The sequence below is a fragment of the Pantoea wallisii genome (assembly GCF_002095485.1).
Lineage (GTDB): Bacteria > Pseudomonadota > Gammaproteobacteria > Enterobacterales > Enterobacteriaceae > Pantoea > Pantoea wallisii.
Window position 1 is genome coordinate 1 of record NZ_MLFS01000043.1, and the last position, 43508, is coordinate 43508.

A 43508-nucleotide genomic window follows, 5' to 3' on the forward strand; every position below is an offset into this window, starting at 1 on the left:
AGACTGACGGCTCAGCGCCTGCGTTTCAGCCTGTTTCTCTGCCTGCTGCGCCAGCGCCTGCGCGTGGCGCGCCTCACGCTCGGCGGCTTCCTGTTCTGGCGTCTTCGCCTGACGCGCTTTCACACGCGCCACGGCCGCCTCCCGCTCGCCCTGATCGCTACGTGCCGCGCGCTGTTTTGCCTGTTCATGTCGCGCTTCACGCGCCAGCTTCTCACGTTCCAGGCGCGCCTGACGCGCTTCAAAACGCGCTTTGCTTCCGCCGTGCGTTTCGCCTCCAGGTCGATGGCCCGCAGCTCGGCTTTTTCCTGACGATAGTACTGCACCAGCGGAATATTACTCGGGCAGACATAGGCGCAGGCGCCGCACTCAATGCAGTCATCAATATGGTGCGCGCGCGCTTTTTCATGGTCGCCGCCCTGGCTGTACCAGAACAGCTGCTGCGGCAACAGTTTCGCCGGGCAGGCATCGGCACAGGCGCTGCAGCGGATGCAGGATTGCTCCTCCTGCGTGTCGCCCATTTCCTGAGAGGAGGGGGCCAGAATGCAGTTGGTGATCTTCACCACCGGCACGTCGAGAGATGGCAGCGTAAAGCCCATCAGCGGGCCGCCCATGATCACCATCTGGCGTGCGCCGGGGTTGAACCCCACCTGATGCAGCAGATGGCTGACGGGCGTACCCAGACGCCCCCACACATTGCGCGGCTGCGCGATGGCATCGCCGGTCAGCGTCACCACGCGTTCGGTGATCGGTTCGCCATCAATAATGGCGCGCTTCACCGCCCAGGCGGTGCCAACGTTCTGCATCAGCACGCCGATATCGGTAGAGCGCCCGCCGTGCGGCACTTCCAGACCGGTGAGAATTTTGGTTAGCTGTTTTGCGCCGCCGGAAGGATATTTAGTGGGAATCACGCGAATCTGTACGTCGCGATCGCCACCCAGCGCCTGCTTCAGCGCAGCAATGGCTTCCGGCTTGTTGTCCTCAATGCCGATCAGCACGCGCTCTGCCTGGAGTACCCAGGCGAGAATGCGGCTGCCCTCCAGCACTTCGGCAGCGTAATCCTGCATTAGGCGATCGTCTGCGGTGATGTAGGGTTCGCACTCGGCGGCATTGATAATCAACGTTTTTACGCCGCGCAGCCCGCCGCGCAATTTGGTGGCAGTCGGGAAACCTGCACCGCCTAAACCGGCGATACCGGCCGCATGGATGCGCCTGACCACGTCATCGCGGCCGAGCGAACGGTAGTCGGGCTGAGGATCCAACTGCGTCCAGCGGTCTTCACCATCGGCGCGCAGGAAAATGCACACCTCAGAGAGACCGGAAGGGTGCGCCGTCATGTGCGGCGCAATCGCTTCGATCTCACCGGAAGTTGGCGCGTGCACCGGCAACATACGGCCGCTGCCAAAGGTGAGCGGCTGCCCGCGCAGCACCTTATCACCCGGCGCCACGCAGATTTCGCCTTCGTGACCGATATGCTGCTTCAATGGAATAATAAAGCGTTCAGGCAGCGGTAACTGGCTGAGCGGCGTGCCACTGGACTGGGTTTTCATCTCAGGCGGATGAATACCGCCCTGGAAATCCCACAGCTTCTCTTTACGGAACAGATTCAACAGATTAAGCATGACGTTCTACCGGAATCACCCGTACAGGAATGGTTTCGAGATCCCACTTCCAGTTGGCCGTGGTCGTGGCAACAGGGCGCATCTCAATGCAATCGGTCGGGCAGGGGGCAACGCACAGGTCACAGCCGGTGCAGACATCGCTCAGCACGGTATGCATGGCGCGGGTGGCACCGACAATGGCGTCGACCGGGCAGGCCTGGATACACTTGGTGCAGCCAATGCAGTTGGCTTCGTCTATCCACGCCACGGTCCGCACCGGCGCCAGCACCTCTTCACCACCATCCAGCGGTTGCGGTTCCACGTTTAGTAGCGCGGCCAGTTTCAGCATGGTCTGTTCGCCGCCCGGTGCGCATTTGTTAATGGCTTCACCGTTGTTGCCCACTGCATCGGCGTACGGCCGGCAGCCAGGATAGCCGCACTGACCGCACTGGCTCTGGGGCAGAATCGCATCGATCTGTTCGACGATCGGGTCCTCTTCCACCTCAAAGCGGCGCGAGGCGTAGCCGAGCAGCGCGCCGAATACCAGGCTCAGCGCTGTGAGTACAGCTATAGCAATCCAGATCGCGGTCATATCAGAATTTCACCAGACCGGTAAAGCCCATAAACGCCAGCGCCATCAGGCCTGCGGTGATCAGGGCAATCGAGTTACCTTTGAAGGGCGCCGGCACGTTGGCCAGCACCAGGCGTTCACGCATGCCGGCAAACAGCACCATCACCAGCGAGAAGCCCAGCGAGGCGCTGAAACCGTACAGCGCGGCCTGCAGGAAGGTGTGATTAAGGTTCACGCTCAGCAGCGGCACACCCAGTACCGCACAGTTGGTGGTGATCAGCGGCAGGAAGATCCCCAGCAGGCGATAGAGTGACGGACTGGTTTTACGCACCACCATCTCTGTAAACTGCACAACAACCGCAATCACCAGGATGTAGGCCATGGTACGCAGATAGACCAGATCGAGCGGCACCAGAATCAGGTGATTCACCAGCCAGGCGCAGATAGCCGCCAGGGTGATCACAAAGGTGGTGGCAAGTCCCATGCCAATGGCCGTTTCCAGTTTTTTTGACACGCCCATGAATGGGCAAAGGCCGAGGAATTTGACCAACACGAAGTTGTTCACCAGCACGGTGCCAATAAAGAGAAGTAAGTAATCGGTCATTTTAAAACCTGGGAAGCCTAAAGGCGTCTATTATCCGGAATTGAGAGGTGCATCTCAACCTTCGCGCAAATTGTGCAACGGCAGAGAGCACTCAGAATTAAATTCCTGACGAAACCCGCACCGTTATGGCCGGATAAACGTCTGTTTTACCCGTTGTGAACGTTTGAAGTAGGGCACGAACACGGCGGCGGAGAGCAGCGCCAGCAGCAGCGTCTGGATCGCTTTACCGTCGGCAACCGGCGTAAAGGCGAAGGTTTTGAGCGCCAGCAGCACCGTCACTAACAGCCAGATGATGTAATGACGCGGCAGACGACGCGATCGCTGGCAGAAGATCCAGCATACCCAGATGCTGTAGAGCCAGACGGCGGCCGCCGTGAGCAGCGAGACCAGCCACTGCGTCATTAAGACATCAGCATGATCAAACAGCGTGGAGCGCAACTCGCTATCAAACAGCGGGCGCAGATATAGCGCCACCACCAGCGCGCTGGTGAGCATGGTCATTATCAGCCAGGCCAACGGCAGCAGCAGCCAGCCGGCGATACGCGGCGGGTTTACCGATTCGGACATGTAAAAGATCCTGTTACCAGAAAGAGGGCGATGCAGAGCGTAGCATGTCCAAACGGGACACGCCCGATCTGGACACTGCAACAGGGCAGAGAGGAGGGTTACGGAGTTTACACCACGTAGCGCCAGACCGATTTTGGCACACAGCCCAGGTCATATAATCGACCGCCGGAAGCCAGCTCCGCACGGCGGTGGTCAGCGGCGCGATACATATTGATGATCTCACTGTCATCAGTCAGAGAATAATTGAGATGATCGTAGAGTTTTTCCAGGCTCTCGAGATTATTCACTTTACGAAACTTCAGCAGGTAATCTAACGCAGTCATGATTGCCATTAACAATAAAATACGGAGAAGTGCCCAAGTATAGGGAGCAGACGAACAGAGTCCATATCCAGCCCGAAAAAAAAGTAAAATTCAGACAACGTGAGCCAATTCGCGCATCAAAAGGATCTTTTTTACGCTTTTATTGTTTATAACGCGCAATGTTAATCAGCGCATATTGCCCCCATGCCGGCCCTGGCAAGCCGCGCGGCCAGGGTGATGAAAAGCCTGTTTATTTGCAGGGTTTTTAATTTTTCTTATTTAGCGTGCATATTTTTGCCAGCGTAGCGGCAAATAATCCGCGATTTATTTCAACCCCGCCAGCATATTTATGTACAAGCTTTGAAACGCAGACTCACTAAGTGTGCGAATTATCACAAAAACGATCATTGCCGGGCGTAAACGACGATAACCATTCTTTACGCAGTCGTTGTAATCGCTTCCAGTGGCGCAAGGCATAACCACTTCTGTTTATTACAGTTATTTAACCCACGTTGTAATAAAAGCCAGGTATTTTGTCCATACCTTGAAAGGCATTCTCAATATGGTGATACGCGTAACTCCTTTAAATCATTCTGTTTTGTGAACTATGTCGCGCTAGTTTTCTCGCTTTTACGCCAGGCTTAAACCGCGTTTGTACCCCTACAGCACACTCCCTTCAGAGGAATGAAAATTATGTGGAAACGTTTACTCCTGACCGCCATGGTGAGCTCGGCACTCAGTGCCTCCGCACTGGCAGCCGATATGACGGTAGGCTTCTCTCAGGTTGGCTCGGAATCAGGCTGGCGCTCAGCAGAAACTAACGTAGCGAAAAGTGAAGCGCAGAAGCGCGGCATTACGCTGAAGATTGCCGATGGGCAGCAGAAGCAGGAAAACCAGATCAAAGCCGTGCGTTCGTTTATCGCGCAGGGCGTTGATGCAATCTTTATCGCGCCGGTGGTACAGACCGGCTGGGAGCCCGTGCTGGAAGAGGCCAAAGACGCCAAAATTCCGGTATTCCTGCTGGACCGCGCTATCGTCGTGAAAGATAAGTCGCTGTATATGGCTGTCGTTACGGCAGATAACGTGCTGGAGGGCAAACTGATTGGCGACTGGCTGGTGAAAACCGTCGGCGATAAGCAGTGTAACGTGGTTGAGTTACAGGGCACCGTCGGCGCCAGCGTGGCCATCGATCGTAAGAAGGGCTTTGCCGAAGCCATCGCCGGACACAACAACATTAAAGTGGTGCGCTCACAATCCGGCGACTTTACCCGCAGTAAGGGTAAAGAGGTGATGGAGAGCTTTATCAAAGCGGAGAACAACGGCAAGAACATCTGCATGGTTTACGCCCATAACGATGATATGGCGATCGGTGCCATTCAGGCTATTAAAGAGGCGGGCCTGAAGCCGGGTAAAGATATTCTGACCGGCTCAATTGATGGCGTGCCGGATATCTACAAAGCCATGCTGGCAGGCGAAGCCAACGCCAACGTTGAACTGACGCCAAACATGGCCGGCCCGGCGTTTGATGCGCTGGAGAAGTTCAAAAAAGATGGCACGCAGCCACCTAAAATCATCAAAACCGAATCGAAACTGTTCCTGCCTGCCGATGCCCAGGCGGAGCTGGATAAGAAAAAGAATATGGGTTACTGATCCCCGCGACCGCCCTCCGGGGCGGTTTTTCATGACGTAAGCGAGGTTGAACCTGATGAGCAGTTTCGATGAGACACCGCTGCTGACCCTGAGCGGCATCAGCAAAGGCTTTCCCGGCGTTAAAGCGCTGGATAATGTGTCGTTCAGTATTCGCAAAGGCGAGATCATGGCGCTGCTGGGGGAGAATGGCGCCGGCAAATCGACCCTGATTAAAGTGCTGACCGGCGTTTATACCCGCGATGCCGGAACCATTACGCTCAACGGCACCGTTATTGCGCCACAGAGCACGGCCGATGCGCAGCAGATGGGCATCGGTACCGTTTATCAGGAGGTGAATCTGCTGCCCAATATGTCGGTGGCCGATAATCTCTATATTGGCCGCGAGCCGCGCCGTTTCGGTATGATCGATCGCAAGCGCATGATGCGCGATGCCGATGCGCTGATGCGCAACTATGGCTTTGCACTCGATGTGACGCGTCCGCTGGGCCACTATTCGGTGGCGATGCAGCAGATCATTGCGATTTGTCGCGCGGTGGATCTCTCCGCGCAGGTGCTGATTCTGGATGAGCCTACCGCCAGTCTGGACGCCAGTGAAGTTGAGATGCTGTTTACCCTGATGGCGCAGCTGAAAGCCAAAGGCATGAGCCTGATTTTTGTTACTCACTTTCTCGATCAGGTGTACCGCATTACCGATCGTATTACCGTGTTGCGCAATGGTCAGTATATCGCCACGCGCGATACCGCTTCGCTACCGCAGATAGAGCTGATCAAGCTGATGCTGGGGCGTGAGCTGCTGGAGACCGCTCTACAGCGTCAGGGCAGTACGCTGCGCAGTAATCAGCCGGTGGTCTCTTTTGAAGATTATGGCAAGAAGGGCACGATTGAGCCGTTTAGCCTGCAGGTGCGGCCGGGCGAAGTGGTGGGCCTGGCCGGCTTGCTGGGCTCCGGGCGGACCGAGACCGCCGAAGTGCTGTTCGGCATTCGCCGGGCCGATCGCGGAACCGCCACCATTAAAGGCAAAGTGCAGCATATCCGTACGCCGGCGAAGGCGTCACGTCTTGGTATGGGATTCTGTCCGGAAGATCGTAAAACCGACGGCATCATTGGTGCCGCATCGGTGCGTGAGAACATTATTCTGGCGCTGCAGGCGCAGCGTGGCTGGCTACGTCCTATCAAACGGCGCGAGCAGCAGGCGATTGCCGAGCGTTTTATTAAGAGCCTTGGCATCCGTACGCCGCACGCCGATCAGCCGGTGGAACTGCTCTCCGGCGGTAACCAGCAGAAGGTGCTGCTGTCGCGCTGGCTGGTGACCAAACCACAGTTTTTGATTCTCGATGAGCCAACGCGCGGTATTGATGTGGGCGCGCACGCCGAGATTATTCGTTTGATTGAATCCCTGTGCGCCGATGGACTGGCGCTGCTGGTTATCTCCTCTGAACTGGAAGAGCTGGTGGGCTATGCCGATCGCGTGCTGATTATGCGCGATCTGAAGCAGGTCGCCGAAATTCCGCTGGAGCAGCTGTCGGTAGCGTCGATTGTGAACGCTATCGCGGACGGAGGAGCACAACATGCTTGAATCGCCTATGACTCATGAAAAACCTGAACGGCGTAAGCCGAAACTGCCGCCGGGCATGCCACAAATTGTCGCACTGATTCTGGTGTTGCTGGTGGATAGCCTGGTGGCCAATAACTTTTTTGCCATTCACGTGCAGGATGGCCGCCTGTTCGGCAGCCCGATCGATATCCTGAACCGTGCGGCGCCGGTAGCGCTGCTGGCGGTGGGGATGACGCTGGTGATCGCCACCGGCGGTATTGATCTCTCCGTGGGCGCGGTGATGGCGATTGCCGGGGCGACAGCGGCAACGCTGACGGTGGCCGGTCATAGTCTGAGCTTTATTATTCTGGCGACGCTGGGTACCGGTCTGGCGTGCGGTTTATGGAACGGGGTGCTGGTCGCATTACTGAAGATTCAGCCGTTCGTGGCCACGCTTATTTTGATGGTGGCGGGGCGCGGTGTGGCACAGCTGATTACTCAGGGGCAGATTGTTACCTTCAATAGCGAGAGTCTGGCGTGGTTCGGTAGCGGGTCGCTGTGGCTGTTACCGGTACCGGTGTGGATTACGCTGCTGGTCGCGCTGGCGGTGTGGCTGCTGACGCGCAAAACCGCGCTGGGGCTGTTTATCGAGGCGGTAGGGATTAACCTGCGCGCTGCGCGCAACGCCGGGGTTAACGGCTGGCTGGTGGTGATGTCCACGTATGCCATTAGCGGGGTTTGCGCGGCGGTGGCGGGGCTGATCGTGGCGGCCGATATTCGCGGGGCCGATGCCAATAATGCCGGGCTGTGGCTGGAGCTGGACGCGATTCTGGCAGTGGTGATCGGCGGCGCATCGCTGATGGGTGGACGCTTTAATCTGGTGCTGTCGCTGGTTGGCGCGCTGATTATTCAGTCGATGAATACCGGTATTTTGCTGTCCGGTTTCCCGCCGGAGCTTAATCAGGTAGTGAAAGCCGTCGTTGTAATGTGTGTGTTACTGCTGCAGTCGCCGCGCTTTATCGCCATGCTGAGAGGGAGACGTCCGAAATGATTAAGCGCCATTTGCCTTTGATGATTACGCTGCTGGTGTTTGTGGCCGGATATCTGTTCTGTCTGAGTCAGTTTCCCGGTTTTGCTTCAACGCGTGTGATCTGCAACATTCTGACCGATAACGCTTTTCTCGGTATTATTGCCGTGGGGATGACGTTCGTGATTTTGTCGGGCGGTATCGATCTTTCGGTTGGGGCGGTGATCGCTTTTACCGGGGTGTTTCTGGCGCGCATCATCGGGGACTACCATGTTGATCCGCTGCTGGCGTTTGCGCTGATTCTGGCGCTGGGCGCACTGTTTGGCGGCATGATGGGCTGGCTGATTGATGCGCTGAAGATCCCGGCCTTTATTATTACGCTGGCGGGGATGTTTTTCCTGCGCGGCTGCAGTTATCTGGTGTCTGAGAATTCGATTCCGATTGATCATCCGCTGTACACCACGTTGTCGAGTCTGGCGTGGAAAATTCCGGGGGGCGGCCGTCTGAGTCTGCTGGCGGTGATTATGCTGGTGGTGGTGATTGGCGGCATTATTCTGGCGCACCGTACGCGGTTTGGTAATCAGGTGTACGCCATCGGCGGTAATCTGACGTCGGCACAGCTGATGGGGGTGTCAACGCGCGCCACCACCATTAAGATTTATATGCTCTCGACCACGCTGGCGACGCTGGCCGGAATTGTGTTTTCAATTTATACCTCGGCGGGCTATGCGCTGGCTGGTCTGGGCGTGGAGCTGGACGCGATTGCCTCGGTGGTGATTGGCGGAACGCTGCTTTCCGGCGGAGTAGGCACCGTGCTGGGGACGCTGTTTGGCGTGTTGATTCAGGGATTGATTCAGACCTGGATTAATTTTGACGGTACGCTGAGTTCGTGGTGGACCAAAATCGCCATCGGTATTTTGTTGTTCGCTTTTATCGCACTGCAGCGTCTGCTGACTGTGATGTGGGATCGCCAGCAGAATGCGCCGGTTAAGCGTTTGACCTCCTGATTTTTCCTCATATCACCGGGTGCGCACAGGCGCGCACCCGGCTGCGTCTATTCTCCGCAGTTGACTCTGTATATTTATGCGCACCGGGTTACGTTTGCGGTTTTTAACTGTAGGGTGCGCATTTATGCGCACCTGGCGCGGCGCGGGGTGCTGGCTGCACGTCCAGGCGCCCGGGCCAGCAAAGGCCCGCCCGATCGCAAAGGAACCCGGCATCCTGCCGATCGGCCGCGCCATCCCTGGCGCGGACGCTTTGCTCTCCGGGCGGGCCTTCGCTGGTCGTCAGGCATGGCCATGGCTGTGAATATGCCGGCCTTTGGTTACTGGCTTCGTATGGTCTAACCCGGCTGCGTGTCCCGGCATTGATATGCGCCCGGGCGTTTGCAACTCTGCTGAAGGCGCGACAAAAATTGTTGAACACACATTGATATGCGCGAGGGCGTTTACGATCCTGCTGATGGCGCAGATCACCTGGCTGGCATCAGGGATCATGATTTCTGCCCAATCGTAGCGGCGCGAATAATCGCGCCTTAAACAGGCAGGCCCGTCGCCTAAAAAAAGAGAAGTGGCCAATTTTGCCCCTTCGCCGAATGAAAAAAAGCCGCGACAGTGCGCGGCTTTTTATTAGCAGACTTTACGCTCAACGACTCATTCGGTAATACGCTTCGTTCCAGCGCAATGCATCTTTGAATGCCGGCAGGCGCGTCTCTTCATCAATCACCAGCACTTCAATACCGTTCAGCTCGCCGTACAGATACATATCATCTAAATCCAGCGCCTGGCTGAACACCGTATGGTGTGCGCCGCCAGCCAGAATCCAGGCTTCAGAGGCAGTCGCCAGCGAGGGCTGGGCGCGCCACAGCGCGCGGGCAACCGGCAGCTTCGGCAGCGGATTTGGCTGCTCAATCGCATCCACCACATTGACTAGCAGGCGGAAGCGATCGCCAAGATCGATCACGCTGGCGTTGACCGCGCGTCCGGCTGGGGTAGAGAAGATCATCCGCGCCGGATCGGCTTTCGCGCCAATGCCGAGGAACTGCACATCAATCAGCGGCTTCTCCTCTTTGGCGATAGAGGGGCACACTTCCAGCATATGCGAGCCCAGAACCAGATCATTGCCCGGTGAGAAGTGATAGGTGTAATCCTCCATGAAGGATGTGCCGCCGGCGCGATTACCGGCCTGCACTTTGAGAATGTGCAGCAGTGCGGCGGTTTTCCAGTCGCCTTCGCCGGCAAAACCGTAGCCCTGGCCCATCAGACGCTGTACGGCCAAACCAGGCAGTTGTGTCATGCCATGCAGCGTCTGGAAATTGGTGGTAAAGGCTTTACAGCCTTCAGCATCCAGAAAACGCTTCAGGCCCAACTCGATACGCGCGGCATCCAGCACGTTCTGGCGCTTGTCACCGTGCACCGAGGCCGCTTCGCTGAACAGATACTGGCTCTCATACTCATCCACCAGCGCATGCACATCGCCGTCGCTTACGCTGTTGACGACGTCAACCAGATCGCCGACGCCCCAGCCGTTAACCGCGTAGCCGAACTGGATCTGCGCCGCCACTTTGTCGCCTTCGGTTACGGCCACTTCACGCATATTGTCGCCGAAACGCGCCACTTTGAGCTGCTGGCTGGCCTGTTTCGCCAGCGCAGCGTTGATCCAGCGACCGATGCGCTGCTGGCTGGCGCTATCCTGCCAGTGGCCGGTCACCACGCTGTGCTGCAGCCCCATGCGTGCACCAATAAAGCCAAACTCACGGCCGCCGTGTGCGGTCTGGTTCAGGTTCATAAAGTCCATGTCCATACTGTCCCATGGAATCTCCGCGTTGAACTGGGTATGGAACTGCAACAGGGGCTTATGCAAAATGCTTAAACCGCCAATCCACATCTTGGCTGGCGAGAAGGTGTGCAGCCAGGTGATGATCCCAGCGCACTGGTTGTCATGATTGGCTTCGCGACACAGCGCCAGCGCCTCATCCGGTGACTTCACCAGCGGCTTCAGCTCCAGCGGCACCGGCAATGTGCCCGCCTGGTTCAGTCCATCTATTACCTGACGCGCGTGCTGTTCCACCTGACGCAGAGTTTCCGCTCCGTAGAGATGCTGTGTACCAATCACAAACCAAACTTTCTGTTCCATTCATCGCTCCTTTACTTAGCGGATGCGGCGCGGGCGGCATACTGCGGTTCAGCGGCCTGGCACCAGTTTTGATAACGTTGATAGAGTTGCTGATAAGCGGTAACGCGCAGGCTATTGGGATGCAGGGTGATCTCAATCGGGCTCGCCATGACCTGCTGGGCTGCCGGCACATCGCGGTATACGCCGGCTGCCACGGCGGCAAAGATTGCCGCCCCCAGCGCACAGCACTCGTCAGAAGCGACGATATCCAGCGGACGGTTCATCACATCGCAGCAGGCCTGCATAATGGCAGGGGATTTCCGCGCGATACCGCCAAGCGTCAGGATGCTCTGTACAGGGATCGCCTGCTGTTCAAAGCACTCCATAATGGCGCGCGCGCCGAATGCGGTTGCAGCGATCAGACCGCCGAACAGCGCCGGCGCATCGGTGCCCAGGTTAAGATCGGTGATCACCCCTTTCAGGCGCTGGTTGGCATCCGGCGTGCGGCGGCCATTGAACCAGTCCAGTACCACCGGCAGGTGATCGAGCTGTGGATTGGCAGCCCAGGCGTCTGTCAGCCTGCGGATGAGATCCTGCTGCAGCGTAGCCAGCTGCGGCTGTAGCTCAGGGTGCAGCGCTGCCGCCTGCTGCAGCGGCCAGCCGAGCAGACGGCTAAACCAGGCGTAGATATCACCAAATGCCGACTGACCGGCTTCGCAGCCAATTGCACCCGGCATGACGCTGCCATCGACCTGGCCACAAATGCCTTTTATTGCGCGATCCCCAACGGTTTCGCTGTCCGCGATAAGAATGTCGCAGGTTGAGGTGCCAATCACCTTCACCAGCGTGTAGGGCTGCGCGCCGGCGCCGACGGCGCCCATATGGCAGTCGAAAGCACCGCCGGAGAGAATGACCTGTGTTGATAACCCCAGGCGCTGCGCCCACTCGGTGCTCAGCGTGCCAACCGGCACATCGGCGGTGAAGGTCTCGGTGAAGAGCGGGGAGTCAAGCTGCTCCACCAGCATAGGATCGAGCGCGCGGAAGAACGCCGCCGGCGGTAAGCCCTGCCACTCCGGATGCCATAACGACTTATGCCCGGCGGCGCAGCGCCCACGGCGCAGCTGAGCCGGCGCGGTGGTGCCGCTCAGCAGGGCAGGCACCCAGTCGCACAACTCCACCCAGGAGACCGCGGCTTCGCGCACTGCGGCGTCTTCACGTGAGACATGCAGAATTTTTGCCCAGAACCACTCAGAGGAGTAAACGCCGCCGATATAGCGTGTGTAGTCGGTAAACTGGCCGCTGCGGCACAGGCGGTTGATCTCTTCAGCCTCTTCAATGGCAGTGTGATCTTTCCACAGCACAAACATGGCGTTGGGATTGTCGGCAAACTCCGGACGCAGCGCCAGTACGTTGCCATCGCGATCAACAGGCGCCGGCGTTGAGCCGGTTGAATCTACGCCAATCCCTATTACTGCAGCTCGCTGTTCCGGTGTTAAGGCCTGCACCACGCTGACCACCGCCTGCTCCAGTGCATCAATGTAATCCTGCGGATGGTGACGAAAGCGATTGACGTGCGCATCGCAGAATTCACCCTTCGCCCAGCGCGGATAATTCACTACTGCTTTTTCCAGCTCTTTGCCGCTGTGGCAGTCAACTGCCAGCGCGCGCACCGAGTCACTGCCAAAATCCAGCCCAATTGTGATAGCGCCAGCGCCCATTGGGATTCTCCTGTGTGAGTTAGCTGGCTCTATCCTGGAATGTCGCCGCCTGAGCGGTTAGTCATCAGCGGCTGAGAATATGCACTTTTCTGTCATCGCCAGGGTTGTGTGATCGACAGCAAAAGTTAATGACCGGTTAATTTGGCTGAATATATGGAGAATTTAGTCATCGTTTTAGGATGTGATACCGCTCTACATTTTTCGCTGCTTTTCCCGCTACAACTAGCCCAGCGTTTGCACAGCCTTTGTACAACCTTTGAGCTAACGCGCTGATTTTGCGCTGTACCCAAACGTGAAGTCTGATTGGTAGCGTTTACACCGATTCTTAATTAACAGCGAAAAACCCCATTGTGCCGGAGAGCATCATGCATAAATTCACTAAAGCGCTGGCGGCGGTAGGTCTCGCCGCGGTTATGTCACAATCCGCTATCGCCGAGACCATGAAACTCGGATTTCTTGTCAAACAGCCGGAGGAGCCCTGGTTCCAGACCGAGTGGAAATTTGCCGATAAAGCCGGCAAAGATCTCGGTTTCGAAGTGATCAAAATCGCGGTTCCGGATGGCGAGAAAACGCTCAATGCCATCGACAGTCTGGCAGCCAGCGGCGCGAAAGGATTTGTGATCTGTACGCCCGATCCCAAGCTGGGCTCGGCCATTGTGGCCAAAGCGCGCAGCTACGATCTGAAAGTCATCGCGGTTGATGACCAGTTCGTGACGGCCAAAGGCAAACCAATGGATACCGTGCCGCTGGTGATGATGGCCGCAACCAAAATTGGCGAGCGTCAGGGGCAAGAGCTGTACAAAGAGATGCAGAAGCGTGGCTGGGACGTGAAAGAGACAGCGGTGATGGCGATTACCGCTAACGAGCTGGATACCGCACGTCGCCGCACCGGCGGCTCAATGGATGCGCTGAAAGCGGCAGGCTTCCCGGAGAAGCAGATCTATCAGGTGCCAACCAAATCCAACGATATCCCTGGCGCGTTTGACGCCGGTAACTCGCTGCTGGTGCAGCATCCGGAAGTGAAGCACTGGCTGATTGTCGGCATGAACGATAACACCGTACTGGGCGGCGTGCGCGCCACCGAAGGCCAGGGCTTTAAAGCGCCGGACGTCATCGGCATTGGCATTAACGGCGTTGATGCGATAAGCGAACTGTCAAAAGGCGCCGCGACCGGTTTCTACGGTTCACTGCTGCCAAGCCCGGATGTGCATGGCTATAAGAGCAGCCAGATGCTCTACAACTGGGTAACCAAAGGTGAAGAGCCGGCGAAGTTTACCGAGGTGACCGATGTGGTGCTGATTACCCGCGACAATTTTAAAACCGAGCTGGCGAAGAAAGGCTGATGTAAGTTGGTTTTTAGCCGTCCTGGATGTGATGTTAATTAACAGGCAGCCGACATATTTCGTGCTGTAGCAAGGCGACAAGCACGTTTATCCCCGGGAGCTTACTGAAGTAAGTGACCGGGGTAAACGTGGACAGCCAACGCCGCTACGGTGCGAAGTAGGGAGGCTTAGAGGAGTTCCCATGAACACGGATCACGCTTTTCTGTCATTTCATGGCATCAGCAAAACCTTTCCTGGCGTAAAAGCGCTGCAGGATATCTCGTTCCAGTGCCGCGCCGGGGAAGTGCACGCATTGATGGGCGAAAACGGGGCAGGAAAGTCAACGCTGCTTAAAATTCTCAGCGGCAGCTATCAGCCCAGCGGCGGCGAAATCCGCATTAAAGGCGAGGCAAAAAGCTTCAATACCACCGTTGAGGCGCTGGATGCCGGCGTAGCCATTATCTACCAGGAGCTGCATCTGGTGCCGGAGATGAGCGTGGCGGAGAATATCTATCTCGGCCAGCTGCCGCACAAGCGGGGCCTGGTAAACCGCAAGCTGCTGCGCTACGAGGCGGGTTTGCAGCTGAAAAATTTAGGCATGGATATCGATCCCGACATGCCGCTGAAGTACCTGTCGCTGGGGCAGTGGCAGATGGTGGAGATCGCCAAAGCGCTGGCGCGCAATGCGCGCATCATCGCCTTTGATGAGCCAACCAGCTCGCTGTCCGCGCGCGAAATCGAGCATCTGTTCCGCGTGATTCGTCAGCTGCGGGAAGAGGGCCGCGTGGTGCTGTATGTCTCGCACCGCATGGAGGAAATTTTCGCCCTGAGTGACGCCATCACCGTGTTCAAAGATGGCCGTTACGTCCGCACCTTTACCGATATGCCAAATACCCATCATGACGATCTGGTGCAGGCGATGGTGGGCCGCAATCTGGGGGATATCTATGGTTACGCGCCACGCGAGTTGGGGCCCGTGCGTTTGCAGCTGGACCAGGTGGAGGCGAAGGGCGTGCGTATGCCCGTTTCACTGACGGTACGCGCCGGGGAGATTGTCGGGCTGTTTGGTCTGGTCGGCGCCGGACGCAGTGAGCTGATGAAAGGGCTGTTTGGGGCGACGAAACTGCGCGGCGGGACGGTCACGCTGGATGGCAAAAAGCTGAACATCCGCGAGCCGATTGACGCCATCCGCGCCGGCATCATGCTGTGCCCGGAAGATCGCAAAGCCGAAGGCATTATTCCGGTGCACTCGGTGCGTGAAAACATCAACATCAGCGCACGGCGGCACAATCTTAGCGCCGGTTGCCTGATCAAACCCACGTGGGAAGCAAAAAACGCCGATCACCATATCCGTTCGCTGAACATCAAAACGCCGGGTGCGCAGCAGCTGATCATGAACCTCTCGGGCGGTAACCAGCAGAAGGCCATTCTCGGCCGCTGGCTGTCGGAAGAGATGCACGTGATTCTGCTCGATGAGCCGACGCGCGGCATTGATGTCGGTGCCAAACATGAGATCTATAACCTGATTTATGAGCTGGCGAACAAGGGCATCGCGGTACTGTTTGCCTCCAGCGATCTGCCTGAAGTAATGGGGCTGGCCGACCGCATTGTCGTAATGCGCGAAGGCGAAATCGCAGGTGAATTATCCCACGACGCCGCCACGGAGCAGCTGACGCTGAGCCTGGCTATGCCGAAAACCCCTCAAGCGGCCGCCGTGGCCTGAAGTAAAGGAGAGTAATCATGGCTTCATCTACCACGTCCAATACGCCACCTGCGCAGCGCAGTGGGCTGCAACTCGGACGTATCTGGGACAACTTCGGCATGCTGGTGGTGTTTGCGCTGCTGTTTATTGTCTGCGCAATTTTCGTGCCCAACTTTGGCTCCTTCATCAATATGAAAGGGCTTGGGCTGGCGATGTCGATGTCCGGCATGGTGGCGTGCGGGATGCTGTTCTGCCTGGCGTCGGGGGATTTTGACCTCTCCGTGGCCTCGGTGATCGCCTGCGCCGGCGTGGTGACGGCGGTGGTCATTAACATGACCGAAAGTTTATGGATTGGCGTGGCGGCAGGGCTGCTGCTGGGCATGGCGACCGGCTTTATCAACGGCTTCGTTATCGCCCGTCTGAAGATCAATGCGCTGATCACCACGCTGGCGACCATGCAGATTGTGCGCGGCCTCGCGTATATCTTCTCTGACGGTAAAGCCGTGGGCATTGAGGACGAGCGCTTCTTTACCCTTGGCTACGCTAACTGGCTTGGCGTACCGGCACCCATCTGGCTGACCATCGCTACCATGATTGTGTTTGGTTTCCTGCTCAACAAAACCACCTTCGGGCGTAATACGCTGGCGATTGGCGGTAATGAAGAAGCAGCGCGTCTGGCGGGTGTACCGGTGGTGCGTACCCGCATCATTATCTTTATCCTTTCCGGACTGGTATCGGCTGCGGCCGGCATCATTCTGGCTTCACGCATGACCAGCGGCCAGCCGATGACCTCGCTGGGATATGAGCTGATTGTCATCTCTGCCTGCGTTTTGGGCGGCGTGTCGCTGAAGGGCGGTATTGGCAAAATCTCCTATGTGGTTGCCGGGGTACTGATCCTCGGTACCGTTGAGAATGCGATGAATTTATTGAATATCTCGCCATTCTCACAGTATGTGGTGCGTGGTTTGATACTGTTAGCGGCTGTGATTTTTGACCGCTACAAACAGAAAAGCAAAGCCGCCTGATAACCGTGGCGCAACCGGGGGTTGCGCCACTTCATCTTGCGTAAAGTGAGGGCACTATGTACCACCGTGAACCGCCGAGTGAGCAGCAGAACCCCTTATTGCCTGGCTACCCCTTCAACGCCTGGCTGGTGGCGGGACTGACGCCGATTAACGCAAATGACCCGCTCGACTTCTTTATTGATCGCCCGCACGGCATGAAAGGCTACATCCTCAATCTGACCATCAAAGGTCAGGGCCGGGTATTTGATGGTGAATCGGCGTTTGACTGTGAGCCAGGCGACCTGCTGCTGTTCCAGCCAAAAACTGCGCACTATTACGGCCGCGCGCCGGACAGCCCGTGCTGGCACCACCGCTGGGTCTATTTCCGTCCCCGCGCTTACTGGACCGACTGGCTGCAGTGGCAGGATGAGAGCCAGGGCGTAGGCCGTTTACGCCTGCCGGAGGCGCTGCGTGCCGAATTTGACCGGCTGTTTGCCAGCATTGAACAGACCCACAACTCGGGCCGACGTTTCGCTGAGGAGCTGGCGATGAATCTGCTGGAGCGCCTGCTGCTGCGTGCCGTGGAGGAGGATCCGCGCAGCCATCAGCAGATCCGCGATCCGCGGGTGATCGAAGCCTGCCAGTACGTGACGCATCACCTCGCCAGCGAGGTCAAGATCGAAGAGGTGGCGCGCCACGTTTGTCTTTCGCCTTCGCGTCTGGCGCACCTGTTCCGCGAGCAGATGGGCATTAACCTGCTGCGCTGGCGTGAAGATCAGCGAGTGATTCGTGCCAAGCTACTGCTGCAAACGACCCAGGAACCGATTGCCTCGGTAGGGCGTGAAGTGGGCTATGACGATCAGCTCTACTTCTCCCGCGTATTCCGCAAACGCGTAGGCGTGAGCCCCAGCGATTTCCGTCGCCGCAGTCAGGATGCGCACGATGCGTTAGTGGCCCAGGAGAGCTGGCAACCGGCACGGAGTGCGATCTCCTGAGTTTTCAGGTGATTCCGCCTTGTTCTTACTGACTGATTCGTCTTAAATCAGTCAGGTCACGAACAAGAGGAGTGAGAATGAGCGATAAATTACGTGTCGGCCTGATTGGCTACGGTTTTGCCAGCAAAACCTTTCATGCACCCCTAATCGCCGGTACGCCGGAGATGGAGCTGGCGGCGATCTCCAGTAGCGACGCCGGCAAGGTGCACGCCGACTGGCCGTCGGTGCAGGTCGTTTCCGATCCTCAGGCGCTGCTGGATGATCCTACGCTGCAGCTGATTGTAATTCCAACCCCGAACGACACCCATTTCCCGTTAGCCAAAGCGGCACTCAACGCCGGTAAACATGTGGTGGTGGATAAGCCCTTTACCGTGACGTTGTCACAGGCGCGTGAGCTTGATCAGCTGGCTAAAGCCAAAGGGCTGCTGTTATCGGTGTTCCATAACCGCCGCTGGGACAGCGATTTCCTGACGCTGAAATCGCTGCTCAACGATGGCACGCTCGGCGACATCCGCTATCTTGAGTCGCACTTCGATCGCTTCCGCCCGGAAGTGCGCCAGCGCTGGCGTGAAATGAAAGGACCGGGCAGCGGTATCTGGTTTGATCTCGGGCCGCATGTGCTGGACCAGGCGTTACAGCTGTTTGGACCGCCGGTGGCCATTAACGTCGACCTGGCGGAGCTGCGTCCCGGCGCACAAACCACCGACTACTTCCACGCGGTTCTGACCTATCCCACCCGTCGCGTGGTGCTGCACGCCAGCATGCTGGTGGCAGCAGAGTCTGCGCGTTTCGTGGTGCACGGCACGCGCGGCAGCTACGTGAAGTACGGTCTTGATCCGCAGGAGGATCGCCTGAAAGCGGGCGAGCGTCCGCCGCGTGAAGAGTGGGGCTACGATATGCGTAACGGCACGCTGACGCTGGCCGAAGGCGAGGTGATGGTAGAGAAAGAGCTGCTGACCCTGCCGGGTAACTATCCCGCTTACTACGCAGCGATCCGTGATGCGATTGCCGGCAGCGGTGAGAACCCGGTGAAAGCCGAAGAGGCGATTCAGGTGATGGAGCTGATTGAGCTTGGCCTGCAGTCTGCTGAAAAGCGTCAGACCCTGTCACTGAAATAACCACGCTGCCCGGCGCCGCACGTGCGGCGCCGGGCAAAGGCGCCGAATCTCCCGGCGCAACGAATCGACTATCCCGCCACGCGCTGGCGCAGCGCGGCTTTTTCAGCCTCACTCAAAAAGGCAATGGTCACACCGTTATCCTGCGCCTGACGAATCTCCGCTGCGCTCAAACCCGCCTGTGGGGCAGCGGTGGTATATTCATGCGCCAGCTCAACGCCCTGAACCGCCGGGTCATCCGTATTCAGCGTGGCAAGAATGCCGTGCTGGAGGAAGGCTTGTAGCGGATGTGCCGCCAGCGATGATACGGTGCTGGTCTGGATGTTGGAGGTCAGGCAGGACTCAATACCGATACGCTGCTCGGCAAGGAAATCCATCAGCGCGCGGTCTTCGATCGCCTTCACGCCGTGACCAATCCGCTCTGCGCCCAGCTCGCGAATCGCCTGCCAGATGCTCTCAGGGCCGGCCGCTTCACCGGCGTGTACGGTAATGCGGAAACCGGCATCGCGCGCGCGGTTGAAGTGGCTCAGGAACTCACTGCCCGGGAAGCCCAGCTCATCGCCCGCCAGGTCCACGGCGGTAATGCCATCGCGGTGCGCCAGTAAACCCTCCAGCTCCTGCAGGCACGCCTCTTCGCCAAAGGTCCGGCTCATAATACCGATCAGATTTACATCCACGCCGTACTGCTTAACGCCGGCGCGCACGCCATCAATCACCGCTTCTACCACGCCGGCGATCGGCAGGTTGTGGGTCATCGCCATATAACCGGGTGAAAAGCGCAGTTCGGCATAATGGATGCCCGCGCGTGCGGCATCTTCGACATTCTCCAGTGCGATACGGCGGCAGGCGTCGAGATCGCCCAGGACTTTCACGCCCCAGTCGAGTTTCTGCAGGAAGCTAACCAGATCCGGTTCGTTCGCCGTGACCTGGACGTGCGGACGCAGGGCATCAAGCGTGGTAGCAGGCAACGTTAGATTAAACTGGCGGCCGAGATCGAGAATGGTTTGGGCGCGGATGTTGCCATCAAGGTGGCGGTGGATATCGGTAAGGGGCAGTTTTGCATCAATCATGTTGCACTCGCTGAATTAACGTAAAGTGCAGAGCATTATAAAAACATCTTGCGCAACAGCGCCAGCGATTTGCGCAAAGCGAACAGCGGATGCTGCATTAATCAGCATCCGCTGCTATTCAGAACGACTGTAACGCTGCAATCAGCCGGTCAAGACCCGTATCCAGCTTGCTGCGCGGGCAGCCTGCGTTCAGACGCAGATAGCTGCGGCTAACGCTACCGTACGTGCTGCCTGGCATAATCGCCACCTTGTAATGCTCAATCAGCCGCTGCTGCAGCTGTGTCTCATCAATGGCTAACGGCGCCAAATCGATCCACGCCAGATAGGTCGCCTGCGGCGGTTGCCATGCCAGCAAGGGCAGTTCGCTGTTCAGCCGCTGCGCGATGTGCTGCATATTGCTTTGCAGATAAGCGCGCAGCGCATCCAGCCACGGCGCGCCCTCGCGGTAGGCCGCGACGGTGGCGGCCAGCGCCATCACCGCAGGCGAAGATAACCCATCCTGCTGCTTCAGCGCGTGAAACCACGCCTGGCGATCCGCCGCCTCGGGAATGATGCCCCACGCACCGGTCAGCGCCGGAATATTAAAGCTTTTCGAGGCGGAGGTGAACAGCGCCCACGCGGACTGCGCGACCGCGCTCCATGGCGTGTGGTGCACGTCGCTCAGCACCATATCCATGTGAATCTCATCGCTGATCACCTTTACATCGTAGCGCGCGCACAGCGCTGCCATCTGGTGCAGCTCCTCCGGCTGCCACACTTTACCGGTGGGGTTATGCGGGCTGCACAACAGCATCACCTTACAGCGCGGCCGCGCCAGCAGCGTCTCCAGCGCGTCCATGTCACAGTGCCATTGGCTGCCGCGGCGTTGCAACGGCAGGGACAGGACCTTGCGCTGGTTGGCGTTTATGGTGTGGTAAAACGCGTCGTAAGCGGGCGTGTGGATCAACACTTCATCATCCGGCTGGCTCCAGTGGCGTAGCATCTGCGCCACCATATAGATCACGGAAGGGCCGTAAACCAGCGTGTCCGCCGCCACGCTGGTGGCGAAGCGGCTGCGCATCCAGTGCTGAATGGCGGAGAGAAAATCGTCATGCTGCCAGCGGCTGTAGCCAAAGACGCCGTGCGTCAGCCGCTGCTGCAGCGCGGTGATAATGCAGGGCGCGGTGGCAAAATCCATATCGGAGATGGTAAAGGGCAGCAGATCCGCAACGCCAAAACGATCCGCGACAAAGTCCCACTGCGTGCACCAGCTACCGTGGCGATCCACCACGCGATCAAAGTCAACGTTCTGCATCACGACACCGCTGCGCTCATCAAATGAGCCATCTCATCTTTCACCGACTGCACCTGCGGGCCGATCACCACCTGCAGATTGCTCTGGTTAAGGTGCACCACGCCAATCGCGCCGTTGGCTTTCAGCGCGGCATCATCCACTTTACCCATATCCGCGACGGAGAGGCGCAGGCGCGTCAGACAGTTGTCCAGCGAGGTAATGTTATCAATACCGCCCAGCGCCGCCAGAATGGCAGGCGTGTTGTAGCCCGATTTGCCTACACCGGCGCGGCTCACCTGCTGTTCAACGCTGCTGCTTTCGGCTTCACGGCCCGGCGTTTTGATGTTGAAGCGCAGAATGGCGAAACGGAAGATAGCGTAGTAACCCACGAACCAGATCGCCGCAATCACCGGCACCCAGTACCACTTGGTTGAAAGACCGTGCAGCACGCCAAAGACGAAGAAGTCGATCACGTTGCCGTCGGTATTGCCGATGGTGACCCCCAGAATTGCCATCACGGTAAAGCCGACACCGGTGAGCAGTGCATGAATCAGGTAGAGCACCGGCGCTACAAACAGGAAGAGGAACTCAATCGGTTCGGTTGTGCCACCCACGACGCAGGCTACCACGCCGGAGATAAGCAGCCCTTTAATTTTGTGCCGGTTCTCCGGACGCGCGCAGTGATAGATCGCCAGAGCCGCACCCGGCAGACCGCCGAGGAACGCCGGCATTTTGCCCTGAGAGAGGAAGCGGGTAGCGCTTTCAGAGAAGCCGTGGGTCTCCGGACATGCCAGCTGCGCCTGGAAGATGGTCAGTGCGCCGCTGACGCTGTGACCGCATACGTCCATGGTGCCGCCGGCGTCGGTAAAGCGGATGATCGCCACCAGGATATGTTGCAGGCCAAACGGCAGCAGCAAGCGCTCGCCGGTACCGAAGATCATCGGACCAAACTCACCGGCGCTGTTAATCATCCAGCCAAGGCCGGTGATGGCGCGGGCAAAGAAGGGCCAGATCAGCGGTACAACCAAACCGAGCAGGCCCATTACGAGGGTGGTGATGATCGGCACAAAGCGCGTACCGCCAAAAAATGCCAGCGCATCGGGCAGGCGAATCGTGTGGAAGCGCTCATGCAGCCAGAACACCACAATGCCCACAACCACCGCCCCGAGAATGCCGGTATCGATAGACTGAATGCCGAGAATATTCTGCACGTTATTGGCTTTCAGTACCGCTGCATCGGTCGTTGGCAGGATGCCATTGATGTTGAGCCAGAAGTTAATGCTGAGGTTCAGCACCGCAAAGCCCACAAAGCCAGCGAACGCGGCGACACCTTTGTTTTCGCGTGCCATACCCAGCGGAATGGCGATCGCAAACATCACCGGCAGATAGCTAAAGGCAAACGATCCCACCTTCGCCATCCAGATAAACAGGTATTGCAACAGCGGTTGATCGAGCAGCGGAATCAGCGTCAGCACATCGTGGCTGCTGAGCGAACTGCCAATGCCCAGCAAGATGCCGCAGAATGACAGCAGCGCGACAGGCAACATAAAGGTTTTACCCAGGCTCTGGAAAAATTCCCAGAGCGACATTTTGGGTCGGCTGGTGGACATAGATACTCCTGGCTAAAAAGTAACAACGGATCAAAGTGGTAAAGGATGATAAAACGTTTTACCAACCCGTTTTGTGGCAATAATCACAAAGCGAAACGAATCGACTGCTTTATTTTTACGGGAATCAGTGTAACGTTTTATCACGTTGTTTCTTAACGAGTCGTCAGAAACGGAACCCTATGTCCCAGCAAAAAACCACGATTCATGATGTCGCGCAGGCCGCAGGCGTGTCAGTCAGCACAGTATCGCTGGTGTTATCAGGCAAAGGGCGCATTTCGGCAGCCACCGCAGCGCGGGTGAATCAGGCCATTGAAGCGCTGGGCTATATCCGTAACCGCTCAGCTTCGGTGCTACGCGGGGGAGAGAGCGGGGTCATTGGGCTGATCGTCCGCGATCTCAGCCAGCCCTTTTATGCGGCAATGACGGCCGGGTTAAGCGAAGTGCTGGAGCAGCAGGGCAAAGTCCTGGTGCTGACGCAGAGCGGCCAGCATGGTCAGCAGCTGCAACGCTGTTTCGATTCGCTGGCGGCGCAGGGGGTGGATGGTATTGTGCTGGGGGGCGCCGTTGCACAGGCGGAGACGCTGGTGGCGCAGGCACAGGAGCAGAACATTGCGCTGATCTGTGCGGCGCGCGCCAGCAGCCTGGACACCATCGACTCGCTGCGCCCGGACAATAGCCAGGCCGCGCGCATCGCCACCGAGTATCTGATCCGCCAGGGACATCAGCGTATCGCCTGGCTTGGCGGGCTGGGTTCGTCGCTTACGCGCGCTGAGCGTATCGGCGGCTACTGCGCCACGCTGCTGCAATATGGCCTGCCGTTTCGCCCGGACTGGATTATTGAGTGCGATGAGCGCCAGCAGAGTGTGTCAGCACTGACGCAGACGCTGTTGCACCATCATCCGCGTATCACCGCCATTCTCGCTCACAACGCCAGTACCACGCTGGGCTGCTACTTTGGCGCGCTGCACAGTGGACGGACGATGGGCGAAGAGGCGGTCGATAGCTACTACACCCAACAGCTGGCGCTGGTAGGATTCAATGATGATCCGCAGCGTGAGGTTAACGATCCGGCGCTGACGTTTGTCAGCAGTGAAGCGCGGGATGTGGGCCGCCGCGCAGCAGAGCGGATGCTGCAGCGTCTGGCGCAGCCGGATGCGGAGATTCAGACGTTGATTGTGCCGCCACGACTGGTGCGCAGTGGTTAATTGACCGGGTGAAGCGTGGCGCATGCCGGTAAATTTTATCGCGGAAGGTTGCGCAAAGGGTGGGAAGGGATAGGGCGCACGGCAATGAGTGCATTTTGCGGGCTTTGGCGCGCGGCATCCCTGCCACGCGACCGCCGGGAGAAGATCACTCTCCGCGGGTTACTCTGGCATGCCTTCGCTGGTTGGCGCACCCAGCATGTAGCGTGACAGGAACTGCTCCAGCGACATTTTGTCACCATTCATCGTCACCTGGCCATTTGCATACTGCAGACTGGTGGTGATGTTATCGTCCTGCTGCTGCGTCAGGCGGAACATCTGGCCCATGGCCGCCAGACCTTTCACCTGCTGATCCGCCAGTTTCTGCGCATCGTCGCCCTGATAGCCCTCAGCCAGTCCAACGTGACGCATCACTTCCGTCGCCATTGGCATGTTGATAGTCAGCTTACCGTCGAGGGTTTTCAGTACGCGATCAACGGCCGCGCCCAGGTTCTGCGGCTCACCGTTTACGCTGGCCGGATCGCTAAAGCCGACATTCAGGTTAAAGGTGCTTTCACCTTTCTCATTTTTCCAGCTGAGCGGGGCGATGCTGACCGTCGGGGCGCCTTTCAGCAGCAGCGGCAGATTATTTCTCAGGATGGTCTGCACGCTTGCCTGATAGCGGATGGGATCATCAATCAGGCCCGGCTGATTCAGCAGATCCTGCATCTGTGCGTTATAGGTATCAGAGAAGGTTTTCACCGCCTGCGCATCAAACTGCGCGAACTTCATCGCCAGTTTTGCCTCACCAAACGGCTGCTTCTGCAGGCTGATCTTATCGACCTGATAGTCGATCTGGCCGCCAATCTTGCCGTCTTTGTTATCGAAAGAGGATTTACCGTCCATCTTCTCAAGCGTCAGTCCCTCCTGACCATTGATGCTGGCTTCCAGTTTATCCAGCGCAATGGTTTGATCGCCCACGCGCACGCCTTCCGGGCTGAGGTGCGTATCGCCGCCCAGTTTCAGACCGTTAAGGGTGAAGAGCACCGGCTGCTCCAGCTGATTTTTACTGGTTACCGCGATGCTGGAGAAGTCACCGTGCAGGCTCACCTTATCGCCTTTGCTATCGGCGCTGATGTTCAGCGTGCCGCCGTTGGTCGCCAGGCGATCGCCGGTCTGCGCATTACTGTAGTCCACGGGCAGCAGGGTCAGATCGGTATCGGTCGCGCCGCTGTAGCCCACGCGGGTATCGGCGTTAACCAGCGATTTGCCGTTGGTCAGTTCGAACAGCTTCTTCACCGCATCGGTGTTTTCCAGCTCGGTATGCACGGAGGCCATGCCCGGAATCAGGTTGCCGCGCTTCAGCTGCGCAAACGGGAAGGGACCGTGATCGATAGTTTCATTAAGGACGATGCTTTGACCCGGTTTCAGCAGCGGATTGTCTTCGGTTTGCGAACTGGCCTGAATCACCAGTTTAGTGTGGCTGCTGAACACGCCGCGCTGGTAATCCTGATAGCTAAGCGTCAGACGGCTTTTCGGCGCGTAAGCGTTGATCTGTGCGTTCGCATTCTGCAACATCTCATCCCTGTGGCTCTCCAGCTGCTTGCCGGTGAACCAGGATGCGCCGGTCCAAATCACGCCGAGCGCCACAATAACACCTACGGCAACCTTGGTCTTTTTCATCGCTGAGTCGTCCTTATCCTTGCGTCCGCACGCCCGCAGGCCGCGCGACTGGTGAAGAAAAACGCCCGCAGGCGTTTTAATTAATAGTTTGAAATAATAGCAGTTAATGCCGGAAGCGTCAGCCGGTTCACTTTAGCGCGTTATAGACGCGTGCCAGCCGGCCCGTGCCTGCGGCGTTCACCGGTGATTCGCTGGCGGCGATAAAGCAGGATTCGCCCGGCTGTAGCACCAACTGCTCGCCCGCCTTCTCAATCACCGCCTGGCCCTCAATGCAGAACAGCAGGGCGGCGCTCTGCTGCGCCAGACTTTGCGGCGTCGCGGAGAGGGTATGAATGGCGAAGGCAAAATCCTCTACCGGAATCGGGAAACTGAGCGTGTCGCCGTGCTGTTCAGGCTGTGTCAGCAGCGTTGCTGCCGGTTTCGCCTGGAATTTCAGGTTCGCCAGCAGCTCCGGGATATCGATAAACTTCGGTGTCAGGCCGGCGCGCAGCACGTTATCGGAGTTGGCCATCACCTCCAGCGCCACCCCTTTCAGGTAAGCGTGCGGCGTTTCGGCAAACAGAAACATCGCTTCGCCTGGCTGCAGCGTAATCACGTTGAGCAGCAGCGGCGAAAACAGGCCGTTATCATCAGGATAGTCGCTGGCGATGGTTTTAATGGTTTGCCAGGGTTCGCCTTCACGCCCGTTCAGTGCGGATTTCAGCACGCCGATCGCCAGCGATTTAGCGGCATCCTTCAGTGAAAGAAGGGTGGCAAACAGGTTTGCCAGCGACGCTTCAGTTGCGTTTTCAAGGAAATGGGCGATTTGCGGATGCGCACCGGCTACCGGCTCCAGCAGAGAGACTATCTCCGGCAACTCACGGAAACCGTTCATAGCCTGGAATGGCGTCAGCGCATAGACCAGCTCCGGCTTGTGATTGGCATCTTTGTAGTTACGCTCAGCGGCGCTTAGCGGGATACCGGCGGCATTTTCACGCGCGAACCCGGCCTCTGCTGCTGCTTTGCTTGGGTGCACCTGAATCGACAATGGCTGATCGGCACACAGCACCTTAAACAGGAACGGCAGCTCACCAAAGCGTTCAGCCACGGCATGACCGAGCGTGGCAGCGCGATCGTCATCAATCACATCACGCAGCGAGCGCGTCTCCCCGTTCACGACTACAGTTGAGGGGCTTTTCGGATGCGCGCCCATCCAGAGCTCCGCCATCGGCAATCCCTGCGGGTTTTCGATGCCGTACAGTTCAGTCAGGGCAGTTTTACTGCCCCATGCGTAATTTTGCAGCGAATTGTTCAATTTTTGCATCGTTTACCCTTAATAACGGTAAGTAATCAGGCGTATTAAAGCAGAAAGTGCCATAGAAAATACACGAACAAGTGCAATAAACGCGATGGGCTCGCATAATGTTAATTTCTTGTATGTGACAATCTTGCTCGCTTTAAGGCGTCGCGGGAAGACGACTTTAGGCGGAATACCTCAAAATCTGAGCTAAGGAGACGTAGTCATGGCAGCCAATCGCATTGAAAAAGACTCAATGGGACCCATCGAAGTACCCGCCGATAAACTGTGGGGCGCACAAACGCAGCGCTCGCTTGAGCACTTCCGCATCTCCACCGAAAAGATGCCCGTTGCGCTGGTGCATGCGCTGGCGCTGACCAAGCGCGCCGCTGCGCAGGTCAACCGCGATCTGGGGCTGTTACCGGCAGAGCGGGCAGACGCGATTGTGAAAGCGGCCGATGAGGTGCTGGCGGATCACCACAGCGACGAGTTTCCGCTGGCGATTTGGCAGACCGGCTCCGGTACGCAAACCAACATGAACATGAACGAAGTGCTGGCCAACCGGGCCAGTGAGCTGCTGGGCGGCGAGCGCGGCATGTCACGTCTGGTGCACCCGAACGACGATGTGAACAAGAGCCAAAGCTCCAATGATGTGTTCCCCACCGCCATGCACGTGGCAGCGGTCATTGCCGTGCGGGAGCAGCTGATTCCACAAATCCAGGTATTGAAAAAGACGCTGAGCGAAAAGTCTGCCGCCTTCAAAGACATCGTGAAGATTGGTCGTACCCACCTGCAGGACGCCACACCGCTGACGCTGGGCCAGGAGATTTCCGGCTGGGTGGCGATGCTGGAGCATAACCTCAAACACATCGAAAACAGTATTCCGCACGTGGCTGAGCTGGCGCTGGGCGGTACTGCCGTAGGCACCGGACTCAATACCCATCCGGAGTATGCCGTGCGCGTGGCAAAAGCGCTGGCCGACCAGACCGGACAACCCTTTGTCACGGCACCGAATAAGTTTGAGGCGCTGGCCACCTGCGATGCGCTGGTGCATGCGCACGGTGCGCTGAAAGGGCTGGCGGCATCGCTGATGAAGATCGCTAACGATGTGCGCTGGCTGGCTTCCGGGCCGCGCTGCGGCATTGGTGAGATCAGCATCCCGGAGAACGAGCCTGGCAGCTCAATCATGCCCGGCAAAGTGAACCCGACGCAGTGTGAAGCGATGACCATGCTCTGCTGCCAGGTGATGGGCAACGATGTGGCCGTCAACATGGGTGGCGCTTCCGGTAACTTTGAGCTCAACGTGTTCCGTCCGATGGTTATCCATAACTTCCTGCAGTCGATTCGCCTGCTGGCGGACGGGATGGACAGCTTTAACCACCACTGTGCGGTGGGCATTGAGCCGAACCGCGAACGCATTGACCAGCTGCTGAATGAGTCGCTGATGCTGGTGACAGCGCTCAATACCCACATCGGCTATGACAAAGCGGCCGAGATTGCCAAGAAGGCGCATAAAGAGGGCCTGACGCTGAAGGGCTCGGCGCTGAAGCTGGGCTACCTCACTGAAGAGCAGTTTGATGAGTGGGTGCGTCCGGAAGAGATGGTTGGCAGTATGAAGCAGTAACGTTGTAACAGGCCAGCGCCATGCTGGCCTTTTTACGCTACAGGCGATCGCTCCATAAGTGCATGCGCGGAATGATCAGGTGCAGCGGCTGCGCCAGCGGTTTGTAGCGATGTGTAATGTTCTCCGCATCATAATTCAGCAGCTCACCCAATGTGGGCACCTGGGTTTTATCGCGGCACAGCACCAGCAGCGGTGACGGGCAGGCTTGTTGTATCTGCTTTTTCTCGCTGGCGCGCCAGATTCGCGCAATGGGCTGCACCTTGACCGGGCGTTTGATTTTCAGTTTTGCCGTCGCGGGCAGGGCGCGAATGGCTTCCAGCTCCTGCTGTACCTTTTCGGCCCACTGCTCACGCGTCCAGGGTGCCTGCGCTCGATTAGCCTTCAGGCTGCGCTCCAGCTGCTCGATCACCGCTTCCCGCGTCACGTTTTTAATGATGTTCTTATTGGCCCAGCCGAAGCGCAGGGTATCAGGCGCATTCAGCACGGTGACGCTGCGATAGGCGTTAAGGGTGATCAGGCCGCGCAGATGCTGATGGACAAACTCAAAACGCGCCTCGCTCGGCAGGCCGGATTCAACCGTAATCAGATGCTCCAGCCGCTGTTTCAACGCGTTGATCTCTGCAACCTGTTGTGTGATGTGCTGATTCATCTGATCATCCGCTTCAATGCATATCGCCCCAGGTAGCCGCACCGCCGCTTTGGTACTGAGCTTCTCGGACTGGTGCTGCATAAACAGGCGGCAGTAGTGGGCAAGCGCCATCTCACGCGCGCGTTTGCCAAGGTGCTGCGTCACGTCAATGCGCGCGATCTCATCGTGCTCATGCCCTTTTTCAATTTCCGGCAGGCTGAACACGCGCGCCACCAGTAGCGGCTGCTGCTCAAGCATCTGGCGCAGTTCGCCCAGTCCATACTCCAGTGCGTTCACGCATTCATGTAAATCGGCAACCAGGTCGTAGCGCATCATTACACCCTTATAGTTACAACATACTATTAAGTTTATACTATAAGCGCAGGCTTGTCACGTATGTGCAAAGATTCAGTTAATCAGAAGAGATGGCGTTTTCGTCACCGGATTAGCGTGTTATAACAACGCTTTGCCTGCTAATGGAATTACGCTGTGGTGCATCCCCCTAAACCTGGCGTCTCAGCCATCGTTACGCTGGGACTGATACAGATCCTCTCCTGGGGTGGCTCTTTCTATCTGATGGCGGTGATGGCAAACCCCATTGCCGCAGACACCGGCTGGTCACAGCAGTGGATTTACGGTGCGCTGTCGCTGGGTATTCTGATTTCGGGCCTGCTGGCGCCCCTGAGCGGACGGCTTATCGCCCGTTCCTGCGGTCGCATGCTGCTGGCCGCAAGCGGGGGCGTCATGGCGGTAGGGCTGATCATCATGGGCCTTAGCCACCATCTGCTGCTGTTTCTTTTTGCCTGGCTGATTATCGGTGTTGGCATGGCGATGGGGTTATATGATGCGCTGTTTGCCACGCTCGGGACGCTTTATGGAGGCCAGGCGCGCGGCGCGATCACCGGCATTACCCTGATCTCCGGTTTCTGCACGTCGCTGGTGTGGCCGGGTACGGCGTTACTGATTCACTGGCTGGAGTGGCGGGGCGCCTGTTTCGCCATTGCCGCGCTTCTGTGCCTGACCGTCTTGCCCGCGTATCACTTTGCACTGCCGGCGCCGCAGGGCGATCTGCGCCAGCGTGCACAGAGTGGCAGGGCAGCAGAGAGCGATCTCTCCGCCACGCTCTTCTGGCTGCTGTGCACCATATTTACGCTGGCGTCGGTGATCATGACGGCCATTTCGGTGCAGTTAATCACCTTATTACAGGCCAGCGGCCATACGCTGGCGTCTGCGCTGGCCATCAGCGCCATTCTCGGGCCATGCCAGGTGGGCTCGCGTATTGTCGATATCGCCTTTAAGCGCGGGCATCCTGTCTGGACCGCCTTTTTTTCTGTCGGGCTGGTCGCGCTGGGATTACTGCTGCTGGCCTGTTATCCGCAGTGGGCGCTGGTAAGTATGGTGCTGTACGGCGCCGGAAACGGTTTGCGAGCGATTGTGCGGGGAACTTTGCCGCTGGCGATGGTCAAACCAGAAGCTTATGCAGTTGTGGCAGGGCGTATGGCGCGTCCGGCGCTGATTGGCCAGGCTCTGACACCCCTCGCTGGCGGCTACGTTTATCAGCAGTTTGGCGCCAGTGTCACCTTATGGTTGCTGTGTGTGCTGGCGCTGATCAACGTTGTGTTGGTCATCGTGTTGAAGCAGAAACTGCCGCATCAGCCTCAGCAACCGGCAAGTGGCGCACGAAACTAAGCAGCCTGTGCGCTTCTGGCCGGACAAATGATGAATCCGTGCCTTGATCACGGCTGCTTGCTTCTAAAAAGCAACAGTGTTTGTTATATTTATTGCTCATTGATTACTCACTGCAGCGGTATAAAAACAAGAAGATAGGCCGCAACTCAGGAAATTGAAATGCTAGATTACCGCTTCCCGACAGCTTTGCAGATGGTTTTGAGCGTAGCGATGGCGGAGCAACTGGGTAAACGTTCGACCAGCGCCATTCTGGCTTATGGTCTTGAAGCGAACCCCAGTTTCATTCGGAAACTTATGGTTCCGTTAACGCGCGATGGCATCATTGTCTCGACGCTCGGCCGTACCGGTTCGATCCACCTGGGTCGCCCGGCCGCTGAGATCACGCTGCGCGATATTTATACTTCGGTGATTGAAGATAAAAAGCTCTGGGCATCCCGTCCGGATGTGGCGCCACGTTGTCTGGTCAGCGCCAACCTGTGCTGGTACTTCAAATCGATCGCCGAAGAGGCGGAAGAGGCATCCCTGAAGGTGCTGGAGACCCGCACCGTCGCCGATGCCCTGGCAGAACTGAAGAAACGCGATACCAGTAACTGCGAGCCGCTGCCCGATCTTGATATCGCCGATTGCAGCAAAAAAATCCGCTAATCCCTGACGCGCATTTCCACCGCGGCGACCCCCCTGGGTCGCCATGCCGACTCCCTCCTTTTATTCAATCCCCGGCGCCGCTGTAGCTGCTGCATACCCAAATTTTTTTATATTTTGGAGTGGCGACCCAAAAGTCCGCCGTTCCGGGCGTGCTCACCCTCCCATCTGACCACGCTCAGCATCCGCAGCAGTGAAATTTGTGATGTGACCTGCCAGGGCCTGCGCCACGCCAACAGGCAAAAAAAATCCGGGCACGCAGGCCCGGATCTCTCTGCGACAATGCCGCTCTTATCCGGTCTGTACCTCCGCTGCCGGCTGCTGCTTACGCGTCACCAGCTTACGCAGCGTGACGTAAAACACCGGCGTCAGGAACAGGCCAAACAGCGTCACGCCCAGCATGCCCGAGAACACGGTAATCCCGGTCACACCACGCACTTCGGCGCCGGCACCTTCACCCAGAATCAGCGGCACGGTACCGGCGATAAAGGCGATTGAGGTCATGACAATCGGGCGCAGACGCAGGCGACAGGCTTCCAGCGCGGCCTCGACAATCCCTTTGCCCTGCATCTCCAGCTCGCGCGCAAACTCGACGATAAGAATGGCGTTCTTACACGCCAGCCCCATCAGTACCACCAGGCCAACCTGCACAAACACGTTATTATCGCCACCGGTCAGCCACACACCGACCAGCGCTGAGAGCATGGTCACCGGCACAATCAGGATTACCGCCAGCGGCAGTGTCCAGCTCTCATACAGGGCAGCCAGCACCAGGAAGGCCAGCAGCACCGCGACCGGGAACACGATAAACGCGGTGTTACCCTGCGTGGCCTGCTGATAGCTCAGATCGGTCCACTCGATATTCATACCGTTTGGCAGCACCTGGCCAGATAGCCCCTCCAATTTCTCCATCGCCTGCGCTGAGGAGAGCACGCGTGGGTCAGCATCACCAATCAGATCCGCAGCCGGATAGCCGTTATAACGGATCACCGGGTCCGGGCCATAGGTGGTGGTGATATTCACCATGCTGCCAATCGGCACCATTTCACCGCGATCGTTACGGGTACGCAGATTCGCAATATCCTGCACGCTATCACGGAAATCGCCGTCCGCCTGCGCCATCACGCGCCAGGTACGACCAAACTTATTGAAGTCGTTAACGTATGACGAACCCAGATAGACCTGCAGCGTACTGAACAGCTCGGTCAGCGAAACCCCTTGCGCTTTCGCTTTATCGCGGTCCACCTGCACATCCAGCTGCGGCACGTTCGCCTGATACGAGGAGATCGGGAACATCATGCCTGGCGTCTGCATCACGGCACCGGAAAGCGTATTGATCGCCGTCTGTAGCGCGCCATAGCCCAGCCCTGCGCGGTCCTGCACGTACAGCGAATACCCGGAGCCCTGGCCCAGCCCCAGAATCGGCGGAGGCATAATCGAGAAGCCGAAACCTTGCTGGATTTTGGCAATCTTCGCATTAATCTCTGCGTTGATCTCTGCTGCGCTGCGGGTGCGTTCGCTGAAGGGCTTGAGCCCAAAGAACACCGTGCCGGTATTGGGTGTATTGGTGAACTGCAGCGCGTTCAGACCAGGGAAGGCTACCGAGTAGGCCACGCCTTCGGTATTCATACCGATCTCGCTCATCTTACGAATCACCGCATCGGTACGGGCCAGCGATGAACCCTCCGGCATCTTCACGCCGCCAATCAGGTACAGCTTATCCTGAGTCGGGATAAATCCGCCCGGCACGGTGTGGAACATAAAGCCGGCACCAACCAGCAGCAACACATACACGCCAAACACCGCCCCACGACGACGCAGCGTTTTGCCAACCATGTTTTCATAGCCGTTTGAGCTGCGCTGGAAGAAGCGGTTAAACGGACGGAACAGCCAGCCAAGCAGACGATCAATCAGGCGCCCGGGAATATCTTTCGGCGTGCCGTGCGGTTTCAGTAATTTCGCCGCCAGCGCAGGGGAGAGCGTTAGCGAGTTAATGGCTGAAATCACCGTCGAAATAGCAATCGTCACGGCAAACTGCTTATAGAACTGCCCGGTCACGCCAGAGAGAAACGCCATCGGCACGAACACCGCACACAGCACCAGCGCGATAGCGATAATCGGTCCGGACACTTCGCGCATCGCCTGATGCGCGGCCGCCACCGGTGACAAGCCTTGCTCAATGTTACGCTCGACGTTCTCCACCACCACGATGGCATCATCGACCACGATACCGATCGCCAGCACCAGCCCGAACAAACTCAGCGTGTTCAGTGAGAAGCCGAGCAGGTAGAGCACGCTGAACGTCCCGACCACCGAAACCGGCACCGCCAGCAGGGGGATGATCGAGGCGCGCCAGGTTTGCAGGAACAGGATCACCACCAGGACGACCAGCACAATCGCTTCAAACAGCGTTTGCACCACGGCACGAATAGAGTCCCGCACAAACACGGTAGGGTCATAAGGCGCTGCCCACTGCACATCGTCCGGGAAGCGTGTCGCGAGCTCGGCCATTTTATCCCGCACCGCATTGGAGAGATCGATGGCGTTAGCCCCTGGCGACTGGAAAATACCGATCCCCACCGCATCTTTATTGTTCAGCTGCGAACGCAGGGCGTAGTTACCGGAACCCATCTCAATACGCGCTACGTCACGCAGGCGCACCAGCGTGCCATCGTCGGCGGTCTTCAGAATGATGTTGCCAAACTGCTCCTCATTCTCCAGCCGACCCTGGGTGTTAATCGACAGCAGGAAATCGCTCTCTTTTTTCGTCGGCTCAGCGCCCAGCTGGCCGGCAGAGACCTGCACGTTCTGCTCCTGCATGGCGCTGACGACGTCAGAGGCCGTCATGCCGCGCGCCGCGACTTTATTGGGATCGAGCCAGACACGCATCGCGTAATCACCGGCCCCGAAGATCTGAATCTGACCGACGCCCGGCAGGCGCGCCAGCTCATCTTTCACCTTCAGCGTGGCGTAGTTACGCAGGTAGAGTGAATCGTACTTGCCGTGTGGTGAGAACAGATGCACCACCAGCGTCAGCGTTGGCGACTGTTTCTGCGTGGTCAGGCCCAGCTGGCGTACCTCCTCGGGCAGACGCGCTTCGGCCTGCGCCACACGGTTCTGCACCTGCACCTGCGCCTGGTCAGGATCGGTACCCGGGCGGAAGGTCACGGTGGTGACCAGCACGCCGTCGGAGCCGGCCACCGACTTCATGTACATCATGTTCTCCACCCCGTTGATCGCCTCTTCCAGCGGCGTCGCCACGGAATCCGCAATCACTTTCGGGTTGGCGCCCGGATACTCGGCGCGCACCTGCACGCTGGGCGGGACAACATTGGGATACTCACTGATCGGCAGCAGCGGAATGGCGATCAGGCCGGTCGTAAAAATCAGAATCGACAGCACCGCCGCAAAGATCGGTCGGTCGATAAAAAAGCGGGAGAAATCCATAACAGGCAGTCTCGATTATTATTGAGCGGAGCGCATCGCCACCGGCTGAGCTTTCACCGGCATGCCAGGCATAAAGACTTTCTGCAGGCCATTAACGATCACGTTATCGCCCGGCTTCAGACCCTGCTGCACAATGCGCAGACCATCAGCCATATCGCCTGGCTGGATATCACGGCGCTCGGCTTTGCCTTGCGCATCAATCACATAAACGTATTTTCGATCCTGATCGGTCAGAATAGCTTTGTCATCAATCAGCAGCGCACGGGAGTCGGCGCTGCCGGGTAAGCGCACGCGGGCGAACAGGCCAGGGGTAAACTGGCGCTGCTGATTATCCAGCGTGGCGCGCATGCGGATGGTGCCGGTACTGGCGGTGAGCTGGTTATCAAGAAAATCGACGGTGCCGCGATGCGGGAAACCTGCTTCACCGGTCAGCGCAATCTCCACCGGCAGCGAGCCGCGATTCTGTCCCTGACGCGCCAGCGCCTGATACTGCAGGTAGATAGACTCATCAACGTCGAAATAGACATACATGCGATCCTGCGACACCAGCGTGGTCAGCACGCTGGCGCTGTCGCCGGCGGTCACCAGGTTACCGGTGGTGATCATGGCGCGGCTGGCGCGACCATCAATCGGGGCCGTCACCCGGGTAAAATCGAGATTCAGCTGCGCCACATCCACCGCGGCCTGGGCCGAGAGGACGCTGGCCTGCGCCTGGTGTGCCGCAGAGCGGCGCTGCTCCCACTCTTCGCGAGAGACCACGTTGGTGCCAATCAGCTTGTCGGTACGCGCCGATTCACTGCGGGCCAGCGCCGCCTGGCTGCGCGCAGTGGCCAGTTCGGCCTGCGCCTGCTCCAGCGTGGCCCGGTAGGTGCGATCGTCAATGGTGAATAGCACCTGACCTTTTTTCACCTCATCGCCTTCGCGATAGTTAACCTGATCGATATAGCCCGACACGCGCGGTCGCAGCTGTACGCTTTGCACCGCTTCAATGCGGCCATTGAAGCTATCCCAGTGGCTGACGTTTTGCTCTACCACCTGCGCGACACTCACTTCGGGCGGCGGCGGCGGGGCATTTTGCGCCACGCCGCGGTCGCAACCGGCCAGCAGGCTCCCCAGCAACATCACTCCTGACAGGCTTACGGCCCGACGAACCCCATACGTTTGCAGATGCATTGTTGTTATTCCGCTTTGGTGAAAAAAAGGAGACGTACGAAAAATCTGCAACTTTTAAGATTGCATTAAAACGCGATGAGTGTAGGCTTGTGCGAACTGCAACTGCAAGAATATCTGATACACTTTATGTGCGGTTTTGATCAATTCGTTGGCGGTGTCGGAAAGCCCCTACGACGAGTGCGGCATTTAATGCAATAATAAAACTTGCATTAATTGCGATAGTCAGTCACCCTTAAAGTGTAATTGCAACTGATACTGATACTGTTCGCCATGGCGACGGGAGAGAATGGGATGATGAGCGACGCTTTTATTCATGATTTGATCGACTGGATTGACAACAACATTGAAGCACGTCTGGATCTGGACACCGTTGCAGACCGCGCCGGTTACTCGAAATGGCACCTGCAGCGTATGTTCAAAGAGCACACCGGCTATCCGCTGGGTGAGTACATCCGGGCGAAGAAACTGAAAAAATCGGCGGACCGCCTGACGACCACCAACGAACCGATTCTCAACGTCGCGATTTCGCTGGGCTTTGATTCACAGCAGTCATTCAACCGTAGCTTCAAGCGCCAGTATGGCGTAGCGCCGGGTGCGTGGCGTCGTCACGCCGGGCACAGTGCCAGCGCGATGCAGTAACCCTCCGCCAGGGCCAGCCATGCTGGCCCGCGTTTTTCTCCGCGTTAAACCTGCTATCATCGCCGTCCTGTACTTCAGGATGTCACCATGTCAAAAAAACTCTGGATTGGATTACTGCTGGCGCTGGTTGTCAGCTGGGTCGGACTCAAGCCGCATCTTACCGCTCAACGTGGTCAGCCGGCGGATATCGCCCAACGTACCGAGGCCAAAACGGTGGCGCGCGCGCTGCAGCACCGGTTACCCGATCTCTACCTCACGAAAAGCGAAGCACGTCGTCAGGGCTGGAACCCCGGCAAAGGCAATCTGTGCGAGGTGCTGCCGGGCAGGGCGATTGGCGGCGATCGGTTCAGCAACCGTGAAAAGCGGCTACCCATGCAGGCGGGTCGGCAGTGGTATGAGGCGGACGTCAACTATGATTGCGGCCACCGCGATGCGGATCGTCTGCTTTACTCTTCAGACGGGCTGATCTTCCTCACCCGCGATCACTACCGCAGCTTTCAACAGGTACATTGATCATGCTGACCCTTCGCTTTGATTTTAAACGACTCAACGATCGTCAGGCCTTTTATCAGGCGCTGGTGCAGCAGAGCGGTGGCCCGGCCGGATTTGGCGACAATCTGGATGCGCTATGGGATTGGCTGACGGGCGGTATGACGCTGCCCGCCACGCTGCATCTGCTGCATGCCGGGCCGGCCGGCGAAAGCGCAGAGTTTGCGCCGGTGCTGGCGCTGTTAAAGGAGGCGGCGCAGCAGCTGGAGGGCGAGCTGCGCCTGGTCTGGCAGTAATTAAACGTGCAGCGGCAGCAGTAAAATGGTCAGCATCTGTCGCGCATTAGCCGGCAGATCGCCGCCGCCGGTGTAGCCGTTATTCTCCACAATCACCGTATTCAGCCCTACCAGCCAGTCGTAGATATAGTAAGCCGTGTGATTGGCCGGCGCAGCGGAGAGGCGCGTCAGGCGCTGGCCCGGTGAAAAGCTCACGCTGGGCGCCGGCGGTCGGACAAAGATAGTTTGCCCGCGATTCACGCGGCTCTCAGGACGTTCGCTCTCCGGGCGCTGTAAAAAGCCCAGCCAGGCAACAAAATCCCCCAGCACCGTCATCGCGCGTGACACCTGGCGATCGGTACGGGCCTCATAGGCACTGGCCTGCGCATCCGGTTCGTTGAGCGCGCTCTGCAGTTTGCTCAGAATATCGAGACGGAAACTGGCGGTGATCAGCTCCTCAACCAGCAGCTCCAGCGTCGGTTTATCAACGTTCAGCAGCGCCAGCAGACTGCGGCTCTCCGGCAGCTGGCGCAGATGCTCCAGCCACAGCGCAAAGACCTGCTGCGGGAACTGCTGATCGCGCTGACCGGCTGAAGCGCGCGGCTCAGCGGCGGTAACCGGCTCGTCTTTAAACAGATCGAACTCAAAGCCGATACCAAAATAACTCTGCTCCGTCGCGGCAGTTTTGCTGCTGTGTGCCGCGCTGACCGTGCCGCTGCCCTGGCTCAGCCACAGCTGGCGCACGGCTTCGCGGGAGGGCTGCAGGCGCTCCAGCAGCTCACCGTGCAAACCAGTACGATGCTGCAGGCACTTCAGCAGGGTGTCTGAGATAACCTGTTTGCGCGCCGCCTGCTCCGGCGTTGCGCTGGATTCGGTCCACGGCTGCAGGCGCTCCACCAGTCTCTGCTGCAGGCCGCTCAGCTGCTGCGCCAGACGATCGCGGCGCGCTTCCGGCTGCATCTCATCCTGCAACCAGCTGCCCATGCGATCAACGCCTGCGCGATCCAGCGCCAGCATCGATCCCCAGTTCTGTCCCGGCTGACCAATCTGCCGCTGCACCGCTTCATCTACGTTAATTTGCTGCTGCTGATGGCGCGCATCGTGCGGCGTAATCGCCCAGATCAGACGCGGCTTGCTGATGTTTTGATGCAGGTGCCACTCGCGCAGCGCGCTGGCGGCAAGTTCAGCATCCTGGCGCTGGCTGGCGGCGGTACAGATCAGCATCAGATCGATGCCCTGGCGTGCAGCGTACAGGCCGGGTAACAGCGCGCGCTTCTGCTCCAGCAGCGTGGCGCGCAGCGGATCGCGCTGACGCAGCTGCGCCAGCTCGGCCTGTTGGTTGCGATCGGCGGGCGTGCCCGGCGCCGGCAGCTCCAGCATGTCGGCGTCGTCATACAGCGCCTGACGCGGCGTGGAGCAGAGCGGCAGGGTGATCTCCAGCGTCAGCAGCGCCAGCAGACCCAGCGGGACATGCTGCGGTTTGCCTGACCGATTGGCGACAATCGGGCACACTTCAATCATCTCATCGTGATCGGCCTCGTTGCCGATCAGTTTTTCGGCCGGCAGCGCGGCATCATCGGCCAGCAGCGAGAGCGGCGCCAGCACGCGCGGCGCCTGACGAAGCTGGTGACGCAGATGCAGCAGCGTGCGCAGACTTTCGCTCAGCGCAGCCTGGCCGGGCCACAGCAGGGCGAAGAGCTGCACGCGGTCGTCAACGTTGAGCCACGGCGCCAGTTCTACTGCCTGCGGCCAGAAGTGACGATCCAGCACGGCGGCATGGCGGTGCTGACGACGGCTCCAGGCCCACAGCGTGATCAGCGCATCGCTATCCAGTCCGGGCTGGATCTCACTCTGCCGGTGGCGCTGCAGGCGCTGCAGCGCGGCATCGATTACCGCCGTATCCGGCTGGGCGTCGGTGCGGGCGCAGGCCAGCAGCAGACGAATCAGCTCGGCATCGCTGAGCAGCGTCATCTCCAGCGGCCAGGCGCCGGACTGTGCTTCGCGCTGGTGGCTGAAGCGGGTGGCGATAGCAAAATCGACATTGCCCGGATTGATATTCTGAAAGTAGTTGAGCGTGCGATCGCCGAGGCGGGCAATCAGCTGGCCCTGCGCATCGCCCACCATTTCACTCAGCAGCCAGGCTTTCCCCGCCTGCGACTGACCAAACAGCGCCAGCGTTACCGGGCGCGCCAGCTGACGCGCCAGCGCATGGCTCTCCACCCGTGCCCGGCGCAGCTGCAGGCGCAGCGTATCTGCCTCCAGCGCCAGGCGCGGTGAGTGCGCCTGATGGTTGTCGACCCAGTTCAGCGCCCCGTCGAGGGTCTCCTGGAGCAGGCTCAAACGTTTGGCGGGTGTGGCTGGCGTAGCTTTTTTCGCAGTTCTCATCGTTTACAGACGCTCCCGCTGTCGATCCAGTATTGCGCATTCGCATTGCCAGTGGCGGACAGCGTATTCAGTTTCAGGCTCAGTTGTTCCAGCGGCACGCGCGTGCCGTCATCCAGCCGCGCATCGCTCAGCACCAGGCGCTCAGGACCGAAATTGTCCGGCCCCGGCTGTACGGCCAGCTTGATGCGCAGCACGCTCTCGCCGGCGACTTTACGCGCCAGCTGCGGATCGACAATGCTCAGGCTATAGAGCGGCGATGCCGGCCAGCGATCATTCTCCAGCTGGCGGAAGCCGAGGCAAACATTGCCGCGGATGCGGAAGCTGCTTTTGCGATCCAGCGCAAAACCCTGGTCATCGAGATCGATATCGCTGTAGCAGAGATTATCGTCGCTCAGGGTGGCGTTTTCATCCAGAACACCGAGGTAGCGGATCGTCGAATAGGGTTCGAAATCGCCGGCGCGGAACCAGAAGCTGCTGAGACGCAGATCAAGCGCCAGCAGGCAGAGCATCGCGCCAACGGCGGCGGTTGATTTCGGGTTATCAATGCGGCCCTGTTTGTTAAACGGATACCAGTCGCTGGTGTGATAGCCCTCAAGCGACAGAATACGGCTACCCGGCAGCGGTTGCAGATGGCGCACCAGCGCCTGAATGCCGGGGAAGCGCGACGGTCGGCCGGTGAGCAGCAGCACATCACACTGATAAAGCGAAACCACTTCACACATTGCACGCAGCGCCGGGATGATCGCCATCCGGTGCTGCAGAAACTCTGCATGCAGCTGCGCCATGCTGACCACCAGTGGCACCTCGAGCAGATCGAAACGGCTGTCGCCGCCCAGGGTGCGCTGGATCTCACCGTTCACAAACGCCAGCACGCTGTTGGCCGGTTTTTGCGGCACCAGCTCGCCAAACAGCGCATTGATTTCACTGTGGCTATCGAGCGGGTCCCAGTTTTCGTAGCGTTCAAGCACCGCCTGCGCCAGCGGAATAAACAGCTGCAACGTCACCTGCTGGCGCAGCGTGGCCTGTCCGTCCATGCGGCTGTCGTGACCAAACAGCTTATGCATCAGCGGCTCCGCCAGCGTCAGCCCGGCTTTTTGCAGGCTCTGCTGGAGCGCAGGCAGAATCCACAACTGAATCACATCCAGCAGAATATCGTCACCGGCCACTTTAAAGCCTTCGCGGAACAGCAGGCGCGGCGTGATCTTCACGTTATTGCCCTGGCCATCGTCCAGACGGTACTGAGTGATGGCCAAATCGGTGGTGCCACCGCCAATATCAATTGAGGCGATGCGCAGGCTCTTGCCCGGTACTTCATCCACTTCACGCGGGCGATCCGGGCGCGCCATGCTGCTGAAGAAGTCCTCCGCACGGCCGGCGAAGTTAACCTGGGTTTCGTTGAACAGCCACACCATCTGGCCGCAGGTGGCTTCATCCCACTCCATCTGCACGTCCGGGACCGGGCGCAGGCTGGTGGCCTGGCTGGCAGCGCTGAAATCCTCCTCTGCCGGATGCCAGCCCTCGGCTTTCCACACCAGCGCGATGGCCTCCTGCATGCGGCGGCGGAAGATCTCACGCTCCGGCTTCGGCATGGCCGAAGGCAGCGTCAGAATAACGTGACGCAGCTGACGCGGCGCCTGGCTCTGCGGCATACGTTGACGCTGCGCCACGCTGTTCATCTGCATCATCGCCTGGGCCAGCAGTTCGCACAGCATAAAGGTCATCAGCGAGCTGCGGCTGTAGCTGGCGGAGAACACCGGCAAACGATCATCTTCCGGCAGCGCATGCAGCGGCTGGCCTTCATCATTAAGCAGTAGGGTAAAGGGCAGCGCGGTGGCCTGCGGCTCATCGCTGCTGCCGCTGGCGTTGAAGCGCCAGCCGGGCTGATAACGTGCCTCATCCCACAGATAGCGGCGTGGACTGGAGAGGCCGGTGCTGCCTTCCGTGCCGGCACGCTGCAGGGCGAGGCGGCTGGCTTCGCGTCCGACGCGGGTCAGCGAGGGCCACATAAAGGCATTTTCACGCCCGCTCTCCAGCGAGAAGCTGGCTTTACCGAAGCGGGTTTCGGCGAACTCCAGCCGGCTATCAAACAGTTCGTTATAGACCTGGTGCGGCTGCGACAGGTCGCGCAGCTGCAGTTCATATGTCTGGCGCAGGCCGTTGCTCTCCTCCGCATGGTCTTCCACCAGAATGCCGCAGGTGTGCGAGTTGCCCACGTCGAGAATGATATCGACATTCACCGCCGGGGTTTGCAGCGAGCTGGCCTGAATATAGATCTCGGCCAGGTCGAGCTGCTCGCCGAGTAGCTCCAGCAGGTTAAGATAGTGCGCCTGGTACTCAAACTCACGCAGCGCCTGGTTCAGCTCCTGTTCGCGGCGTGATTGCAGCGCGTTAACCTGCTGGCTGAAGGTTTCGCGCAGCCAGCCATCCACCCAGGTGAGGTCAAGGAATTCGCCCAGCTCATAGTTGTGCCAGGCAAGGGCGAAGCTGACGCCGTTTTGCGCATCGGCTTTGCTCAGGCCGAGCTGTTCACCGCCGTCCTGCTCCGCCATCAGGCGGGTATCAAAGGCGAGGGTGATGCAGTGCGTGTTACCCGCCGCATCCGGCTGGCTGAGCGGCGCCAGATGCAGGCGCGCCCAGTTGTCCGGTCCGCCGATAAAACGGCGACCGCTGGTGCAGCGCAGTACCGGCAGCGGCAGCCACTGGTTAGCCAGCAGCAGCAGCGAATCCGCCAGCGCGATGTCCGATTCCGGACGCACCACTTCTGCTGCGCTGCCATCTTCCGGATAGAGCAGGAACTTGCCGCTGTTACCGTCAACGTTAAGGCGCAGCAGCGGACCGTTTGCGGTCTGGCGGACAAACTGACGGCGCGCCTGCAGCGCCGGTAAACGCAAACCAAAATCAAGAAACTGCACACCGCTATCTTCAATCAGCGTGATTTTTTGTTTGTCATCGATGAGGGGAGCCAACATGGTTACTTACTCTCACGCTTAATCGTCAACGGGAATGCCTGGTCTGCGCCATATTGCGCAGTACAGCTGGCGATGCCATCACCGGCCTTACACACCAGCTCTGGCATGCGATAGCGCGATTTATCACTGCAGCTGGCAGTATAGCGGCTGCGCACCACCATGGTGCCGGCGCTGGTCATGGCGGCGGTGACATCGGCTTTGCAGCGGATATTATCGCCCTGGATTATCAACGCGGTGCCTTTGCCGTTGCGAATCTGATAGCGCAGGCTGGGGGGCTTACCGGTGGGCAGATTGGTCTGACGCAGCGTGACCCGCCAGTTACCGTTAATGAATTTTACGGAGCCAATGCGCGCATCGTCTGCCGTCATGATCAGATCGTCAGCTTTTGCAGGTTCAGTATGCTCCGCCACAATCTCCGCCGGGGCGGGCGCAACAGCCGGCGCAGGTGCTGCGCTGACAGTGGCGAGGGCTTGCGGCAGCGTGGCTGCAAGGGTTTCTGCTTTGGTCAGCGTCACCGGCGGTGCAATAACAGGCGTAGGCGCGTCGGTCAGGGTCGCAGCCGGTGCGCTGACCGGCTGCGGTGAGCTATGCAGCCAGAAGGCAACGCCCGCAGCCGCAGCGGCGGCAACCGG

Annotated in this window: 35 protein-coding genes; 16 read left to right on the forward strand and 19 right to left on the reverse strand. The window is 58.6% G+C overall.

Translation table 11 applies throughout. From position 1 onward, the window contains the following. Nucleotides 1-119: 119 nt before the first annotated feature. From rsxC to ydgT, 5 genes are all read right to left on the reverse strand, one after another. Nucleotides 120-1619: an electron transport complex subunit RsxC gene (gene rsxC / locus HA48_RS15010; RefSeq protein WP_244182865.1), complete on the reverse strand. Its 1500-nt coding sequence runs from the start codon at nt 1617-1619 to the stop codon at nt 120-122. Further along, the gene (gene rsxB / locus HA48_RS15015; protein ID WP_128602045.1) at nt 1612-2190 is read right to left on the reverse strand and encodes an electron transport complex subunit RsxB; all 579 of its coding nucleotides are present in this window, start codon (nt 2188-2190) and stop codon (nt 1612-1614) included. Before rsxB ends, rsxC begins: the two co-directional genes overlap by 8 nt. A 1-nt stretch (nt 2191) precedes the next feature. Continuing rightward, nucleotides 2192-2773 (reverse strand): electron transport complex subunit RsxA, encoded by a 582-nt coding sequence (gene rsxA / locus HA48_RS15020; protein WP_007893776.1) that lies wholly within the window; start codon nt 2771-2773, stop codon nt 2192-2194. Between the two features lie 123 nt (nt 2774-2896). After that, a complete protein-coding gene (locus HA48_RS15025) occupies nt 2897-3340 on the reverse strand; it encodes a DUF2569 domain-containing protein (protein ID WP_128602046.1) in 444 nt (147 codons plus the stop codon). 107 nt (nt 3341-3447) lie between these two features. Then, complete coding sequence (gene ydgT / locus HA48_RS15030) at nt 3448-3663, reverse strand: transcription modulator YdgT (protein ID WP_128602047.1); 216 nt, start codon at nt 3661-3663, stop codon at nt 3448-3450. A 672-nt stretch (nt 3664-4335) separates the two neighbouring features. On the opposite strand from ydgT, the gene ytfQ reads away from it, so the two are divergent. Genes ytfQ through yjfF form a run of 4 tightly spaced genes read left to right on the forward strand, consistent with a single transcriptional unit; the run spans nt 4336 to nt 8860 of the window. Beyond that, entirely contained in the window at nt 4336-5292 is a 957-nt protein-coding gene (gene ytfQ / locus HA48_RS15035) for a galactofuranose ABC transporter, galactofuranose-binding protein YtfQ (protein WP_128602048.1), read from the forward strand. Between the two features lie 55 nt (nt 5293-5347). Next, complete coding sequence (locus HA48_RS15040) at nt 5348-6868, forward strand: sugar ABC transporter ATP-binding protein (RefSeq protein WP_128602049.1); 1521 nt, start codon at nt 5348-5350, stop codon at nt 6866-6868. Next, nucleotides 6861-7877 carry a galactofuranose ABC transporter, ATP-binding protein YtfT gene (gene ytfT, locus HA48_RS15045; RefSeq protein WP_128602050.1) on the forward strand — a complete coding sequence of 339 codons (1017 nt, stop codon included), beginning with the start codon at nt 6861-6863 and terminating at the stop codon, nt 7875-7877. Before HA48_RS15040 ends, ytfT begins: the two co-directional genes overlap by 8 nt. Continuing rightward, complete coding sequence (gene yjfF, locus HA48_RS15050) at nt 7874-8860, forward strand: galactofuranose ABC transporter, permease protein YjfF (RefSeq protein ID WP_128602051.1); 987 nt, start codon at nt 7874-7876, stop codon at nt 8858-8860. Before ytfT ends, yjfF begins: the two co-directional genes overlap by 4 nt. A 279-nt stretch (nt 8861-9139) precedes the next feature. Here yjfF and HA48_RS15055 read toward each other — a convergent pair whose 3' ends face one another. The 3 genes from HA48_RS15055 to HA48_RS15065 form a co-directional block, all read right to left on the reverse strand. Next, entirely contained in the window at nt 9140-9430 is a 291-nt protein-coding gene (locus tag HA48_RS15055; RefSeq protein WP_128602052.1) for a hypothetical protein, read from the reverse strand. A gap of 67 nt (nt 9431-9497) precedes the next feature. Next, the gene (gene araA, locus HA48_RS15060) at nt 9498-10988 is read right to left on the reverse strand and encodes an L-arabinose isomerase (RefSeq protein WP_128602053.1); all 1491 of its coding nucleotides are present in this window, start codon (nt 10986-10988) and stop codon (nt 9498-9500) included. 11 nt (nt 10989-10999) lie between these two features. Further along, nucleotides 11000-12685, reverse strand: coding sequence for a ribulokinase (locus HA48_RS15065; protein WP_128602054.1), 1686 nt, complete (start codon nt 12683-12685; stop codon nt 11000-11002). A 365-nt stretch (nt 12686-13050) separates the two neighbouring features. Between HA48_RS15065 and HA48_RS15070 the strand changes: the two genes are divergently transcribed. The 5 genes from HA48_RS15070 (at nt 13051) to HA48_RS15090 (ending at nt 18826) form a co-directional block, all read left to right on the forward strand. Beyond that, on the forward strand, nt 13051-14028 hold the full coding sequence (locus HA48_RS15070; protein WP_128602055.1) for an arabinose ABC transporter substrate-binding protein: 978 nt from the start codon (nt 13051-13053) through the stop codon (nt 14026-14028). Between the two features lie 181 nt (nt 14029-14209). Then, nucleotides 14210-15730: an L-arabinose ABC transporter ATP-binding protein AraG gene (gene araG, locus HA48_RS15075; RefSeq protein WP_128602056.1), complete on the forward strand. Its 1521-nt coding sequence runs from the start codon at nt 14210-14212 to the stop codon at nt 15728-15730. Nucleotides 15731-15747: 17 nt separating this feature from the next. Beyond that, entirely contained in the window at nt 15748-16734 is a 987-nt protein-coding gene (gene araH / locus HA48_RS15080; RefSeq protein ID WP_128602057.1) for an L-arabinose ABC transporter permease AraH, read from the forward strand. Nucleotides 16735-16790: 56 nt separating this feature from the next. Next, on the forward strand, nt 16791-17708 hold the full coding sequence (araC, locus tag HA48_RS15085) for an arabinose operon transcriptional regulator AraC (protein WP_128602058.1): 918 nt from the start codon (nt 16791-16793) through the stop codon (nt 17706-17708). 77 nt (nt 17709-17785) lie between these two features. Further along, nucleotides 17786-18826: an oxidoreductase gene (locus tag HA48_RS15090; protein WP_128602059.1), complete on the forward strand. Its 1041-nt coding sequence runs from the start codon at nt 17786-17788 to the stop codon at nt 18824-18826. 68 nt (nt 18827-18894) lie between these two features. Here the strand turns inward: HA48_RS15090 and add are convergent, their stop codons facing one another. The 3 genes from add to malX all read right to left on the reverse strand — a co-directional run bounded on the left by add (nt 18895) and on the right by malX (nt 22776). After that, nucleotides 18895-19893 carry an adenosine deaminase gene (add, locus tag HA48_RS15095; protein WP_128602060.1) on the reverse strand — a complete coding sequence of 333 codons (999 nt, stop codon included), beginning with the start codon at nt 19891-19893 and terminating at the stop codon, nt 18895-18897. Between the two features lie 118 nt (nt 19894-20011). Beyond that, a complete protein-coding gene (locus HA48_RS15100) occupies nt 20012-21187 on the reverse strand; it encodes a MalY/PatB family protein (RefSeq protein ID WP_208613136.1) in 1176 nt (391 codons plus the stop codon). Then, entirely contained in the window at nt 21187-22776 is a 1590-nt protein-coding gene (malX, locus tag HA48_RS15105; protein ID WP_128602062.1) for a maltose/glucose-specific PTS transporter subunit IIBC, read from the reverse strand. Before malX ends, HA48_RS15100 begins: the two co-directional genes overlap by 1 nt. Before the next feature lie 104 nt (nt 22777-22880). Here malX and malI point away from each other — a divergent pair, with 104 nt between their 5' ends. Then, nucleotides 22881-23981: a Mal regulon transcriptional regulator MalI gene (gene malI / locus HA48_RS15110; RefSeq protein ID WP_425270670.1), complete on the forward strand. Its 1101-nt coding sequence runs from the start codon at nt 22881-22883 to the stop codon at nt 23979-23981. Between the two features lie 159 nt (nt 23982-24140). Here the strand turns inward: malI and HA48_RS15115 are convergent, their stop codons facing one another. Next, a complete protein-coding gene (locus tag HA48_RS15115; protein WP_128602064.1) occupies nt 24141-25640 on the reverse strand; it encodes a YdgA family protein in 1500 nt (499 codons plus the stop codon). A gap of 127 nt (nt 25641-25767) precedes the next feature. Continuing rightward, nucleotides 25768-26943, reverse strand: a complete 1176-nt coding sequence (gene manA, locus HA48_RS15120) for a mannose-6-phosphate isomerase (protein WP_128602065.1) — start codon at nt 26941-26943, stop codon at nt 25768-25770. Nucleotides 26944-27142: 199 nt separating this feature from the next. Here manA and fumC point away from each other — a divergent pair, with 199 nt between their 5' ends. Next, complete coding sequence (gene fumC / locus HA48_RS15125; RefSeq protein ID WP_128602066.1) at nt 27143-28540, forward strand: class II fumarate hydratase; 1398 nt, start codon at nt 27143-27145, stop codon at nt 28538-28540. Nucleotides 28541-28577: 37 nt separating this feature from the next. On the opposite strand, the gene tus is transcribed toward fumC, so the two are convergent. Continuing rightward, on the reverse strand, nt 28578-29504 hold the full coding sequence (gene tus, locus HA48_RS15130) for a DNA replication terminus site-binding protein (RefSeq protein WP_128602067.1): 927 nt from the start codon (nt 29502-29504) through the stop codon (nt 28578-28580). A gap of 153 nt (nt 29505-29657) precedes the next feature. Between tus and HA48_RS15135 the strand changes: the two genes are divergently transcribed. Next, nucleotides 29658-30857: an MFS transporter gene (locus HA48_RS15135; protein WP_128602068.1), complete on the forward strand. Its 1200-nt coding sequence runs from the start codon at nt 29658-29660 to the stop codon at nt 30855-30857. 159 nt (nt 30858-31016) lie between these two features. Next, nucleotides 31017-31502 (forward strand): RrF2 family transcriptional regulator, encoded by a 486-nt coding sequence (locus HA48_RS15140; protein ID WP_128602069.1) that lies wholly within the window; start codon nt 31017-31019, stop codon nt 31500-31502. Between the two features lie 288 nt (nt 31503-31790). Here the strand turns inward: HA48_RS15140 and oqxB are convergent, their stop codons facing one another. Beyond that, nucleotides 31791-34946, reverse strand: coding sequence for a multidrug efflux RND transporter permease subunit OqxB (oqxB, locus tag HA48_RS15145; protein WP_128602070.1), 3156 nt, complete (start codon nt 34944-34946; stop codon nt 31791-31793). Between the two features lie 18 nt (nt 34947-34964). Further along, nucleotides 34965-36119, reverse strand: coding sequence for an efflux RND transporter periplasmic adaptor subunit (locus HA48_RS15150; RefSeq protein ID WP_128602071.1), 1155 nt, complete (start codon nt 36117-36119; stop codon nt 34965-34967). Nucleotides 36120-36410: 291 nt separating this feature from the next. Between HA48_RS15150 and HA48_RS15155 the strand changes: the two genes are divergently transcribed. The 3 genes from HA48_RS15155 (at nt 36411) to HA48_RS15165 (ending at nt 37543) form a co-directional block, all read left to right on the forward strand. Next, the gene (locus tag HA48_RS15155) at nt 36411-36758 is read left to right on the forward strand and encodes a helix-turn-helix domain-containing protein (protein ID WP_128602072.1); all 348 of its coding nucleotides are present in this window, start codon (nt 36411-36413) and stop codon (nt 36756-36758) included. Between the two features lie 87 nt (nt 36759-36845). Then, a complete protein-coding gene (locus HA48_RS15160; RefSeq protein WP_128602073.1) occupies nt 36846-37271 on the forward strand; it encodes a ribonuclease domain-containing protein in 426 nt (141 codons plus the stop codon). A gap of 2 nt (nt 37272-37273) precedes the next feature. Further along, nucleotides 37274-37543 carry a barstar family protein gene (locus tag HA48_RS15165; protein WP_128602074.1) on the forward strand — a complete coding sequence of 90 codons (270 nt, stop codon included), beginning with the start codon at nt 37274-37276 and terminating at the stop codon, nt 37541-37543. Here HA48_RS15165 and HA48_RS15170 read toward each other — a convergent pair whose 3' ends face one another. The 3 genes from HA48_RS15170 to HA48_RS15180 all read right to left on the reverse strand — a co-directional run. Next, nucleotides 37544-39907, reverse strand: coding sequence for a virulence factor SrfC family protein (locus HA48_RS15170; RefSeq protein WP_128602075.1), 2364 nt, complete (start codon nt 39905-39907; stop codon nt 37544-37546). Beyond that, nucleotides 39904-42876 carry a virulence factor SrfB gene (locus tag HA48_RS15175; protein ID WP_128602076.1) on the reverse strand — a complete coding sequence of 991 codons (2973 nt, stop codon included), beginning with the start codon at nt 42874-42876 and terminating at the stop codon, nt 39904-39906. The genes HA48_RS15170 and HA48_RS15175 overlap by 4 nt, the downstream gene beginning before the upstream one ends. A gap of 2 nt (nt 42877-42878) precedes the next feature. Further along, nucleotides 42879-43508 (reverse strand): SrfA family protein (locus HA48_RS15180; RefSeq protein WP_244182866.1); only part of this gene is annotated, 630 nt, incomplete at its 5' end.

Bases quoted from the DNA above. Each gene is read 5' to 3' on its own strand.
- HA48_RS15065 (WP_128602054.1), bottom strand. From the start codon at position 12,685: ATGGGCGCTGGCGCTATCACAATTGGGCTGGATTTTGGCAGTGACTCG.
- ydgT (WP_128602047.1), bottom strand. From the start codon at position 3,663: ATGACTGCGTTAGATTACCTGCTGAAGTTTCGTAAAGTGAATAATCTC.
- tus (WP_128602067.1), bottom strand. From the start codon at position 29,504: ATGATGCGCTACGACCTGGTTGCCGATTTACATGAATGCGTGAACGCA.
- rsxB (WP_128602045.1), bottom strand. From the start codon at position 2,190: ATGACCGCGATCTGGATTGCTATAGCTGTACTCACAGCGCTGAGCCTG.
- add (WP_128602060.1), bottom strand. From the start codon at position 19,893: ATGATTGATGCAAAACTGCCCCTTACCGATATCCACCGCCACCTTGAT.
- HA48_RS15140 (WP_128602069.1), top strand. From the start codon at position 31,017: ATGCTAGATTACCGCTTCCCGACAGCTTTGCAGATGGTTTTGAGCGTA.
- rsxA (WP_007893776.1), bottom strand. From the start codon at position 2,773: ATGACCGATTACTTACTTCTCTTTATTGGCACCGTGCTGGTGAACAAC.
- araH (WP_128602057.1), top strand. From the start codon at position 15,748: ATGGCTTCATCTACCACGTCCAATACGCCACCTGCGCAGCGCAGTGGG.
- HA48_RS15170 (WP_128602075.1), bottom strand. From the start codon at position 39,907: ATGAGAACTGCGAAAAAAGCTACGCCAGCCACACCCGCCAAACGTTTG.
- HA48_RS15150 (WP_128602071.1), bottom strand. From the start codon at position 36,119: ATGCATCTGCAAACGTATGGGGTTCGTCGGGCCGTAAGCCTGTCAGGA.
- HA48_RS15160 (WP_128602073.1), top strand. From the start codon at position 36,846: ATGTCAAAAAAACTCTGGATTGGATTACTGCTGGCGCTGGTTGTCAGC.
- HA48_RS15025 (WP_128602046.1), bottom strand. From the start codon at position 3,340: ATGTCCGAATCGGTAAACCCGCCGCGTATCGCCGGCTGGCTGCTGCTG.
- HA48_RS15090 (WP_128602059.1), top strand. From the start codon at position 17,786: ATGAGCGATAAATTACGTGTCGGCCTGATTGGCTACGGTTTTGCCAGC.
- HA48_RS15070 (WP_128602055.1), top strand. From the start codon at position 13,051: ATGCATAAATTCACTAAAGCGCTGGCGGCGGTAGGTCTCGCCGCGGTT.
- yjfF (WP_128602051.1), top strand. From the start codon at position 7,874: ATGATTAAGCGCCATTTGCCTTTGATGATTACGCTGCTGGTGTTTGTG.
- ytfQ (WP_128602048.1), top strand. From the start codon at position 4,336: ATGTGGAAACGTTTACTCCTGACCGCCATGGTGAGCTCGGCACTCAGT.
- araG (WP_128602056.1), top strand. From the start codon at position 14,210: ATGAACACGGATCACGCTTTTCTGTCATTTCATGGCATCAGCAAAACC.
- HA48_RS15155 (WP_128602072.1), top strand. From the start codon at position 36,411: ATGATGAGCGACGCTTTTATTCATGATTTGATCGACTGGATTGACAAC.
- HA48_RS15115 (WP_128602064.1), bottom strand. From the start codon at position 25,640: ATGAAAAAGACCAAGGTTGCCGTAGGTGTTATTGTGGCGCTCGGCGTG.
- araA (WP_128602053.1), bottom strand. From the start codon at position 10,988: ATGGAACAGAAAGTTTGGTTTGTGATTGGTACACAGCATCTCTACGGA.
- HA48_RS15175 (WP_128602076.1), bottom strand. From the start codon at position 42,876: ATGTTGGCTCCCCTCATCGATGACAAACAAAAAATCACGCTGATTGAA.
- HA48_RS15100 (WP_208613136.1), bottom strand. From the start codon at position 21,187: ATGCAGAACGTTGACTTTGATCGCGTGGTGGATCGCCACGGTAGCTGG.
- fumC (WP_128602066.1), top strand. From the start codon at position 27,143: ATGGCAGCCAATCGCATTGAAAAAGACTCAATGGGACCCATCGAAGTA.
- malX (WP_128602062.1), bottom strand. From the start codon at position 22,776: ATGTCCACCAGCCGACCCAAAATGTCGCTCTGGGAATTTTTCCAGAGC.
- HA48_RS15040 (WP_128602049.1), top strand. From the start codon at position 5,348: ATGAGCAGTTTCGATGAGACACCGCTGCTGACCCTGAGCGGCATCAGC.
- oqxB (WP_128602070.1), bottom strand. From the start codon at position 34,946: ATGGATTTCTCCCGCTTTTTTATCGACCGACCGATCTTTGCGGCGGTG.
- ytfT (WP_128602050.1), top strand. From the start codon at position 6,861: ATGCTTGAATCGCCTATGACTCATGAAAAACCTGAACGGCGTAAGCCG.
- manA (WP_128602065.1), bottom strand. From the start codon at position 26,943: ATGCAAAAATTGAACAATTCGCTGCAAAATTACGCATGGGGCAGTAAA.
- rsxC (WP_244182865.1), bottom strand. From the start codon at position 1,619: ATGCTTAATCTGTTGAATCTGTTCCGTAAAGAGAAGCTGTGGGATTTC.
- araC (WP_128602058.1), top strand. From the start codon at position 16,791: ATGTACCACCGTGAACCGCCGAGTGAGCAGCAGAACCCCTTATTGCCT.
- HA48_RS15165 (WP_128602074.1), top strand. From the start codon at position 37,274: ATGCTGACCCTTCGCTTTGATTTTAAACGACTCAACGATCGTCAGGCC.